The organism is Streptantibioticus cattleyicolor NRRL 8057 = DSM 46488, assembly GCF_000240165.1.
Taxonomy (GTDB): Bacteria; Actinomycetota; Actinomycetes; order Streptomycetales; family Streptomycetaceae; genus Streptantibioticus; species Streptantibioticus cattleyicolor.
Map to the genome: position 1 here is coordinate 1521993 of NC_017585.1, position 54027 is coordinate 1576019.

General features: G+C 73.3%; 56 protein-coding genes, 1 pseudogene and 1 riboswitch (1 of these 58 cut by a window edge). Of the genes and pseudogenes, 28 read left to right on the top strand and 29 right to left on the bottom strand.

Going from position 1 to position 54027, the window contains the following annotated elements; all coding sequences use genetic code 11:
* A protein-coding gene (locus SCATT_RS34285) for a TetR/AcrR family transcriptional regulator (protein ID WP_014150737.1) crosses the window boundary here: on the top strand, positions 1–179 show its 3' end. The gene continues 403 nt to the left of window position 1, outside the view; only the last 179 of its 582 coding nucleotides appear in the window; the start codon falls outside the window, past its left edge; its stop codon occupies positions 177–179.
* A 15-nt stretch (positions 180–194) separates the two neighbouring features.
* Here the strand turns inward: SCATT_RS34285 and SCATT_RS34290 are convergent, their stop codons facing one another.
* Positions 195–1868: an FAD-binding dehydrogenase gene (locus SCATT_RS34290; RefSeq protein ID WP_014150736.1), complete on the bottom strand. Its 1674-nt coding sequence runs from the start codon at positions 1866–1868 to the stop codon at positions 195–197.
* Positions 1869–2070: 202 nt separating this feature from the next.
* On the opposite strand from SCATT_RS34290, the gene SCATT_RS34295 reads away from it, so the two are divergent.
* Positions 2071–2865, top strand: coding sequence for a hypothetical protein (locus SCATT_RS34295; protein WP_157894776.1), 795 nt, complete (start codon positions 2071–2073; stop codon positions 2863–2865).
* A gap of 204 nt (positions 2866–3069) precedes the next feature.
* Positions 3070–4122, top strand: a complete 1053-nt coding sequence (locus tag SCATT_RS34300) for a chitinase (protein WP_014150734.1) — start codon at positions 3070–3072, stop codon at positions 4120–4122.
* On the opposite strand, the gene SCATT_RS34305 is transcribed toward SCATT_RS34300, so the two are convergent.
* From SCATT_RS34305 to SCATT_RS34315, 3 genes are all read right to left on the bottom strand, one after another.
* On the bottom strand, positions 4100–4711 hold the full coding sequence (locus SCATT_RS34305; RefSeq protein WP_014150733.1) for a TetR/AcrR family transcriptional regulator: 612 nt from the start codon (positions 4709–4711) through the stop codon (positions 4100–4102). The two genes, SCATT_RS34300 and SCATT_RS34305, sit on opposite strands and share 23 nt — an antisense overlap.
* Positions 4712–4819: 108 nt before the next feature.
* Entirely contained in the window at positions 4820–6199 is a 1380-nt protein-coding gene (locus SCATT_RS34310) for an amidase (protein WP_014150732.1), read from the bottom strand.
* Positions 6186–6395, bottom strand: coding sequence for a hypothetical protein (locus SCATT_RS34315; RefSeq protein WP_014150731.1), 210 nt, complete (start codon positions 6393–6395; stop codon positions 6186–6188). The genes SCATT_RS34310 and SCATT_RS34315 overlap by 14 nt, the downstream gene beginning before the upstream one ends.
* Before the next feature lie 490 nt (positions 6396–6885).
* On the opposite strand from SCATT_RS34315, the gene SCATT_RS34320 reads away from it, so the two are divergent.
* Entirely contained in the window at positions 6886–7791 is a 906-nt protein-coding gene (locus tag SCATT_RS34320) for an MBL fold metallo-hydrolase (protein WP_014150728.1), read from the top strand.
* 30 nt (positions 7792–7821) lie between these two features.
* Here the strand turns inward: SCATT_RS34320 and SCATT_RS34325 are convergent, their stop codons facing one another.
* Positions 7822–8367: a hypothetical protein gene (locus tag SCATT_RS34325; RefSeq protein WP_014150727.1), complete on the bottom strand. Its 546-nt coding sequence runs from the start codon at positions 8365–8367 to the stop codon at positions 7822–7824.
* Complete coding sequence (locus tag SCATT_RS34330) at positions 8364–9344, bottom strand: FAD-dependent oxidoreductase (RefSeq protein WP_014150726.1); 981 nt, start codon at positions 9342–9344, stop codon at positions 8364–8366. Before SCATT_RS34330 ends, SCATT_RS34325 begins: the two co-directional genes overlap by 4 nt.
* A gap of 139 nt (positions 9345–9483) precedes the next feature.
* Between SCATT_RS34330 and SCATT_RS34335 the strand changes: the two genes are divergently transcribed.
* Positions 9484–10356, top strand: coding sequence for a LysR family transcriptional regulator (locus SCATT_RS34335; RefSeq protein WP_014150725.1), 873 nt, complete (start codon positions 9484–9486; stop codon positions 10354–10356).
* A 13-nt stretch (positions 10357–10369) separates the two neighbouring features.
* On the opposite strand, the gene SCATT_RS34340 is transcribed toward SCATT_RS34335, so the two are convergent.
* Positions 10370–11332 carry a DMT family transporter gene (locus SCATT_RS34340; RefSeq protein WP_014150724.1) on the bottom strand — a complete coding sequence of 321 codons (963 nt, stop codon included), beginning with the start codon at positions 11330–11332 and terminating at the stop codon, positions 10370–10372.
* A 141-nt stretch (positions 11333–11473) separates the two neighbouring features.
* Here SCATT_RS34340 and SCATT_RS34345 point away from each other — a divergent pair, with 141 nt between their 5' ends.
* Positions 11474–11926 (top strand): Lrp/AsnC family transcriptional regulator, encoded by a 453-nt coding sequence (locus tag SCATT_RS34345; RefSeq protein WP_014150723.1) that lies wholly within the window; start codon positions 11474–11476, stop codon positions 11924–11926.
* A 74-nt stretch (positions 11927–12000) separates the two neighbouring features.
* Positions 12001–12783, top strand: a complete 783-nt coding sequence (locus SCATT_RS34350; RefSeq protein ID WP_014150722.1) for an alpha/beta fold hydrolase — start codon at positions 12001–12003, stop codon at positions 12781–12783.
* Positions 12784–12819: 36 nt separating this feature from the next.
* On the opposite strand, the gene SCATT_RS34355 is transcribed toward SCATT_RS34350, so the two are convergent.
* Positions 12820–13725, bottom strand: a complete 906-nt coding sequence (locus tag SCATT_RS34355) for a LysR family transcriptional regulator (protein ID WP_014150721.1) — start codon at positions 13723–13725, stop codon at positions 12820–12822.
* A 95-nt stretch (positions 13726–13820) separates the two neighbouring features.
* On the opposite strand from SCATT_RS34355, the gene SCATT_RS34360 reads away from it, so the two are divergent.
* On the top strand, positions 13821–14972 hold the full coding sequence (locus SCATT_RS34360) for a nuclear transport factor 2 family protein (RefSeq protein ID WP_014150720.1): 1152 nt from the start codon (positions 13821–13823) through the stop codon (positions 14970–14972).
* A gap of 45 nt (positions 14973–15017) precedes the next feature.
* Here the strand turns inward: SCATT_RS34360 and SCATT_RS34365 are convergent, their stop codons facing one another.
* The 4 genes from SCATT_RS34365 to SCATT_RS34380 form a co-directional block, all read right to left on the bottom strand.
* Entirely contained in the window at positions 15018–16226 is a 1209-nt protein-coding gene (locus tag SCATT_RS34365; RefSeq protein ID WP_014627086.1) for an MAB_1171c family putative transporter, read from the bottom strand.
* The gene (locus SCATT_RS34370) at positions 16219–16701 is read right to left on the bottom strand and encodes a hypothetical protein (RefSeq protein WP_014150718.1); all 483 of its coding nucleotides are present in this window, start codon (positions 16699–16701) and stop codon (positions 16219–16221) included. Before SCATT_RS34370 ends, SCATT_RS34365 begins: the two co-directional genes overlap by 8 nt.
* Before the next feature lie 81 nt (positions 16702–16782).
* Complete coding sequence (locus SCATT_RS34375; RefSeq protein ID WP_014150717.1) at positions 16783–17235, bottom strand: helix-turn-helix domain-containing protein; 453 nt, start codon at positions 17233–17235, stop codon at positions 16783–16785.
* 178 nt (positions 17236–17413) lie between these two features.
* Entirely contained in the window at positions 17414–17980 is a 567-nt protein-coding gene (locus tag SCATT_RS34380; protein ID WP_014150716.1) for an RICIN domain-containing protein, read from the bottom strand.
* 223 nt (positions 17981–18203) lie between these two features.
* On the opposite strand from SCATT_RS34380, the gene SCATT_RS34385 reads away from it, so the two are divergent.
* The 5 genes from SCATT_RS34385 to SCATT_RS34405 all read left to right on the top strand — a co-directional run bounded on the left by SCATT_RS34385 (position 18204) and on the right by SCATT_RS34405 (position 22596).
* Entirely contained in the window at positions 18204–18599 is a 396-nt protein-coding gene (locus SCATT_RS34385; RefSeq protein ID WP_157894775.1) for a hypothetical protein, read from the top strand.
* Between the two features lie 446 nt (positions 18600–19045).
* Positions 19046–20452 (top strand): StsB family radical SAM/SPASM domain sactipeptide maturase, encoded by a 1407-nt coding sequence (stsB, locus tag SCATT_RS34390; protein ID WP_014150713.1) that lies wholly within the window; start codon positions 19046–19048, stop codon positions 20450–20452.
* 47 nt (positions 20453–20499) lie between these two features.
* Positions 20500–20826, top strand: coding sequence for a PqqD family protein (locus SCATT_RS34395; protein WP_014150712.1), 327 nt, complete (start codon positions 20500–20502; stop codon positions 20824–20826).
* Between the two features lie 67 nt (positions 20827–20893).
* Positions 20894–21784: an ABC transporter ATP-binding protein gene (locus SCATT_RS34400; RefSeq protein WP_014150711.1), complete on the top strand. Its 891-nt coding sequence runs from the start codon at positions 20894–20896 to the stop codon at positions 21782–21784.
* Positions 21781–22596: an ABC transporter permease gene (locus SCATT_RS34405; RefSeq protein ID WP_014150710.1), complete on the top strand. Its 816-nt coding sequence runs from the start codon at positions 21781–21783 to the stop codon at positions 22594–22596. Before SCATT_RS34400 ends, SCATT_RS34405 begins: the two co-directional genes overlap by 4 nt.
* Positions 22597–22700: 104 nt before the next feature.
* Here the strand turns inward: SCATT_RS34405 and SCATT_RS34410 are convergent, their stop codons facing one another.
* The 4 genes from SCATT_RS34410 to SCATT_RS34425 form a co-directional block, all read right to left on the bottom strand.
* Positions 22701–23642 (bottom strand): DUF6924 domain-containing protein, encoded by a 942-nt coding sequence (locus tag SCATT_RS34410; RefSeq protein ID WP_014150709.1) that lies wholly within the window; start codon positions 23640–23642, stop codon positions 22701–22703.
* 144 nt (positions 23643–23786) lie between these two features.
* A complete protein-coding gene (locus tag SCATT_RS34415; protein ID WP_041823555.1) occupies positions 23787–24518 on the bottom strand; it encodes an MgtC/SapB family protein in 732 nt (243 codons plus the stop codon).
* A 52-nt stretch (positions 24519–24570) separates the two neighbouring features.
* Positions 24571–24939: a VOC family protein gene (locus tag SCATT_RS34420; RefSeq protein WP_014150707.1), complete on the bottom strand. Its 369-nt coding sequence runs from the start codon at positions 24937–24939 to the stop codon at positions 24571–24573.
* A gap of 325 nt (positions 24940–25264) precedes the next feature.
* A riboswitch (M-box (ykoK) riboswitch) is annotated at positions 25265–25438 on the bottom strand.
* Between the two features lie 82 nt (positions 25439–25520).
* Positions 25521–25721 (bottom strand): hypothetical protein, encoded by a 201-nt coding sequence (locus SCATT_RS34425; RefSeq protein ID WP_014150706.1) that lies wholly within the window; start codon positions 25719–25721, stop codon positions 25521–25523.
* A 495-nt stretch (positions 25722–26216) separates the two neighbouring features.
* Between SCATT_RS34425 and crtI the strand changes: the two genes are divergently transcribed.
* From crtI to SCATT_RS34440, 3 genes are read left to right on the top strand one after another with little or no spacing between them, the layout of a single operon-like run.
* A complete protein-coding gene (gene crtI / locus SCATT_RS34430) occupies positions 26217–27758 on the top strand; it encodes a phytoene desaturase family protein (RefSeq protein WP_041823839.1) in 1542 nt (513 codons plus the stop codon).
* Positions 27755–28705 carry a phytoene/squalene synthase family protein gene (locus SCATT_RS34435; RefSeq protein WP_014150704.1) on the top strand — a complete coding sequence of 317 codons (951 nt, stop codon included), beginning with the start codon at positions 27755–27757 and terminating at the stop codon, positions 28703–28705. The genes crtI and SCATT_RS34435 overlap by 4 nt, the downstream gene beginning before the upstream one ends.
* Positions 28702–29688, top strand: a complete 987-nt coding sequence (locus tag SCATT_RS34440; protein WP_014150703.1) for a DUF5914 domain-containing protein — start codon at positions 28702–28704, stop codon at positions 29686–29688. The genes SCATT_RS34435 and SCATT_RS34440 overlap by 4 nt, the downstream gene beginning before the upstream one ends.
* Before the next feature lie 12 nt (positions 29689–29700).
* On the opposite strand, the gene SCATT_RS34445 is transcribed toward SCATT_RS34440, so the two are convergent.
* From SCATT_RS34445 to SCATT_RS34455, 3 genes are all read right to left on the bottom strand, one after another.
* The gene (locus SCATT_RS34445; RefSeq protein WP_014150702.1) at positions 29701–31263 is read right to left on the bottom strand and encodes an FAD-dependent oxidoreductase; all 1563 of its coding nucleotides are present in this window, start codon (positions 31261–31263) and stop codon (positions 29701–29703) included.
* A complete protein-coding gene (locus SCATT_RS34450; protein WP_014150701.1) occupies positions 31260–32474 on the bottom strand; it encodes a lycopene cyclase family protein in 1215 nt (404 codons plus the stop codon). The genes SCATT_RS34445 and SCATT_RS34450 overlap by 4 nt, the downstream gene beginning before the upstream one ends.
* A 153-nt stretch (positions 32475–32627) precedes the next feature.
* Positions 32628–33509: an alpha/beta fold hydrolase gene (locus SCATT_RS34455; RefSeq protein ID WP_014150700.1), complete on the bottom strand. Its 882-nt coding sequence runs from the start codon at positions 33507–33509 to the stop codon at positions 32628–32630.
* Positions 33510–33675: 166 nt separating this feature from the next.
* Here SCATT_RS34455 and SCATT_RS34460 point away from each other — a divergent pair, with 166 nt between their 5' ends.
* From SCATT_RS34460 to SCATT_RS34470, 3 genes are read left to right on the top strand one after another with little or no spacing between them, the layout of a single operon-like run.
* On the top strand, positions 33676–34356 hold the full coding sequence (locus SCATT_RS34460; protein ID WP_014150699.1) for a DJ-1/PfpI family protein: 681 nt from the start codon (positions 33676–33678) through the stop codon (positions 34354–34356).
* A 47-nt stretch (positions 34357–34403) separates the two neighbouring features.
* Positions 34404–34730 (top strand): hypothetical protein, encoded by a 327-nt coding sequence (locus SCATT_RS34465; protein ID WP_014150698.1) that lies wholly within the window; start codon positions 34404–34406, stop codon positions 34728–34730.
* Complete coding sequence (locus SCATT_RS34470) at positions 34730–35377, top strand: DUF3159 domain-containing protein (RefSeq protein ID WP_106433054.1); 648 nt, start codon at positions 34730–34732, stop codon at positions 35375–35377. Before SCATT_RS34465 ends, SCATT_RS34470 begins: the two co-directional genes overlap by 1 nt.
* 44 nt (positions 35378–35421) lie before the next feature.
* On the opposite strand, the gene SCATT_RS34475 is transcribed toward SCATT_RS34470, so the two are convergent.
* Positions 35422–35952: an RICIN domain-containing protein gene (locus tag SCATT_RS34475; protein WP_014150696.1), complete on the bottom strand. Its 531-nt coding sequence runs from the start codon at positions 35950–35952 to the stop codon at positions 35422–35424.
* A gap of 350 nt (positions 35953–36302) precedes the next feature.
* On the opposite strand from SCATT_RS34475, the gene SCATT_RS34480 reads away from it, so the two are divergent.
* Entirely contained in the window at positions 36303–37385 is a 1083-nt protein-coding gene (locus tag SCATT_RS34480) for an alpha/beta hydrolase (RefSeq protein ID WP_014150695.1), read from the top strand.
* A 131-nt stretch (positions 37386–37516) separates the two neighbouring features.
* Positions 37517–39525: pseudogene (locus SCATT_RS34485) on the top strand (NACHT domain-containing protein).
* Between the two features lie 95 nt (positions 39526–39620).
* Here SCATT_RS34485 and SCATT_RS34495 read toward each other — a convergent pair.
* Both SCATT_RS34495 and SCATT_RS34500 read right to left on the bottom strand, forming a co-directional pair.
* Positions 39621–40493, bottom strand: coding sequence for a hypothetical protein (locus SCATT_RS34495; RefSeq protein WP_014150692.1), 873 nt, complete (start codon positions 40491–40493; stop codon positions 39621–39623).
* An 8-nt stretch (positions 40494–40501) separates the two neighbouring features.
* Positions 40502–41140: a papain-like cysteine protease family protein gene (locus SCATT_RS34500; protein WP_014150691.1), complete on the bottom strand. Its 639-nt coding sequence runs from the start codon at positions 41138–41140 to the stop codon at positions 40502–40504.
* 419 nt (positions 41141–41559) lie between these two features.
* Between SCATT_RS34500 and SCATT_RS34505 the strand changes: the two genes are divergently transcribed.
* Positions 41560–44553 (top strand): helix-turn-helix transcriptional regulator, encoded by a 2994-nt coding sequence (locus tag SCATT_RS34505; protein ID WP_014150690.1) that lies wholly within the window; start codon positions 41560–41562, stop codon positions 44551–44553.
* Between the two features lie 75 nt (positions 44554–44628).
* Here SCATT_RS34505 and SCATT_RS34510 read toward each other — a convergent pair whose 3' ends face one another.
* The gene (locus SCATT_RS34510) at positions 44629–45867 is read right to left on the bottom strand and encodes a S53 family peptidase (RefSeq protein ID WP_014150689.1); all 1239 of its coding nucleotides are present in this window, start codon (positions 45865–45867) and stop codon (positions 44629–44631) included.
* Between the two features lie 503 nt (positions 45868–46370).
* Here SCATT_RS34510 and SCATT_RS38770 point away from each other — a divergent pair.
* A complete protein-coding gene (locus SCATT_RS38770) occupies positions 46371–46826 on the top strand; it encodes a hypothetical protein (protein WP_157894774.1) in 456 nt (151 codons plus the stop codon).
* Between the two features lie 23 nt (positions 46827–46849).
* On the opposite strand, the gene SCATT_RS34520 is transcribed toward SCATT_RS38770, so the two are convergent.
* A complete protein-coding gene (locus SCATT_RS34520) occupies positions 46850–47299 on the bottom strand; it encodes an Lrp/AsnC family transcriptional regulator (RefSeq protein ID WP_014150686.1) in 450 nt (149 codons plus the stop codon).
* 122 nt (positions 47300–47421) lie between these two features.
* On the opposite strand from SCATT_RS34520, the gene SCATT_RS34525 reads away from it, so the two are divergent.
* Together SCATT_RS34525 and SCATT_RS34530 are read left to right on the top strand one after the other, a co-directional pair.
* Positions 47422–47970, top strand: a complete 549-nt coding sequence (locus SCATT_RS34525; protein WP_014150685.1) for an RBBP9/YdeN family alpha/beta hydrolase — start codon at positions 47422–47424, stop codon at positions 47968–47970.
* A gap of 81 nt (positions 47971–48051) precedes the next feature.
* Positions 48052–48300, top strand: a complete 249-nt coding sequence (locus SCATT_RS34530) for a hypothetical protein (RefSeq protein WP_014150684.1) — start codon at positions 48052–48054, stop codon at positions 48298–48300.
* A gap of 24 nt (positions 48301–48324) precedes the next feature.
* Here the strand turns inward: SCATT_RS34530 and SCATT_RS40130 are convergent, their stop codons facing one another.
* From SCATT_RS40130 to SCATT_RS39170, 3 genes are all read right to left on the bottom strand, one after another.
* On the bottom strand, positions 48325–48429 hold the full coding sequence (locus SCATT_RS40130; protein ID WP_322973108.1) for a hypothetical protein: 105 nt from the start codon (positions 48427–48429) through the stop codon (positions 48325–48327).
* 167 nt (positions 48430–48596) lie between these two features.
* Positions 48597–49091 carry an SDR family NAD(P)-dependent oxidoreductase gene (locus SCATT_RS37470; RefSeq protein ID WP_014150682.1) on the bottom strand — a complete coding sequence of 165 codons (495 nt, stop codon included), beginning with the start codon at positions 49089–49091 and terminating at the stop codon, positions 48597–48599.
* Positions 49075–49251 (bottom strand): hypothetical protein, encoded by a 177-nt coding sequence (locus SCATT_RS39170; RefSeq protein WP_014150681.1) that lies wholly within the window; start codon positions 49249–49251, stop codon positions 49075–49077. The genes SCATT_RS37470 and SCATT_RS39170 overlap by 17 nt, the downstream gene beginning before the upstream one ends.
* A 95-nt stretch (positions 49252–49346) precedes the next feature.
* Here SCATT_RS39170 and SCATT_RS34540 point away from each other — a divergent pair, with 95 nt between their 5' ends.
* Complete coding sequence (locus SCATT_RS34540) at positions 49347–49901, top strand: TetR/AcrR family transcriptional regulator (RefSeq protein WP_014150680.1); 555 nt, start codon at positions 49347–49349, stop codon at positions 49899–49901.
* 202 nt (positions 49902–50103) lie between these two features.
* On the opposite strand, the gene SCATT_RS34545 is transcribed toward SCATT_RS34540, so the two are convergent.
* Both SCATT_RS34545 and SCATT_RS34550 read right to left on the bottom strand, forming a co-directional pair.
* Entirely contained in the window at positions 50104–50838 is a 735-nt protein-coding gene (locus SCATT_RS34545) for an ABC transporter (RefSeq protein WP_014150679.1), read from the bottom strand.
* A gap of 2 nt (positions 50839–50840) precedes the next feature.
* Positions 50841–51782: an ABC transporter ATP-binding protein gene (locus SCATT_RS34550; RefSeq protein WP_014150678.1), complete on the bottom strand. Its 942-nt coding sequence runs from the start codon at positions 51780–51782 to the stop codon at positions 50841–50843.
* Between the two features lie 108 nt (positions 51783–51890).
* Here SCATT_RS34550 and SCATT_RS34555 point away from each other — a divergent pair, with 108 nt between their 5' ends.
* Complete coding sequence (locus SCATT_RS34555) at positions 51891–53105, top strand: sensor histidine kinase (protein ID WP_014150677.1); 1215 nt, start codon at positions 51891–51893, stop codon at positions 53103–53105.
* Positions 53106–53119: 14 nt separating this feature from the next.
* Positions 53120–53782 (top strand): response regulator, encoded by a 663-nt coding sequence (locus tag SCATT_RS34560; protein ID WP_041823829.1) that lies wholly within the window; start codon positions 53120–53122, stop codon positions 53780–53782.
* The last annotated feature ends 245 nt before the right edge of the window (positions 53783–54027 follow it).

The following is a 54027-nucleotide window of genomic DNA, read 5'->3' on the forward strand; positions in this document are numbered from 1 at the left end:
CGCTGCTGACCCGCGCCCAGCGCCACGGCACCGCACGCCCCGACCTCACCCCCGCCGACCTGCTCCAACTCGTCGTCGGCATCGCCTTGTCCACCGCCCGCGCCGAGGACGACCCCGCCCGCTCCGAACGGCTCCTCGCCATCACCCTCGACGCCGTGCACAGCCCCGCACGCCGCTAGGTTCGACCCGACGTCTCAGGCCACCGCCGCTGCCGCGGCGCGGCCGGCCGCACGGCCGGAGAACAGGCAGCCGCCCAGGAAGGTGCCTTCCAGCGCGTTGTAACCGTGGACACCGCCACCGCCGAACCCCGCGACCTCCCCGGCCGCGTACAGGCCGCCGACGGGCCGGCCGTCCAGGCCCAGGGCGCGCGAGTCGAGGTCGGTCTGGATGCCGCCGAGTGTCTTGCGGGTCAGGACGTGGAGCTTGACGCCGATCAGCGGCCCGGCCGCCGGGTCCAGGATGCGGTGCGGTGCCGCGGTGCGGCTGATCCGGTCGCCCAGGTACCGGCGGGCGTTGCAGACGCCCTGGATCTGCGAGTCCTTGCTGAACGGGTTGGCGATCTGCAGGTCGCGGGCCTCGATCTGGGCACGCAGCGCCGCCGCGTCCAGCAGCGGCTCCTCGGTGAGGCCGTTCATCCTCGCCACCAGTTCCTCCAGCGAGGCGGCGACCACGAAGTCCGCGCCGTGCCGTTTGAACGCCTCGACCGGCCCCGGCGCCCCGCGGCCGAGGACGCGTTCGCGCAGCACCGCCTTGCGGTCACCGCTGGTGATGTCGGGGTTCTGCTCGGAACCCGACAGCGCGAACTCCTTCTCGATGATCTTCTGGGTGAGGATGAACCACGAGTGGTCGTATCCGGCGATGTCCTCGGTGGTACGCAGGTACGCGAGCGTGCTCAAGGTGTCGTAGCCGGGCAGGCAGGGGTCGGGCAGGCGCCGGCCCAGCGCGTCGAACCACATCGAGGACGGACCCGGCAGGATGCGGATCCCGTGGCCGGGCCAGACCGGGTTCCAGTTCTGGATGCCTTCGGTGTAGTGCCACATCCGGTCGCGGTTGACCAGCCGCACCCCGGCCGCCGCGCTGATGTCCAGCATCCGCCCGTCCACGTACGCCGGCACGCCGGTGACCATGCTCCGGGGGGGCGTGCCAAGGCGCGGCGGCCAGTAGCGGCGCACGATGTCGTGGTTGCCGCCGATGCCGCCGGTGGTCACGATCACGGCCTGGGCGGTGAGCTCGAACTCCCCGACCGGCTCGCGGTTGGAGGCCACCCCGCGCGGCGCGGGGTCCTCCGCCAGCACGGTGCCGCGCACCCCGGTGACCGCTGCGTCCTGCACGGCGAGTTCGTCGACCCGGTGACGGTGGTGGAACGTGAGCAGTCCGGCGTCGGCCGCCTCGCGGGCGCTGCGCACGAACGGCGCCACCACCCCGGTGCCGGTGCCCCAGGCGACGTGGAAGCGTGGTACGGAGTTGCCGTGGCCGTTCGCGCGCAGGTCACCGCGTTCGGCCCAACCCACCATCGGCGTCAGCTTGATGCCGTGGGAATCGATCCAGGAACGCTTCTCGCCCGCGGCGAAGTCCACGTAGGCCCGTGCCCAGCGCACCGCCCAGGAGTCCTCGTCCTCCAGCCGGTCGAACCGGGCGCTGCCCTGCCAGTCGTTCCACGCCAGATCGAACGAGTCCCGCACCCCCAGCCGCCGCTGCTCCGGTGTGTTGACCAGGAACAACCCGCCGAACGACCAGTACGCCTGACCCCCCAGATTGGCGGCGTTCTCCTGGTCCACCACCGCGACCTTCCGTCCCCGGCTGGTCAGCTCGTGCGCCGCGACCAACCCGGCGAGCCCGGCCCCGACGACAATGACGTCCGCGTCCATGACAGCACTCCCTTCCCTCGGAGTCCCCCGGATACGCACCCGGACGCACCCGGCCTCCACTCCCCGATACGTCACCGTATCGAATGCATCCGCGTATCCCATACGTTCGCGTATCCATGTGAGGCCCGTCACGGTACCCCGGGCGGTACGCGGGTCCGGCGTCGCGTTGACGTGGCCTCAGGCCGCCATGACCATGGCCGTCATGCGTTTTCTTCGGCGGTTGCGTGCGGATCTCTCGGCGGGGGAGAACCTGGAGATCTATACGACGGGGGCGCTTTCCCTGGTGCTGGCGGTCCTGGGGGTCCTCGGCACGGTCGGTGGCGAGGTGCTGGCGGCCGCCACGCTGGCGACGCTGGCCGTGATGGCGGGCGGGATGCTGGGCAGCCGCCGGCAAGTGGCGGAGCTGGCCGCGGAGGTGCGCGCGCGGGGCGTCGGGGAGGCCTCCGTCCAGGACCTGTTGAGCAGGGACAAACCGGATGTCGTCGAGCATGTGCGAACGGCGCAGGACATCCGGATCGTCGGGGTGACGCTCTCGCGCACCCTGCGCAACCTGGTGGACGAACTCCAGCGCAGGGTCGCCGCCGGAGCCGTGGTCAAGGTGGCGTTGCTGGATCCGGCCGGCTCGGCCCCGGAGGAGGCGGCACGCCGCAGCACCATCCCGGACCGGGCCGAGATGTACCGCAACAGACTGCGTTCGTCGGTGGACCTGCTCCGGGAACTGGCGAGCACGCCCGGCGCGGAGGGCCGGGTGGAGGTGCGCTTCCTGAGCTTCGTCCCGGCCTTCGGGCTGCTCCTGCTCGATCCGCGGCGCCCCGGCGGCCGTACCTACGTCGACATCTACTCGCACAGCTCGGCCAGCGGCGACGCCGTCTTCACCGTGCTGCCGCACCGCGACGGCCACTGGTGCGACCATTTCCAAACCGAGTTCGACAGCGTCTGGCAGGACGGCCGGCCGGCCGACGCCTCGGACGGGTTCGCCACGGCCGCGGGGGTGTAGTCGAGGGGCGGGAGGGCCACGGCCACCGCGCGGCCGGAGCGGGTCGCGGGCATTGGTTCAGACCTATTGACGCCCTGTGGGGCCGCTCCTACGATCCGAGCAGCACGCACGGCACTTGCGCGACCACGCGAACCCCCCACAGCTGCTCGTCATGGCCACCCCCACCCGCTCCGGCGGCAGGCCATGGCGGAAGGGAACCCCACCATGGCCGTCCGTTTCGCACGCCTGCTCGCCCTCGCCGCCGCCCTCGCCGTCAGCTGGGCGTTACCCGCGCCAACTCCCGCCGCCGCAGCCCCGGCCGACACCTGCGCCCCGCAGCAGCGTCCGGCCGGCCCCGTCCTCCAGGGCTACTGGGAGAACTGGGACGGCGCCGCGGGCGGTGTCCACCCCGGACTCGGCTGGATCCCGGTCACCGACAGCCGGATCCAGGCCCACGGCTACAACGTGCTGAACGCCGCCTTCCCGGTGATCCTCTCCGACGGCACCGTGGAGTGGAACACCGGCATGGACACCGGCGTCCAGGTCCCCACCCCCGCCGAGATCTGCCAGGCCAAGGCGGCCGGCCAGACGGTGCTCCTCTCCATCGGCGGCGCCGCGGCCGGCATCGACCTCAGCTCCAGCGCGGTGGCCGACCGCTTCGTGCAGACCGTGGTGCCGATCCTGAAGGCCGACAACTTCGACGGCATCGACATCGACATCGAGACCGGCCTGGTCGGCAGCGGCGACATCAACCAGCTCTCCACCTCGCAGGCCAACCTGGAGCGCATCATCGACGGCGTACTGGCCCAGATGCCGCCCGGGTTCGGCCTGACCATGGCCCCCGAGACCGCCTACGTCACCGGCGGCAGCGTCACCTACGGTTCCATCTGGGGCGCCTACCTGCCGGTCATCAAGAAGTACATGGACAACGGCCGCCTGTGGTGGCTCAACATGCAGTACTACAACGGCAGCATGTACGGCTGCGCCGGCGACTCCTACGGGGCGGGAACGGTCCAGGGGTTCACCGCGCAGACCGACTGCCTCGACGCCGGCCTGGTGGTCCAGGGCACCACCATCCGCGTCCCCTACGACCACCAGGTCCCCGGACTGCCCGCCCAACCCGGCGCGGGCGGCGGGTATATGACGCCGGATCAGGTAAGTCAGGCGTACGGCGGCTACAACGGCCGGCTGAAGGGCCTGATGGACTGGTCCGTCAACTGGGACGGTTCGAAGGGGTGGACCTTCGGCGACAACGTCAAGGCGCTCCAGGGCCGCTGATCGCGGTGCCCGGTCGTTCGCCGGACTCCCCGCACGGGTCGAGGAGTTCGGCGACGAGCCGGTGCGCGTAGGCGGTGTCGAGCCCGGCGGGACGGAAGAGGATGCGGTACATCAGGGGGGCGACGACCCGGTCGACAACGGTCTCGGTGCGGGGGGTGTCCTCGTCGCGGCCGGCGGCGCGGGTGAGGATGGTGTCGATCTGCTCGGCGGCGTAGGCCGAGCACTGTCCGGCGTTGCCGCCGTCCGGATCGCCGAGGAGTGCGTCGCGGATGTAGGCACGGCCCGACGGCGAGGCCATCTCGTCGAGGAACTGCTCGGCCCAGGCCGTCAGATCGCGGAACAGGTCGCCGTGGTCGTCGGGTGCGGTGTCGGGGCGGAGGCGTTCCACGGCGACGTCCGAGAGCAGTTCTTGCAGGTCGCCCCAGCGCCGGTAGATCGTGGAGGGGGTGACCCCGGCACGCTGGGCGACGAGCGGCACGGTGAGCGCGTCGCGGCCCGCCTCGGAGAGCAGTTCGCGGACGGCGGTGTGCACCGACGCCTGGACCCGGGCGCTGCGCCCGCCGGGGCGGACCATCTGCTTGCGGCTCATGACACCACCTTAAAGCACAGTCCTTGCGTTTAAGGACCCTCGGGGCGGGCGTCGAACGGCGTGCGGGCCGGGCCGGCCGGAACGTCGGCCGGACCCGCATCCCGTCGTTCAGGCCACCGGCGCGAGCGCGCGGACGGGCTGCGTCCGCTCGTAGGCGTGGCCCACCCGCAGAAGCGCGCGTTCCCCGAGCGGCCGGCCGAGCAACTGCATGCCGATCGGCAGCCCTTGCGTGTCGTGGCCGACCGGAACCGACAGGGCGGGTATCCCGGTGATGTTGGCGGGGGCGGAAAGGCGCACGTAGGCGTCGGAGACCGCCTCGATCGTGCCGTCGGACCAGGTGATCGTCTCCTCGCCGGCCTTCACCGCGGTCGTCGGGACCGTCGGGGCGGCGATCACGTCGACCTCCCGCAGCAGGCGGGCCCACTCCTGCCGCATCAGCGTGCGGGAGCGCTGGGCACGCAGGTAGTCCCCGGCGGACATCAGCTCGCCGGCCTCCAGCAGGACGCGGACGTCGTCCTGGTACAGCTCGGGGACGGTGCGCACGGTGCCCTCGTGGTAGGCGGTGGCCTCCGCCACCATCAGCCCCCACTGGGTCGCCTGGATGTAGCGGGTCATCGGGACGTCGATCCCGACGAGCCGTGCGCCGAGGTCCTCCAGCCGCCCGATGGCGTGCCGGACGGCGGCCTCCACCTCGGCGTCGACATGGTCGAAGTAGTAGTTGCGCGGCACCCCGACGCGTACCCCGGTCAGGTCCGTGGCCGTCCCCGGACGGTGGTCGACGGCGGGGACGGCCAGTGAGGCGGGGTCGCGCGGGTCGTGTCCGGTCAGGGCGTCGAGGACCAGCGCGGCGTCCTCGACGGTGCGGGTGATCGGGCCGACGTGGTCCAGCGACCAGGACAGGGAGGTGACGCCGTGGCGGGGGACGAGGCCGTAGGTCGGCTTGAGGCCGACGACCCCGTTGAGCGCGGCGGGCACCCGGATCGAACCGCCGGTGTCGGTGCCCAGGGCGAAGGTCGCGGCGCCCGAGGCGACGGCGACGGCGGACCCGCCGCTGGAACCGCCGGCGACCCGGCCGTGGTCCCAGGCGTTGTTGGTCTGCGGGGTGGTCAGGCCGTAGGCGAACTCGTGGGTGTGCGCCTTGCCGACCAGGACGGCGCCGGCAGCCGTCAGGCGTGCGGCGACCGTGCTGTCGGCCTCCGCGCGGTGGCCGGCGCGGACCCGGGAGCTGGCCGTGGTGGCCGCTCCGGCCACGTCGATCAGGTCCTTCAGCGCCATGGGTATGCCGTGCAGCGGCCCGTGCGGACGGACCGCCCCGGCCTCCCGCGCCGCCTTCCGGGCGCGTTCCGCGGTGACGGTGACGTAGGCGTTGAGGTGCGGTTCCACCTGCTCGATGCGGTCCAGGACCGAGTCCACCAGCTCGACGGGGGAGAGCTTCCCCGCCCGGATCGCTTCGGCGGCTGCCGCCAGGGACAGTTCATACGGCCGCATCGTGCTTCTCCTCTCCGGCGCGGTAGGCGGGGGCCGGCGGGGTGTCCCCGAAGTCCAGTTCTCGCAGGACCGAGACGACGGAGTGGATGTGATCGGCGACGGCGGCGACCTGGGCCTGGCGGTCGGCCGGCAGCGGGAGCCCGGCACGGCCGGCCCAGCGGGCAGCCTCGGGCGGGGTGAGTTCAGCGGCGGACATGCGCGCTCTTTCCTGATCGGCGCGGGGCGGCGGAGCGGCTCCGCGCCCCAAAAGCTAACAGTTTGCTTTAGTCGACTGTAGGTCCTACGGTGCCTAAAGGCAAACCCGTTGCGTTTAGCGAAAGGGGTCTCATGCCCAGCGTCTTGTCCGACGCACCGTGGCGCGGCCCTGACCGGCGTCGCCTTCGGGGCCGTTTCCCAAGGGGCGCTGCGTATGGTCCTCGTCTCGCTCGACGAGCGGGACCGCGCCGCCACCCTGGCCGCTTACCACCTCCTCAGCTACCTGTCCATGAGCCCGCCCGCGATCGCCGCGGGCGCCGCCACCCAGCGCTACGGGCTCGGAACCGCCGCCCACGCCTACGCCGTCACTGCCGCCCTGCTCGCCGTGGCGGGCTGGCCGCGCTCACCGTCCCCCGCCGCAAGGCGGCCCGCCCCGCGGACCACCGCCCGCGCTGAAGAAGACCGAAGAAGACCGAAGGGAACGACGAACCATGCACAACAGCCCCCTCACCTCCTGGACCGTGGGCGACATCACCGTCCACCGCGTCGACGAGACCCCGCTGCCGCCCGCGACCGGACCCTGGCTGCTGCCCGACGCCACCCCCGAGGTGGTCACCGCACAGGACTGGCTCCACCCCCACTTCGCCGACCACGAAGGCGTCCTGCGGATCGACAGCCACAGCTTCGCCTTCGTCACCGGCGGGCGGCGCGTCCTCGTCGACACCGGCATCGGCAACGGCAAGGAACGGGCCAACCCCGCCTGGCACGACCTGCGCACCGACTTCCTGGAGCGCCTCACCGCCGCCGGATTCCCCCCGGACTCCGTCGATCTGGTGATCCTCACCCACCTGCACGCCGACCACGTCGGCTGGAACACCCGTGAGGCGAACGGCGATTGGGTCCCCACCTTCCCCAACTCCCGTTACCTCACCTCCCGTACCGAGCGGGAGTTCTGGGCCGGGTACGACATGGACGAGGCGCGCGCGCAGATGTTCCGCGACTCGGTGATTCCGGTCGAGCGGGCGGGTCTGCTGGACCTCGTCGACGTCCCGGCCGAGGGCGTGGAGGTGGCACCCGGCGTGCGTCTGCTGCCCACCCCCGGCCACACCCCCGGACACGTCGCCGTCGAACTGACCAGTCGGGGTGAGACGGCGCTGATCACCGGGGACTGCGTCCACCACCCGGTCCAGTTCGCCCACCCCGCCATCGGCGCCTGCGTCGACATCGACCCGCGGCGCTCCGAGGCCACCCGCCGTGAGCTGTTCGGGTCCCTTGCCGGTACCGGCACCCTCGTCCTCGGCACCCACTTCGCACCGCCCACCGCCGGCCACGTCGTCGCCGACCAGGACACCTACCGGCTGCTGCCCTCCAACTCGGCCGAGGGCCACGACGGGTAGGAGCCGCGGCGCACAGCGGGTCCCCCGCGGCTATCGCACCGAGGTCCCGGCGGCCGACCACACCGTGGCCTCGGTCACCATGCGCCACCCCTGGACGGCCGTGACGTGGAACGCGGCCAGCCCGCCGGCGCCGACGAGGGCGACACACACCACCGACCCGGCGTGCACGGTCAGTTGGCCGACCCCGTGCGCCGTGATCAGCTCGGCGCAGTCGCGGCGTGACGGCCCGGCCGACCCCGTCCACCGGCCCAGGTTCGCGTAACCGGGGCTCGCCGGACCACCACGGGCCCCTTGGAGCACCTGCGGCGCGAACCCGATCCGTACGTCGTCGAGCCCGGCGAATCCGGACTGCGTGACGAACAGCTGCCCGTGCTGCCAGATGATGTCCGGGCCGGTGGCATCGACGCGCAGGCGAGCGGGGGGCATCGGGGACGACTGGGCGGTCCACGTCCCGTCCCGGCTCACGGGGGTGTCGTCGCCGATCTCGCCCAGGACCCCGTTGACGAACGACAGCAGCGCGGCCACGGTCGTCAGGGTGACGCGCACCGTCGCGCGGACGCGGTAGGGGAGTCTCATGACACCGCCGTGCCGACCAGGGCGGCGGTGGTGTCGGCGCACCCCCAGCACAGGGTGACCCCGGCGCCGCCGTGGCCGTAGTTGTGGACGAGGCGGGTGCCGGGCAGGGAGCAGAGATCGGTTTCGAGGCGGATGCCACCACGGCGTGCGGGACGCAGGCCGCTGCGGTGGTCGATGACCTGGGCGTCGCGCAGTTCGGGGGCGAGCGCGGCGCAGCGGCGCAGGATGGCGCGGGAGACCTCCGGGTCGGCGGTGGCATCCCAGCGGTCGGCGTCGAACGTGCCGCCGAGGACGACATCGGTGCTGCGGGGGTGGACGTAGACGTAACCGGCGGGGTCGTCCTGGACCCGCAGCGAGCGGCGCAGACCGGGGTTGCGGACCAGGACGAGCTGGCCGCGTACCGGGTGCACCGCCGGGTCGCCGCACAGCTCCCGGGCGCCGAGCCCCGAGGCGTTGACCACGGCGGGTGCCCGACCGGAGGCCGCACCCAGCGAGCCGAGCCGCTGGAGGACGAGGACCCCACCGCCCTCGTGGAACCGGTCGAGCAGCCACGGCAGATACAACGGCATCTCCACGGCGGGGGCGGTGAACTCCCAGCCGTCCCGGTACGGCGGCGCCAACTCCGCGGAGCCGACCCGCCGCAGATCCGGTACGCCCGCCGCCCACCACGGCGCCTCCGCGCCCGCCCGGCGGTGCGCCAGCATACGCGTCGGACGCATCGACACCCCCGGCACGCCGTCGGCGGCCTGCCGCGTGAACTCGGCGAAGGTGGCCGCCGCCCACGCCGCCACCCGCGCGTCCTCGGCCATGCCGGACGGATACCACACGGCCGCCGCCACGGCCGATGTCGAGGCCAGCGGCGGATCGGCGGCCACCACCGCCACCCGCAACCCCCCGTGTTGCAGGCGCAGCGCCGAGGTCAGGCCGATCACCCCGGCGCCGATCACCACCACGTCAACGTCCATGTCGATGTCCATCGGAACCGCTCCTCCCGGCCGTCGCTCGGTCTCGTCGACGGCCCGACTCCAGGCAAGCCGCGGATCCCCGAGGTGTCCAAGACGAGTTCTGCCGCCGCCGATAAGCGGCGCTTATCATCTGCTGGTGGACCTGCGTCGGATGCGCTATTTCGCCGGTCTCGCCGAGGAGTTGAGCTTCACCCGCGCGGCTCGGCGGCTGCACATCGCGCAGCCCGCGCTGAGCCAGCAGATCAAGGCCCTGGAACGGCAGCTCGGCGTCCGGCTGGTGGAACGTGACAGCAAGGGGTGCGCGCTGACCGCGGTCGGCGCGGTGGTGGCCGCGGAGGCGCACCGGGTGCTGGAGCAGGTGGCCGCGGCCGACGCGCGGATCGCCGCCGCGGTCCAGGGGCGCCAGGGACGGCTGCGCATCGCGTACACCCGGTCCGCGCGCGGTGGTGTGGCCGACGCGCTGATCCTCGCGTTCCGCGACCGCCATCCCGAGGTGGAGGTGGGACTGCAGACCGGCTGGACCGCGCACAACGTCGCCGAACTCCTCGCCGGGCGGCTGGACGCCGCGTTCGTCCGGCCGCCGCTCGACGTCCCCGAACTCGCCTGCCACGTCCTGGCCGAGGAGGAGCTGCTGCTGGCCGTCCCCGCCGACCACCCGCTGGCCGCCACCCGTACCAGGGTCAGCCGGCGCCGCATCCGTGACGAACCGGTCGTCCTGTGGCCCCGGGAGAACGGCCCCGGCATGCACGACCGCATCACCGGACAGCTGTGGCCCGGCCATCGCCCCCGCATCGTCCGCGAAGAACCCGACGACGAACAGCTGTTGATGGCCGTGGCCGCCGGGTACGGCATAGCACCGATCCCGGAGGGCCGGGCCCGCACGTTCCGCATCCCCGGCGTCCGGCTGCGCCGGCTGACCGCGCCGACCCCCACCGTCGCCCTCGGCCTGGCCCACAACCCGGACACCGCCTCCCCGGCCGTACGGCTCCTGCTGGCCGTCGCCGGCCCGGACGGTGTGGGGTGAGGCGGCCTTTGGTTCAGGAGGTGCGGGCGGTCCGTGTGGTCGCCGTCCTCGGAGGTTCGCTGTCGCGTGCGTCCGGCGCCGTCGTGGTCTTCCGCCCGCGTTCGACCATGCCGAGGGCCACCCCGGCGATGATGACGGCACCGCCCGCCGCCTGGGCCGGCCGGATGGACTCACCGTTGATCGCCACGGCACCGATGACACCGAAGACCGGGACGAGGTTGAGGATGTTCACCGCGACGCTCGACGCCATCCTGCGCAGCCCGTAGTTGTAGAGCAGGAAGCCGCCGACCGAGCAGGCAACGGCCAGGTAGACCAGGAGCGCCGAGGCGGTCGCCCCCGGCACCCGCCAGTTACCGGCCTCCAGCGGCGACGCGAGCAGAAAGCCGGCCGCGCCCGCCAGCGTCTGGTAGTACGTGACCCCCACGGCGTCCTGCCCGGCGCCCGCCCGCTTGCCGAGCACGTTGTATCCGGCCCACGCCAACCCGCCGAGCAGCAGCAGGACATCCCCAAGCCAGCGCGAACCACCGCCCTCCTGCGCGCCGTTGCGTACCACGAGGAAGGCACCGACGGTCGCCATCAGCACGCCCGTCACCCGCGGCAAGGGCATCCGGACACGGAAGACGACAAGTTCGAGCACCATCGTCATCAGCGGGTACGTGGCCACGATCAACGACGCGTCGGACGCGGTGGACAGGTCGACGCCGATGTTCTCCAAGACGAAGTAGACGGTGATGCCGAGGAGCCCGCTCAGCAGCAACAGCCGCCGCTGACGGGCGTCCGGCCGGGCCGGGCGACGCCGCTTCAACCGCACGATCACACCCAGCAGCCCGGTGGCGAGGGTGAACCGGACGGCACCGATACCCAACGGCCCGACGTCGTCCAGCACCCTCTTGGTCACCGCGTACGAACTGCTCCAGAAAAGCGCGGCCGCCACCACAGCGCACACCGCCCACACCCCGGGCCACCGCTGCCGCATCCGAAATCCGCCCCTCTCCACGTCCGCCGAACCCCACCCGGCCGAACGAACGTCGGCCGAGCGCGGCAGACGCTAGCAGGGTCGTCGAAAGCCATGTGTACGATCCGAACTACCTTCGGAAACCACCGAGATGGAGCGACCATGGACGAACTAGATTCGGCGCTGCTGCGCATGCTCCAGGAAGACGGTCGGCGCACCAACCGCGAAATGGCCCAGGCCCTCGGCATCGCCCCGTCCACCTGCCTGGAACGCATCCGATCCCTGCGCCAACGCGGCATCCTCACCGGCTTCCACGCCGACGTCGACCTCGCCGCCATAGGCCGCGGCCTCCAGGCCGTCATCGCCGTCCGCGTCCGTCCCCCGACCCGCTCCGCGATCGAGGCCTTCCAAAGCTTCCTCGAACGCATGCCCGAGGTCATCTCCGTCTTCGTCCTCACCGGCAACGACGACTTCCTCATCCACGTTGCCGTCCGCGACACCGACCACCTGCACGCGGTCGTCCTCGACAAGCTGACGAAACGCCCGGAGCTGGCGGATGTGCGGACGTCGGTGGTGTACGGGCACATGCGGAGGAAAGTCGTCGGTCCGGCGTGAGGGGCACCGTGACAACCCCGCACCGACGGCCCGGCGCGCTGTACCCTCGCCGTGCGAGGACAACGGGGGGACCGATGGAGTACACCACGACGCACGACGGGGTGCGGATCGCGTACGACGTCCAGGGTGACGGGGCGTCGACGCTGGTGCTGCTGGCGGGGCAGGCGAACAGTCATCGCTGGTGGGACGGGGTACGTGACGACTTCCACGGTGTGCGCAGGACCGTCGCGCTGGACTACCGGGGTACGGGGGAGAGCGACAAGCCCGACACGCCTTACAGCACCGAGGTGTTCGCGCGGGATGTGATCGCCGTGCTGGACGCACTCGGTGTGGACCGGGCCGATGTGTACGGTACGTCCATGGGCGGACGGGTGGCCCAGCAGTTGGCGGCGCGCCATCCGGACCGGGTGGGCGCGCTGGTACTCGGCTGCACGTCGCCCGGCGGCCCGCACGGCGTCGAACGCGGCGACGACGTCCGCAAGTCGCTGGCGCGACCGCAACCGCAGGCGCGGCGGGCCCTGTTGGAGCTGATGTACACCCCCGACTGGCTGGCGACCCGTCCCGGCCCGTACCACACGCTCGGCGACCCGGGCATGCCCGCCCACGCGCGCCGCCGCCACCTCGCCGCCAGCGACCGGCACGACACGTGGGACCTCCTGCCCGGCATCACGGCACCCACTCTCGTCCTGCACGGAAGCGACGACCTGCTCAACCCCACCGCCAACGCGCTCCTGCTCGCGCACCGCATCCCCGGCGCCCGGCTGCACCTGATCCCCGGAGCACGCCACGCCTACTTCGAGGAGTTCCGGTCCGTCGCGAGCCCGCTCGTGCTGGACTTCCTCGCCACGGTGCCGTAGCGGACGGCTCTTCGCGGACGCGGCCGGGAGCCGGCCTCACCCGCCGCGTACGCGGCCTTCCGTACCGCAGGCCGCCGCCAACTGATCGAGCAGGACGCCCGCGGAGGGGTGCGGGTCGCGGTGTGGGGTGAGGACGTGGATGCCGCGGGTCGGGGCATCGACCAGGGACACCGTGGTCACATCGGCCCGCAGCGCGCACCGCAGCATCCCGGGCACCAGCGCGATGGCGTGGCCCGTCGCGACCAGGGCCAGCTTGCCGTGGAGGTCGGCCGCGGTCAGGTCGATGCGGACGTCGACCCCCGCGCGGGCGGCGTGCTGGCGCAGCAGCGCCGCCGAGCCGTCGTTGTCCTCGACCCAGACCTCGTCGGCCAGCGCCTCGATGCGTACCGGGTCCTCTCCCGCCCGGGGGTGGCCGATAGGCAGCACGACGACCATCTCGTCCAACGCCAGGAACCGTCGCTCGACCCGCTGGTCATGGGGTACCCCTGGTGGCGCGTCCGTGACGACGGCGACATCGAGGTTGCCGGCGATCACCTGGTCGTGCAGTCGGCCGCTGAGGCCGGGCAGCAGATTCCACCGGACGGGTCCCGCCTGCTCCAGCAGGCCGCGGATCGCCTGCGGGACGACCCCGGCGGCCAGGGACGGCGTCGCGCCGACGGCCAGCGGACGGACGAACGCACCGTCGCGCACGTCCCGTACGGCGCGCACCGCGCGGTCGGCCTCCCTGAGCGTGGCCAGGGCGTGGCGCTGGAACACCTCACCGGCCGGGGTCGGCCGTATGCCGCGCGCGTGGCGTCGCACCAGCGGCACGCCGAGCCGTCGCTCCAGCCCGGCGATCTGCCGGGAGACCGCCGACTGCGTGTGATGGAGTTCGGCGGCTGCCGCGGACAGCGATCCGAGGCGGCAGACGGTCACGAAGGTCCGCCAGACAGTCAGGTCCATGGCGGCAGTATGCCCGGCGGGTATGCGTGCTCCGCAGGGCACCCCTGCGACATCTGCGCTTGTCGCAACCGCCCGCCGTGCGCGACTGTGCGGGCATGACCACATCGCACACGATCGCCGTGCTCGGTCTGGGCCGCATGGGCGGCGCGATCGCGGCCCGGCTCGCCGCTCAGGACTGGGACGTCGTCGGCTGGACGCGTTCGGGACGACACACATCGGGTGCCGTCGGGACGGCCGGCGACCCCAACGACGCCGTGGCCAAGGCCGACGTCGTGATCCTGGCGCTGTTCGACGGGCCGGCTTGCCGGCAGGTCACCGACGCCGTCCGCGACTCGTTGCGGACCGACACGGTCGTGCTGAACACCAGCACCATCGCCCCGGCCGAGGCGGCGCGGCTGGCCCGGGAGCTGGGCCCGTGCTACGTCCACGCGCCCGTCCTCGGCTCCGTTCCCGCTGCCGCCGCCGGGGCCCTGCGGATCCTCGCCGCCGCCGACCACGACACGTTCGGCCGGGTCGAACCGGTCCTCGAAGCACTCGGTGCCGTGCGCCGCGTCGGCGACGCCGCCACCGCCGCCGCGCTCAAGCTGATCGCCAACAACTCGCTCACCGGCACCGTCCTCGCCCTGCGTGACGCGTTGCGTCAAGCCGACGCCCTGGGCCTGCCCCGCGCCGAGGTGCTCGACGTCCTCGAACTCGGCCCGCTCGGCGCGTTCGTCTCCCGCAAGCGGGCCTTCCTCGACGGTCAACACGCTTTGCCCCCAGCCGAGTTCACGATCGGCGCGCTCGCCAAGGACATGGAGCTGCTGGCCGGCGCGTCACACGTCCCGACGCGGAACGCCGCCGCCCCCGCCGACGATCCGGAAGCCGACATCGCCGTCGCCGCCACGGTCCCCGCCCCGCCGGACACCGTACTGGAACCCCTGCGCGCCTACATCCGAGGCCACGCCACGGGCGACCCCGGACACTTCCGCGACGCCTTCTGGCCCACCGCCCACATCGAGGGCGTCCGCGACGGTGCCTTCGTCTCCTGGCGCCTGGACGACTACTGCGCCCTCTTCTCCGGCCACCCCGCCCCCGACGAAGCGGCCCGCACCCGCCGCATCGACTCCCTCGACGTCCACGGCACCGTCGCCACCGCGACCATGACCCTCCACCACGGGCCGGACACCTTCACCGACGTCTTCCTGCTGGTGCGCGTCGACGACAAATGGCGCATCGCCAACAAGGCATACCACCGGCACGTCTGAGCCGGCGCCCCGCCTGACGCGGGCCCCTGGCCACCTCCCCCGCCGTCACCCGCTCACCGCCGACGCCCGCTGCGCGCGGGCCGTGGTTCGGACGTGGGCGACGGCGGGGGAGGTGGCGAAGGCGGCGCCGAGCCCGGCGAGCCAGTCGGCTTCGGCGTCGAGGGGGTGGTGCGGTTCGTGGGGGGCCGGGGTGTCGGTACCGCGGGCGGTGGGGAGGGCGCCGACGGCGGCGCGTTCGAGGGCGCCGACCAGGGAGGCGGCCTCGGCGACGACCGAGGCGTGCTCCTCGGGCGGGGGGAAGCGGCGGGTCGCTTCGGCGAGCCAGTCGGGGGTGCGCGGGTCCGCGTAGTGCCGGAGGATCATCCGGGCGTCCTGGATCTCGATGACCCGCCGGTAGAGCGCGAAGTGCACATGGGACGGCCAGAGGTGTCCGCCCGGCCGGACCAGCGTGATCTCCGGCAGCACGGCGTGCAGTTCGGCCCACAGCGGGGTGAGCGCCCGATAGCGGCGACGCGCCCGGAGCCAGCCGCGCACCGTGCTGGAGACCGGTGTCCACAGCGTCGTGCTCGCCCCGGCCGCGATCAGCCCGACGCACAACGCCCCGAGCACCGCCGACAACGTGTCGTCCCCGCCGTCCTGCGCGCTGGTCGTCGCCGCCCGGATCATGTCGTCGACCGTCCAGGCGTTCCACACCAGACCGGCCAGCGTCCCGAGGACGAACAACCGCAGCGCGGTACGCAGCAGCCCCGGCCCGGCCAGGCGGGCACGACGGGCCAGCGGGCGGACCAGCGCCGACAGGCAGTAACCGAGGTACAGCGTGATGGTCGCGTCGTAGGCGACGAGGTACCAGCGGTGCGACGGGCTGGAGACCAGATCGCTGCCGGCCAGGTGCGGCGCGGCGAGGAACTGGAACCCGAGCGAGGTCAGCAACGCCCCCGCCGCCAGGGCGAGTTCGCGGCGGACGGCACGTCGTGGCGGCTCGGCGGTGCGCAGCGCCAGGGCGAGCAGCCGGAACGCGCAGGCCGCGCTCACGTACAGTGCGGCGCCCATCAGCACCGGCAGCGGGACGAGCCCCGCGCGCGAGGCGGTGGCGACGGTCAGCGGATCGAGCACGATCAGTTTGGCGCCCAGCGCCGCCGCCGCGACGGAGCCGTACCGGGTGGCCGCCGACAGGCCCTCCCAGCGGGCCCGGAGCAGGTGGCAGGCGCTCAGCAGGAAGACCGCGGCGATGAGGTAGAGGACGGTGTCAGTCACGGTCGTCCTGGTCCGGCGGCGGAGCGAAGAAGACATCGATGCTCAACGGGCGCGCGGGGCGTGGTGACGTGGTGCCGGCTCGCGCCACCCGGCTCATGATCAGCGAGGCCAGCAGTTCGGCCTCCCGCTCCTGCGGCTCGTCGTAGCCGGTGCGGCCGAGTACCCGTCGTACCAGGTCGGTGGGCAGGTGCGGGAGGATGGCCTGGGAGGCGACCGGGGTCAGCGGCGCGGAGCCCGCGTGGTCGAAGAGCAGGTGGGCGGCCTCGTGGACGAGGATGTGTTCGCGGTGCAGCGGGGTGGTGTCGGCGGCGTAGAGGACGTAGTCGGCGCCGCCGGTGGACAGCAGCAGGCCGCAGGGGAGGTGGGGGCGGGAGGCCACCGGCACCAGCTCGATGTCCCGGCCGCGTTGGCGGCCGATGCGGGCCAGTAACTCCCCGGCGTCGAACGGCTCCGGCAGTTCGAGCCGTTCCGCCATCCGTCTACATCGCCGTACCGTGGCCTGGTAGCCGTCTCGACGCACCGCTGCCCCACCTCACTCAACGAACCCCGTACCCGGTCAGGACGACGCCGGCCTGGTGGCGCGGGCCGCGTCGCGGCGTGCGATCACGTCGATCAGCTCGCTCACCGTGTCCAGCCCCTCGGGCGAGAGGTTGACGGCTCGCAGGGCCAGGCTGCGTACCCCGGCGTCACGCAGCGCGCCGAGCAGCGCCAGCTCCCTGGCGATCTCCGCGCCCTCCTGCTCGTCGAAGAAGTACGCGGGCGGGACCTGGAAGAACTGCGCGAGCGCTTCCAGATGGCGCTTGGTGGGGTTGTCGCGGCGACCGGTGCGCAGCTGCCACAGGTACGTCGTGGAGAAGGACTCGCCCGTCGCCGCACGGCAGGCGGTGGCCACCTCCTCGTTGCTGTACTGCTCACGGTCGGGCCGGCGCACCGTCTGGAACAGCGCCTCGATCTTGGCGGCGAGCCCGGCCGGCTCGGCCGGCTCGCCCTTGCGGGCCGACTCCACCACGTCACACCTCCCTTGCGTTCACGCGGGGTCGAGCCTGGATGAACGACGGATCCCCCGGCGGGTAACGATAGCTGCTGACCGGGGTGGTCTCCAGATGCCGGATGTCCCCGGTCGGCGCCGGACGGCGAGCGCCCCCGTGGTGCGCTCGCCGCCGCCGGTGGTGGTCAGGCCCCAGCCGTCACAGGTTGGGGTTGATGGGGGTGCTGCTGTCGGAGTGGTGCCAGTCGAACTGCTCCAGGAGGCCGGCGGATCCGGTGTGGCTCACGGTCATGAGGTGGTACGAGCCCCGCGGGCCGTTCATGCCGGTGGAGTGGAGGCAGGCGCCGGCGGCGTTGCACACGCTGCGGTTGCTGTCGAACGTCCACCGCTGGTGCGCGTCGCCGGCGTTGCACGGCTCGGCGATGACGTCCGGGCCGTCGGACGGTCCGCTGGCGACGTGGCCCCACAGGCACTGGCCGTCGTTGGTGCTGTGGATCAGGCCGCTCTGGTCGACGAACCAGAACTGGTTCCAGGAGCCGTCGCACGGCTTGAGCACGACCGGTCGGCCGTGGCCGTTGATCTGCCGGTACTCGTCCATGCAGAAGTAGGTCCCGTTGTTGGACGGCGGCTTGTAGAGGGCGGCGAGGAAGCCGTAGGCGTAGGGCTGGGGGTTGATCGGGTCCGCCTGGGCGGGCGCGGAGCACAGGGGGAGCCCCAGGCCGACCGCGATCGCCAGGGCCGAGAGCGTCTTCCGTATGCGCCTCATGGTCATGTCCCTTCTGCCGGTGGTCAGTTGGCGAAGCGTGCGCGGTCATGCTGGCGAAGGCGGCGGTGGCGGCGGGAGGATTCCGAACGATCCCGAACGGCGGCGCGTGAGCTGGCGTGGACGAGGATGGTTGTTGCATTCATCTGGGTTGACGATCGTCGTCCGGGTCACGACACTACGAGCTGACACTGATGTTCCGGTCGCGGTGGCGAAGGGGTGGGGTGTGGTCACGTCACAGGTGACTGCGGTGGTGTCGTGCGCGTGCCGGGCGGACGAACCCCGTTCCGCCGCGGTGTCGCGACTCGACGGCGCCCGCACCCTCGACGTGGTGGCCGAGTGCCTGGCCCTGCTGAGGCAGGAGGCCGGCAACCCCTCGTACACCACGATCGCCCGACGCGTCAGCGCGGCCCGGGCCGCCCGGGGTGTGCCGGCGGAGGAGCGCACCCCGGGCCGGGTCACCGTCTACGACTGCTTCCGGGCGGGACGGCGCCGCATGGACGTCGAGCTGTTGTCGGACATCGTGCGGGCGTTGGGTGCGGACCCGACGCCGTGGCGCCGTGCCCACAGCGTGGCGTCCGGCTCCGCCCGGCCGCTGCCGGCGGTGGCGCGGCGCCGGTGAGGCGACACCCGTGTGACCTCTTCCGACGTCCCTGATCAAACGGGCTGCCGGTGCCCTGGAACAGCGCGTGGCACAACCGTTGACACCACGTCAGCCCTGCGACATGCTGACGCCCACGCCAGCTCAGATGAATCGCTCGAAGGATTCCATCCAACTGAGTTGTCCGTGAGATCGCGTGCTCGTCTTCTCCAGTCACCGAGAGGAGGGATCACCATGGTCAGTTCCTGGATCAAGCCGGACATCACCTCGGCCGAGCCCCAGATGCTTCCGCCCGCCTGCAGTTGTGGCTGCGGCAGCGGCGGGGGAGGGGGCGCCGGTAGCTGAACGCCGCCGCCCCGGCCACGGGTGCCCGCCCGGGGTCGTGGGCCGGGTTCCACGGTGCCGGGCGGGCGGGACCGTTCCCGTCCGCCCGGCACCGGCCTTCTCCCACTCACTGAAGGTGGTCCATGAAGCTGTTGGAGCAGTGGTCCGACCTGCTGGCCCCCGAGGACCTGGTCTACTTCACCTACGGCGAACGCCGGCTGGTCGCCAACCCCGAGGTGTCCTCCTGGTGCGAACTCACGGTCGCCGAGACCGCGGTGCTGCGCGACCTCGTACGGGGCACCGGCCCGGTGGGCGAAGACCTCGCGCTGGAACGCACCCTGGCGAAACTCGTCCTCAACTGGCTGGTCTACCTGCCCGGTCGGCGTCCCGTCATGCGTGAACCCGACCCGCCGCTCAAACTCGTCTACTACGCCATCACCGACGGCTGCAACCTGCGCTGCCCGTACTGCTACGCCTCCTCCGAGAAGGCACTGCCGGGCGAGCTGACGCACGAGGAATCGCTCGGCCTCGTCGACCAGGTGGCCGCGATGAAGGCGAAGACCATCATCTTCACCGGCGGCGAACCGATGATGCGACGCGACCTGCTGACGGTGGCCGCGCACGCCCGCGACCTCGGCCTCACCGTCAACATGATCACCAACGGGACACTCATCCGCACCCCCGAGACGGCCCGCCGCATCGCCGACATCTTCGACCTGGTCACCGTCAGCATCGACGGCGGCACCGCCGAACTCCACGAGAGGACCCGCGGCCGAGGCACCTTCGCCAAGACCGCCCGGGGGCTGCGCCTGCTCAACGAGGCCGGCGTCGTCCCCGTCATCAACCACGTGCTCACCCCGGACAGCGCCAACGCCCTCACCGAACTGTGCGAGTTCACCTCCGGCTACCGGATCCGCACGGTGCGGCTGATGTACCACTCCGAACTCGGCCGGGCGAAGACCGACGACTACGACTTCGGCTGGCGCGACTACCAGAAGGCCCAGCAGTTCTACTGGACCAACCCCGCGGCGGCCACACTGCTGCCGGACGGCCCACGGCCGGAGAAGCCCTGCGTCGTCAAAGGCAACTGCGGGATGGGCGGCAACGAGATCTACGTCAACTCCCTCGGCACCGTCTACCCGTGCAAACTCGTCACCGAACCCGCCCACCGCGCGGGCAACATCCGGCACAAACCCCTCACCGAGATCTTCGCCGACCCCGCGCTCGCCGACATGCGCGGCAACAACGTGTTCAGCGGCGACAACCTCCAGGACTGCCGCCGCTGCTACATCCGGGGCGGCTGCGGCGGCGGCTGCCGCGCCTACCACATGGCCGAAAGCGGCGACATCCACCGCAACGGACGCCACCTGTGCCGGATCCTGCGCCACCAGATGGTCTCCAACTACTGGCGGTCCCTCGGCGTCACCGGCCCCGAACTCAGCGCCCACCAGGACGAACTGTGCACTCCGCGCCTGGTCCGGGACGACAGCGTCCACCCCGTCCACGAAGACTGGCGCACCCAAGGACGCACCCTGCTGCCCCTCGTATGACCCACGCGCCGGCCGTTCCCGACGACCTCCGTGAAGAAAGAGGCACCATGCGGTACGGGATCAGCGACAACGTCATCTGGACCCCGGGCGTCGACGAGGTCCGCCTCTACGACTGCGACACCCAGGAATTCCAGACCATGAACAGCACGGCTGCCGAGATCTGGACCCTCGTCGCGGACGGCCGGGAAGTGGACGACGTGGTCGCCACCATGGTCGACCGCCACACCGACGGCAGCCCCGAACAGGCCCGCCTCGTCGGCTCGGACGTCCGTGACTTCGTGCTCGACCTCGCCCGACGCGGCCTGCTGACCGACCACACCCCGACCCCACCGGCCCGGCCCGCCGCGACACCGCCGGAGAAGACGCTGACCTGAAAGGGGAACCACCATCGACGGCACACCGGCGATCGAGGCGGCAGACCTCGTCAAACGCTACGCCGGCATGGACGCCAACGCGGTCGACCACCTCTCCTTCACCATCGCCACCGGCTCGGTGGTCGGCCTGCTCGGGCCCAACGGAGCGGGCAAGTCCACCCTGACCAAACTCGTCTGCGGCATCACCACCCCGGACGCCGGACACGTCAGGATCTTCGGCCGGGGGTTCCACGAGGCGGACGGCGCCGCCAAGGCCCAGATCGGCGTCGTCCACCAGTCCGCCACGTTCGACATGATGCTTCCGGTCCTGGACAACCTGCGGATCGCCGCCGCCTTCAAACGGCTGCGCTGGAAGGCGGTCGAACGCCACGTCCTCGCCATGCTGGAGGAGTTCGGCATCGAAAAACCCCTCACCCAGCTGGTCTTCACCCTCTCCGGCGGCGAGATGCGACGCCTGCAACTCGTCCGCGCCCTGATGGGCGGCCCGCGCCTGCTGCTCCTCGACGAACCGTCCGCCGGACTCGACGTCTCCGGCCGCCGCCGGCTGTGGCAGCACATCGAGCGGATGCGCCGCGACCACGCGGCCACCGTGTTGTGGACCAGCCACTACGTGGAGGAGCTGGAACGCAACTGCGGCCGGATCCTCATCCTCGACCACGGCCGCCTCGTCCGGTCCGGAACGCCCCGCCAGCTCGCCGACGACTTCGGCCGGCCCACCGCGCTCGTCCGCCCCGCCGCGGCGAGCGACCTCGGCGGCCTCGCGGCGGCGCTGGTCGAGCCCGGCCTGACCACCACCGTCGACGCGCGGAGCGTGCACGTCGCCGGCACCGGAGTCCGCGAACGCCTCCCCAAGCTGCTCGACCAGGCGCGACGGGCCGGCATCCAGGTGTCCTCAGTCGAATACCGGGCGGCCTCGCTGGAGGACGCCTTCATGGAACTGGTGGGAGACAGCGCATGAGCACCGGATTCTCCTGGACCGACGCCGCCCTCCCGGCCCGCCGCTTCCCGCCGCCGGACCTGGTCGCCACCCTGCACCGCGAATACCGCCTGCTCACCCGCAACCGCACCAACCTCCTGCTGGCCGTCATCCCCAGCGCCGTCTACCTGCTGCTCTTCGCCACCTCCCTCTCCCACCTGGTGGGTACGGTCTCCTACGCCCACCGCGCCGTCGGCTACCCGGAGTTCTCGGTGCCCGCCGTCCTGATCTCCTCGATGCTGGCCGCCGCCACCACCGCGGGCACCTCCCTGTTCCAGGAACGCATGGGACGCATGGACGTCGAGCTGTGGTCCTACCGCCTGCGCCGCGGCAGTTATGTCGCCGGCAAGCTGATCGCCGGCACCGCCCTGGTGCTCCTGCAGAGCCTCGCCGCGCTCGCGGTCGCCGAGGCCGTCTTCGGCCTGGGCTGGCCCGCGACGCACTGGCTGGCCCTGCTGTGCGCGATCGTCGTCACCTCGGTGGCGTTCAACGGCCTCTACCTGCTGCTGGCCAGCCGGTTCAGCGACTTCCAGCGGTTCACCGTCACCATCAACATCCTCGCCCCGGTGCTCCTCTTCGCCAGCCCGTCGTTCTACCCGGCCGCCCTGATGTCGCCGCCGCTGCGCTGGCTGTCGTGGGCCGACCCGGTCACCTACGGCATCCGCTGCCTGCGTGACGCGGCGCTGCTCGGCTTCGCCGGCGCCTGGCCCTGGCTGCTCGGGCTGACCGCCGTCTCGGTCGCCACCTGCCTCCTCATCGGCCGGTCCCTGCTCGCCCGGGCCGCCGAGGTGTGAAACGCCGTCGGCCCCGCCCGGGCCGGAGCCCCGCCACTGTTCCGCCCAGGTAGCGCCGGATCGGCGCAGGCGGGCGCGGCGCACCTGGGCTACCCCCCCGACAATCACCCCTCCCACCACGGCCGAACGCCCTCCTGGGCGACGAAGTCCTGGAAGTCCATGTTGGCGATCTCCAGGTTGCAGGCCATCGAGCCGATGTCGCGGCAGGGGAGGACGGCGCAGTGGCCCGGGGTGTCGTAGAGGTCCACGGCGGTCAGCGGGCGGCCGGGCTCGGTGAAGGTCCTGGCGTCGGCGAGCGCGACGAGCGTGGTGTGCTCGTCCGGCGGGACGAGCGCGGGGACCTGGGCCGGCAGCAGGCCCTCGAAGGCACGGTCGTCGACGACCAGCGCCGTCAACGGGTAGTGCTCCACGTCGATCTCGTCGAAGTCCAGGTCCGTGCCGACCCAGCCGTCCTCATCCGTCCCGCCGAGTTCGTCCAGCAGGGCGCGCCAGCCCTCCTCGTCGTCGAAGGAGGTCCGTACCAGGAGGGTCCCGTCGGTCGAGGGCAGGGACGGGAAGGACGGGCGCACGGGCGACGTCGGGGTGGGGAAGGCGGGCCGGCCGTAGTCACCCTGGTACATGCCGCGCGCGTCCATGCCGCGGACCAGGTCGTCGAAGGCCAACTCACCGCCCAGCACGGCGGAGAGGATCTCGCCGAGCCGCTCGGACGGGACCCGCGCGCCGCGCCCGGGTATCCCGGCCAGGTCCACGAGCAGCGGCCCGTCCCCGCCGTGCACCACCGGGATGTCCGCCAGGACGGCCACCGGCGGCACGTGGTCACCATCGGGGACGAGCGCGGGTATGTGGCCGCCGTGTATGAAGTCCCATGCGGGATCCTCGACCAGGCGGAGCCGTACCCCGCCGTCCCCGAGGGTGATCACGCCGCCTTCCCGGCGGCCCCCGATCTCGTTCGGCAACGCCCCCCACCGCGCTGTGCCGTTCTCGTAGGAGGTGCCGACCAGCAGTGCCTCGCCTGGCGCGGTCGGGGGCAGGAGCGGAAGGGACATGACTCTCCGTAAGGTGTCGGGCGGCCCCGCCGAGGGCCGGGTGTGGAGCACATTCTGCGGGGCCCCACTGACAATCGGCCGTCACTGACGATCGGCCCCTACGGAGGTTCGGCCGCCGCGGACAGCGGCCGGCGGGACGACGGGTCAGGCCAGCGCGGGCTCGGGGGCGTCGGCTTCCTCGGTGAGGTGCCAGTGCAGGTCCCGCACGCCCGGTTCGAGGGAGAGGCGGGCGATGACCGGCTCCAGCGCCTGGGCGAGATCGCCGTTGACCGCGACGGTGGCGAGCACAACGATGGCGTCACCCTCGTGGTCCCGGCGGGCCCGCAGGGCGGAGGGGGTCAGCCCGGAAGCCGCCAGCGCCTGGAGCAGCAGCGCGCGGATGTGGGTCTCCTCGCCGCGGTCGCACACCAGGTGGACGGTGGCGCGCGTGGTGGCGTCGGGGTCGGAGCCGGCCGCCGGAGCCCGGTCGAGCAGGCGCCCCGCCGGGCGGAGCAGCAGGTGGACGAGGAGGACCGCCAGCGTGCCGAGAGCCGCCAGCTCAAGCCTGCCGGAGGCGGCCAGTACGCCCACGGCGGCCGAACACCACAGCGTCGCGGCCGTGTTGAGCCCGCGTACCCCGGCTCCGTCCCGCAGGATCACCCCGCCACCGAGGAAGCCGATGCCGGAGACGACGTACGAGGCGACCCGCGTGGGACTGCCCGCGTCACCGGCCGCCACGCTGTACAGGACGAACAACGTGGCGCCCGTCGCCACCAGGGCGTTGGTGCGCAGGCCCGCCATCCGGGCCCGCCACTGTCGCTCGACGCCGATCAGCGCTCCGCACGCCACACCGGTGGCGAGCCGGACGAGGAAATCGGCAGTGCTCAGACCGTGCACAGCCTGCACAGGGCACCTCCTTCGACGGGACCGCTCGGGTCAACAGGGCTTGTCAGACGAGGGGTTCGAGGAACTCCAGCCGGTTGCCGACCGGGTCCGTGCTGTAGAAGCGGCGGTGACCGGGCAGGTTGTCGTCCCACACCACCGGGGCGCCGTGCGCCGCGAGCCGTTCGGCGAGGGCGTCGATGTCCCGCACCCGCAGCCCCGGATGGGCCTTCGCGGCGGGGCGGAACGGGTCCTCGATGCCCAGGTGGAGCTGGACGCCGCCGTCCGCGGTCCCGAACCAGCAGCCGCCCCGCGCCGCGAGGACCGGCGGCTTGGGGATCTCACGCAGCCCCAGCGCGCCGATGTAGAAGCTCCGCAGCAGATCCTCGCTCGCGGGCGGCGCGGCGAGCTGGACGTGGTCGAGTGCGGCGATCATGGGGTTACGGCCTCCAGGAGACGTGTTTCGGCGCAGTCCGTCCCGGGACGCCGGGAGGGCTCGCTCGGCAGGGGCGGCCGTCACGCAGGACGGCGGCCCGCGACGGCGTGGGAGCCGTGCGGGTTCACAACAGCGCGGCGGGAAGGCCGCGCGGGAAAGGGTGGTTATCGCGTGCCGGAAGAACGCGAGGACACGCGGGGAAGGGGCCGATGATGGCTCGGACTACTACCGTAATCCATCTCTTCCGCCTCCTTCCGGCCGGGACGCGACCACGCGCGTCGTCATCGACTCGGCAAGGAGCGGCCGGTTCCGCGCCGACGCGACCGGCTCACCCCAACTCGTCAGAGCTTTGGCACTCCACGGCGTGATCCCCGTACCGGGGAAGCCACTTGGGGTCACCCCTTGGGCCGGGGAGACCTATCCTGACCCTGGGCGTCTCTCGACGTCGTGGGGTCAGTGGCCGGTGTCCGTGCAGACGCCTCACCGAACGAGGTGCCTCTTCAAACCCCCACGAGTGTAGACCCCCACGCGGGCGGCGAGGTGACTTCCTGGCGAACTCTTGACGCGCCCGGTGAGCCGGATCACGTTCCGCCCCCGCGCCCGGGCGGATCCGCCGTCGGCCCGGCACCGGCCGCCACGCGGGCGATCGTCAACCCCAGACCCACGGCGCGCACCGGCAGCCCCACCCCGTAGGCGTCCGCCACGGCGAGGAGCACCGGCCGGGCCAGCGGCAGCAGGCGACGCGCCACCGGGGGGACGGGCAGTGCGGTGATGAACGTCATGACACACCTCCACCGGATCGGCACCCGAGGCCATACCGGCGAGGCGGTCCGTCAGACGACGCGATGCGTGCCGGGTGCCCCAGGTGCGACGGAATGGGAGCCGGGACTGGTGCAGGGACTCATCCCGTTCACCTCCTCGCACGCTCGGCGAACACATCCGGACGGGGGCGTGACGTGCCCCTCGGTCCAGGTTACGACTGCCGGCGACGGGACGGTACGCCGGAGCCACCCCGCCGTGCCGTGCGGGCACTCGTCACCCTCCGTGACCGGCGTTCGGCGCCGGTGACGACCGGCCGGGGGAACCCCGTGAACGGCGTCGTCCGCACGTCACCCGTTCGCCCGCCCCACCGGTACCGGCCGGGCCCGGCGGGGCACAAGGGAAGGCATGACTCGGTACGGGCCCCGCACGGGACGGTGGCGTCCGGTGCGCCGGACGCCCCGGCGCCGCGCGCCGCGCCGTTCCGCGCCGGGGGAGCGGTGACCGGGCCGCGCACGGTGGCGGGGCCCACCGGGGACGTGGTGGTGGTCGGCGCCGGTCTCGCCGGGCTGGCGGCGGCGCTCCACCTGCTGGGCGCCGGGCGCCGGGTGACCGTGGTGGAACGGGCCGCCGGACCGGGCGGCTGCGCCGGACGGGTGGAACGCGGCGGATACCACATCGACACCGGCCCGACCGTTCTGACCATGCCGCACCTGCTGGACGAGGCGTTCGCCGCGGTCGGCGACGCGTTGTCCGCCCGGCTGGAACTGACCGAACTCCACCCCGCCTACCGCGCGCGCTTCGCCGACGGCGGCGTCCTCGACGTGCACACCCGCGCCGACGCGATGGAGGACGCGGTCCGTGACTTCGCCGGGCCGCGCGACGCCGCCGGGTACCGGGAGCTGCGGCGCTGGCTCGAACGCCTCCACCGGGTGCAGATGGGCCGCTTCATCGACCGCAACTTCGACTCCCCGGCGCAGTTGCTCCACCCCGATCTGGCGCGGCTGGCGGCGCTGGGCGGGTTCGGCCGGCTGGAGGCCCGGATCGCGCGGTTCGTCGGCGACGAGCGGCTGCGCCGGGTCTTCTCCTTCCAGGCGCTCTACGCCGGGGTGCCGCCGGCCCGGGCGCTGGCCGCGTACGCCGTGATCGCCTACATGGACACCGTGGCCGGGGTGTACTTCCCGCGTGGCGGCATGCACGCGGTGCCCCGCGCGCTGGCCGACGCCGCCCGCGACCACGGCGCCGAACTGCGCTACCGCGAGCGGGTGACACGCCTGGAGTGGCGGGCCGGCCGGGTGACCGCCGTCGTCACCGACCACGACCGCGTTCCGTGCGACGCGGTGGTGCTCGCCTGCGAACCGGCCGCCGCCTACGCGTTGCTGGGACGCGCCCCACGGCGTCCGCTGCCGCTGCGCCACTCACCGTCCGCCGTCGTGCTGCACGCCGGCACCGACCGGACGTGGCCCGAACTGGCCCACCACACCCTCTCCTTCGGCGCCGCCTGGCACCGCACCTTCGAGGAACTGACCCGCACTGGCACCGTGATGAGCGACCCGTCGCTGCTGGTGACCCGGCCCACCACGCACGACCCCGCTCTCGCACCATCCGGCCGCCATCTGCACTACATCCTGGCGCCCTGTCCCAACACCGCCGTCGGCCCGGGACCGGCCGCGTGGCACACGCTGGCGCCGCGCTACCGCGACGGTCTGATCCGCGAACTGGAACGCCGGGGGCTGTCCGGACTCGGCGCCGCGATCGAGGAGGAGGTCATGGTCACCCCGGCCGACTGGACGGCGCTCGGACACCGCGCCGGAACGCCGTTCTCACTCGCCCACACCTTCCCCCAGACCGGTCCGTTCCGCCCCGCCAACCTCGTCCGCGGCGCCGACAACGTCGTGCTGGCCGGCAGCGGCACCACACCCGGGGTCGGCGTGCCCATGGTGCTGATCTCCGGCAAGCTCGCCGCCGAACGCATCACGGGACGACGCGTCACCACGGCACGCCGCCGGGCCGTGACCACCACGCCACCGGCACCGTCCCCCCAGGACGCGGTGCGATGAGCGACCGGGAACTCGACGCGGCGGGCATCCACGACCCCCGACTGCGCGCGGCCTACCGACGGTGCCGTGCCCTCAACGCGGCGCACGGCAGGACCTACTTCCTCGCCACCCGGCTGCTGCCACCCGCCCGCCGCCCCGCGGTCCACGCGCTGTACGGCTTCGCCCGCTGGGCCGACGACATCGTGGACGGCCCCTCCCCGGCGGCCGGCCACCCACACCGGGCCACCCGGCTGACCGCACTCGCCGCCCACCTCGCCGACGGCCTGCGCACCGGCCACAGCGACCAGCCGGTGGTCCGCGCCCTGGCCCACACCGCGGCCAACTACCGCATCGACCACCGCCACTTCCTGGACTTCATGGCCGCCATGCGGGCCGACCTGCGCGTCACCGGCTACGCCACCTTCCGGGAACTGCGCGGCTACATGCACGGTTCGGCCGCCGTCATCGGCCTCCAGATGCTGCCGGTGCTCGGCCACGTGGTCCCCCGCGACCAGGCCGAGCCGCACGCCGCCGCGCTGGGCGTCGCCTTCCAACTCACCAACTTCCTGCGGGACGTCGGCGAAGACCTCGACCGCGGCCGGGTGTACCTCCCCGCCGACCTGCTCGCCGCGCACGGCGTGGACCGCGAACGGCTGGCGTGGAGCCGGACCACCGGACGCGCCGACCACCGGATCACCGCCGCGCTGGCCGACTTCGCCGCCCTCACCCGCGCCCACTACCGGCTCGCCCTCCCCGGCATCGCCATGCTCGACCCCGTCGCCCGGCCCTGCATCCGCGCCGCCTGCGTGCTCTACGGTGGCATCGTCACCGCCGTCGAACGGGAGGGCTACCCGGTGCTCCAACGCCGTTGCGCCGTACCGCGCCGGGTCCGCGCCGCCGTCGCGGTGGACGGGCTCGGCCGGGTCGCCGCCGCCCGGGCCGCCTGCCGGAAACGGGGCCCGCGGTGACCGGACGCCGCCCGTCCCGCCCCCGCGTGCCGCTGACCGTACGGCGGCGTGCCGTGCCGTGGGAGCGCACGCGGCCCACCTGGCGGGAGGCCGACCCCGCGCTGATCGCCGAGGCGCTCGCCCGCGCCGAGGCACGCCCCACGGGCAACTGGTTCGTGCTCGCCGCCTCCCAACGCGTCACCGCCCGGCGCCCGTTGGGCCGTACGGTGGCGGGCGTCGAGGTGGTGGCGTGGCGGGACGGCGACGGCCGGATCGCCGCCGGACCAGGTGCCTGCCCGCATCTGGGGGCGCCGCTGAAGGACGCGCGGATCTGCCACGGCACCCTGGTCTGCCACTGGCACGGGCTGGCGCTGGACGGCACCGCCCGCCCGGGATGGTCGCCGTACCCCGCCCACGACGACGGCGTGCTGGTGTGGGTACGGCTGGACCGGGCCGGCGGCGAGCCCCCGCTGGACCGCCCCGTGCTCCCGCCCCGTCCGGCCGCCGGCACCGCGCTGACCGCCGTGTACGACACCACCGGCACCTGCGAACCCCGGGACGTCGTCGCCAACCGCCTCGATCCGTGGCACGGCGCGTGGTTCCACCCGCACACCTTCGTCGATCTCACGGTCACCGAGGCGGGGCCGGAACGCGTCGTGGCCCAGGTGTCGTTCAAGGTGGCGGGACGCCTGGTGGTGCCGGTGCGGGCGGAGTTCACGGCGCCCGGGCCGCGTACCGTCGTGATGCGCGTCGCCGACGGGGAGGGGCGCGGCTCCGTGGTGGAGACGCATGCCACGCCGCTGGGCCGGGACGCGTCCGGGCGGCCCCGCACGGCGGTCGTGGAGGCGGTGGTCGCGGTCTCCGAGCGGCCCGGGTTCGCCGCGGTGCGCTCCGTGGCGCCGCTGGTGCGCCCGCTGGTACGGGCGGCGGCGGGCCGGTTGTGGCGGGACGACCTGGCGTACGCGGAACGCCGTTGGGCGCTGCGTGGTGGGGGGCGCGGCTGAGCCGCCGTGCCGTCAGCCGCGAAGTCCGCGCCGGTGGTCCGCGAGCCGGTGCAGGGCACGCAGCGCGGCCGTGCGGCCCCGGCGCGGCACCGTCCACAGGGTGTGTCCGCGCACCCCCCAGCGTTCCAGCAGCGTGTTGGCGGCGAGGAAACCGGTGGTGGCGGCGCGTTCCATCAGGGCGACGGGCAGATCGGCGCGGACCAGGTCGCCGGCGAGGACGACGGCCGGGTGCGGGGTGCGGACGGTGGGCCGCGCCTCGTACCCGCCGACCGGGAAGAGCGGGCAGTCGTCGTGCCACTCGTGCCGGGCGTCGACGATCCGGGCCCGCCGGGTGTGGGGGTGGACGCGGTGCAACTCGGCGACGAGACGCCGCTGTTCGAGGTCGCGGTCGGCGTCCGGCGGCACCGCGTAGGCGTGCAGTTCGACCACCGAGCCGCCGTGGGCCGCCGCCCAGCGCGCCGCTTCGCCCTCCCAGCGGTCGAGCACGCTGACGTTGTCCAGCCGGCCGAATCCGCTGGTGCCGAGGAAACCGGGCGCGTCCGGCCCCGGCGGGCGGTCCAGCCACAACCGGCTGACCAGGAACGGCGGCGCGGTACGCAGCGCGGCGATCCGCGCCCGCCACTCCGCCGTACCGAGCCCGGGCGACCCGCCGGCCAACCGCCGCAACCCCGCCGTGTCGAGCGCCAGCACGACCCCGTCGTACCGCCGCCGCTCACCACGGCACCGCACCTCCACCGCGCCCCGCCCGCACGGCACCACCTCGTCCACCGGCGACGAGACGCGCAACTCGGCGCCCATCCCGGCCAGTCGGGCCGCCAACGGCTCCCACAACGCGACGGGGAACGGTTCGCGGACCACGTCGAACAGCAGCCCCTCGGCCGACCCGAGGAAGTAGATGTGGAACATCAACGCCATCTCGGCGGCGGAGAGTTCACCCGGATCGCAGAAGAAACTGCGCGAGAACACCTCGAACGCGAGATGCCTCGCCGCGGCGGGGAAGCCGATCGCGTCCAGGAACGCGGTGGCGCTGACCGCGTCCAGCCGCCGGTAGATCCGCGGCACGCGCACGTCCACCAGGTCCAGCGCCGCCACCGGGTTCATCCGCAGCAGATCACCCCGGCGGAACGCGGGGCTGCGGGCCACGAAACCCAGCGCGCTCCACGGCGGGGTGCGCGGAACGCGGGCGAAGCCGTCCCGGATGCCGTCGGCGTGGCGCAGCGGGTAGTCGGGCAGCGGGGTGAGGCATCGCAGCTCCGGATCGACCCGGCGCAGCAGTCCCCGCAGGTTGTAGTACTGCCGGAAGAAGGCATGGAAGCCGCGGCTCATCGTCACCGTGGTGCCGTCCGCGAGCGTGGTCGGCCAGCCGGCCAGCCGCCCGCCCAGCACCGGCCGCGCCTCGTGGAGGATGACCCGTACGCCGCGTTCGGCCAGCGCGGTGGCCGCCGCGAGCCCGGCGATGCCGCCACCGACCACGGCCACGGTGCGGACCTCGGCCGGCCGCGGGCGTCCGGCCGCGGGGAGGACGGTCTCGATCCGCCGGTCCCGGCCGGGGCGGTGGTGCGCCGGCCCGGTCACGTCCGGCCCCGGCACGGACCGTACGGCGCGGGCGGCCGGCGACGCAGCAACGGGAGTTCCACCGCGGTACGCAGCATCGGCGGTACGGGGGTGCGCAGCCCGACCGCGATGTCCTCGGCGAGCCGGGTACGCCCGTCCAGGAAACGCAGCAGACGCGGCGCGGGTACCCGCCGGAACAACCCGGTCAGCAACGCCGGCCCGTCCACGCGGCCGGTGTCCAGGGCACGCAGCAGCACCGCGTCCATGGCCAGCGCCCGGCGCGGATACGGCGGCGGCGGCACCGGAACGCGCCCGGCGGCCAACGCGGCGGCCACCGCCCGGCTCTGCCGCTGCACGGCCGCGAAGGTGTACCCGGTCGCGGGCCGGGTGGCGCCGCCCGCGGTGCCGATACGGAAGACCGACGCCCCGGCCCGGCGCGGGAAACGCCCGTCCGTCATGGGGATGGCACCCCGCTCCGTCGCCGTCACCTCCACCGGCCCCGTGCCGAGCACCCGGTGCAGATAGTGGTCGAGGGCGTCGTGGTACCCCTCCGCGTCGAGCGGCGCCGCCGAGAACTCGGTGTACTCCACCAACGCCTCGCACGGCCCGAGCGGCAGGACGTACCCGAAGGAGAGCCCGTGCCGCGGCTGGCGGGTACGGAAGTCCATCAACTCTGCCGTGTCCGGGTCGAAGACAGCACGGGACGAGCGCACGAACCACCCCTGGAAATGCTGCACCAGCGTGGTGCGCGCGGGCGGCAACGTCTTCGGCGGCCGGGAGTCGAACGCCCACCGGGCCCGCCATACCACCGCCTCCCCGTCGCCCGTCCGGCCACGCACCAGCACGCCGCCCCCGTCGTCCCGGACCTCCTCCACCACCGCCGTCACCCGCCGCGCGCCCGGCGCGGCGGCCAGCCGGCCCGCCACCAGCCGCTCCAGGTCCGGCGACCGCAACATCTTGTACCGCAACGGACCAGGCCGTACGGTCACCGGCGCCCCGCCGTCCGCCCCCCGCACCCGCAACCGGTCCCACACCGCGGTCAGCGCCCCGTCGAAGTCACCCCCGCCCTCCTCCCAGTAACACCACGTCCGGTCGGCCGGCCTCAGCTCCCCCGGCGGCGCACCGACCAGCAACACCCCGACCCGACGGGCGAGCGCCGGATCCGTGAGCCGGTACGCCAGACACAGCCCCGCCGCCCCGGTCCCCACCACGACGACCTCGGCATCCCGCATCCGGCGTCCTCCCGTCCCACCCCCCGCCCCACCCTCGCACCCCGCCCCGGCCCCGGGCCCGCCGACCGCCCGGCGGGCGACGACGACCACCTGGACGGCCGACCGAGGGGTTGGCCCGGACGTGCGGACGCCCGGCGCCGTGGCGTGCCCCGTTCAGCCGGTGTGGGCCACCACGGCGTCGATGAGGACGGGCCAGGGTTCGCGCGGGCGGTCGTGGCCCATGTCGGGGACGAGCAGCAGTTCGGCACCGGGTACCAGACCGGCGGTGCGCTTGCCGCCGCTGGGGTCGATCAGGGTGTCGTCCAGCCCGTGGATCACCAGCGTCGGCACCCGAAGCTCACGCAGCGCGTCCGCGCGTGAACCGCTGAGGATCATCGCGCCGAGCCGTCGTCCGGCCCCTGCGGGGTAGTAGGCGCGGTCGTAGGCGGCGGCGGCCGACTCGCGCAACACCGCGGCGTCACCGTATCGCCTGGAGGCCCACACCAGCTCCCGCTCCGCCGCCATGACGTACCCCTCGCGGTCCGCGGGCTTCGGGGCGAACAGCACCGATCGGGCCTCCGGGGTGGGCCGGCCGTACTCGCTCTCGCCGGTCGAGGACATCATCGACGTCAGGGTCAGCACCCGCTCGGGGGAGGAGATGGCCATCGTCTGAGCGATCATCGCGCCCATCGAGGCACCGACCACGAGGGCCCGTGCCACACCCAGCGCGGTGAGCAGGCCCGATCCGTCGACGACCATGTCGAGCAGCCGGTAGGGGACTAGCGCGGCGGCGGTAGTGATGTCTGCCGAACTCACGGCGGCGATGAACTCACCCATGTCCACGGGGTGGTCGTCGAACCTGGTGGACAGCCCGCAGTCGCGGTTGTCGTACCGGACCACGTACCGGCCGCGATCCGCCGGCGCCCGGCGGAAGTCCTCGTGCCAGGCGGTCATCTGCGTCCCGAAACCCGTCACGAGCAGGACGGCGGGGTCCCCGGGGTCGCCGAAGGTCTCGTAGGCGATGGACACTTCGGGGGAGACGGCGACGATCGGCATGCGCGGAGCCTGCCACGGCGAACCACGAAGCGCACTTGGATCACCGGCGCGTGGCGGGATCCCGTCGGGATGTGTCGTTCGAGCCCATCCGCGCCGCGCGCAGCGGCTCCTAGCATCGAGGAGAAGCCGGTGACCGCCGGCTCGGGGTCCAACGAAAGACACTCACATGCACGTCCAGATCGTGTTGTTCGACGGGTTCGACCCACTCGACTCCATCGCGCCGTTCGAGGTCTTCCACGCCGGGGGTACCGCATCCGGGGGTGCGGTCGGTGTGGAGCTGGTCAGCGCGGAGGGGCCGCGGGAGGTGGTCAGCGGCACCGGCGGGCTGGCGTTGCGCGCCACCGGTGCTCTCGACCCCGGTCGTCCCGGTGTCGTCCTCATCCCCGGAGCCTCCGGTCGCGTCGGCGACCCCGAGGGCGCCGTGGACGGAGAGGACGACGGGACGGGGGACGACACGATCCCGGTCCGGATGGCCCGCACCCTGGACACCGAGTTGCCGGTGCTGCTCAAGGCCGCCATGGACAACGAGCGGATCACCATGGCGACGGTCTGCGGCGGTTCGCTCGTCCTGGCCATGGCCGGCCTCATCGAAGGCCGCCACGCCACCACCCACCACCTGGGCCTGGACCTGCTCGACGCGACCGGCGTCCACGTGGTCCGCGCGCGCGTCGTCGACGACGGCGACCTGGTCACCGCCGCCGGGGTCACCTCCGGCCTCGACCTCGGCCTGTACCTGCTGGAGCGCGAGGTGGGGCCGCGGATCGCCCACGCCGTGGAGGTGATGTTCGCCCACGAGCGCCGCGGCGTCACCTGGCGCCCCGACGGGCCCGAGCCCACCGGCTTCTGAGCGTCCCGCACCGCCCCCAAACGTCACGAGCGAGAAAGCGCCACTTCATGACCACCGACATCGAAGGCACCTGGGACCTCACCATCGCCACACCCGTCGGACGGATGCGGCCCGTCGTCGAACTGCGCAGACAGGACGGGCGGTTGGTCGGCACCGCCCGCGGCGTGGGCGAGGAACTGCCGCTGAAGGACATCGCCCTCGACGGCGACCAGCTGACGTGGAAGCAGTCCGTCACCCGCCCGATGCGCCTCAACCTGACCTTCGCCGTCACCATCGACGGCGACACGCTCACCGGCACCTCCAAGGCCGGCCGCCTGCCGTCCTCGAAGGTCACCGGTCGACGCCGCAGCGACGCCGCCGCCGAGCCCGCGTGATGGCGGCATCACGCGCCACGTCCCGGGTCGTCGCCGCGGCTGCGACGGGGGCGCCCACGTTGGTGTTCCTGGCGGCGAACGCGGTCGGCGGCCTGCTGTCCGCGTCCGTCGCCGCGGCGGTGACCGCCGTGGTCGTCCTCGCCTGGCGGCTGCGCGCCCGGCAGCAGGTCCGGTACGCGGTCGTCGGAGCCCTGCTGGCGACGGCGTGCGCCGCGGTGGCCGCCTGGACCGGGCAGGCCCGGGGGTTCTTCCTGCTCCCGATGGTGATCCCGGCCGCCGCGACGGCGGCTTGCCTGCTGTCCGTGGCGGCCGGCCGCCCGCTGGCCGGGCTGATCGCCAACAGGATCGTGGGCGGCCCGCCCGAGTGGCGCTCGCACCGGGCGCTGCACCGCTTCTACGCGGTGACGACGGTGGTGATCGGGCTCGTCAGCCTGGTGAGCCTGGCCGCTCAGGTGGCGCTCTACCGCTGGGGCGAAGTCGCCTGGCTGGGGGTGCTCCACCTGCTCATGGGACCGTTGTGGGCCGCCATCACGGCACTGTCCGTGCTGTTGTCCCGCATCACGGTCACCCGCGCGCGGAACGCCGCACGGGAAACCGCCCGTCACCCGGTCCTGGCGGCGGCGAAGCCGGACCATGGCACCCCTTGACCCGACCGCAGGCGGGACCGGCCGTGGCAGCGCCCGGCCGCGTCCTACTGGCCCACGAACTGCTGGTAGTTGAGGCCGTTGCAGCCGAACGAGCGCAGTCCGTAGGCGAGACTGTCGTCGATGCACCGCCCGGTGTTCTCGTTCTGGAACGTGAGGGTGCCGTTGTTGTTGTAGAACACCCGCCACCTCTGGTAGTTGAGGCCGTTGCACCCGAACGAACGCAGCCCGTAGGCCGAGCTGTCGTCGATGCAGCGTCCGGTGTTGCCGTTCTGCATCACCCAGTTGCCGTCGGACTGGCCGATCATGGCCCAGTACTGGTAGTTGAGGCCGTTGCAGCCGAAGGCACGCAGCCCGTAGGCGGAGCTGTCGTCGATACAGCGTCCGGTGTTGACGTTCTTGATGGCACCGTTGTCGAGGGGGCTCATGGTGCCCGGGTGGACGGCGGTGCCGAGCGGGGCCGGGGTTACGGGCGCGGCCGAGGCGGTGCCCATGCCGGTCGCGGCGAGGGCGGCGGCAGCGGCCGACGCGACCGTGAAGCGGATGAGAGCGGTGACCGAGCGCTTGCGGACGTTCACGACGGGCCTCCAGATCCAGAGGGCTTGCTTGCACACACCCGCGCGGCGAGCAGCCGGCGGCTGGCTCACGCCGAACCAGCGCCGCAGAGTATGGGCCGGCGAGCACGGCCCGCCAGAGGAAGCGGGGCTTCCGACCGCCGCCGTCCGGGAATGGCCGGTTCCCCTACCACGTGGCACCTTCACGAAATGGCGACCCCGTCTCCACGTACCGTGTGTTGACAGGGCGTCAGCCACCGTCCCACCATCGGAACCTGGTCCGGCTGGACGTTCCATCGTCGGCCGCGCATGATGCGGCGGAGCCACGGGTGCTACTGCGGTGCGTCGGCGGCGGCATACCGGGGGAGCCACATATGAGAAGCCGGCGCACGCCGGTGTCAGGCCGCCTGGTCGCGGTGTTGGCGGGGTTCGTCCTGCTGTGCGCGGGCGTGTTCGCGCCGGCCGGGTGGGCGGCGACCGCGCCACCGCGCTTCGTGAACGGGTCCGGGCTGACCGTGGTGCGTCAGCCGACGTGGGTGGGCAGGAGGACGTTCGTCCTCACGGTCACCTCCACCCAGGTGCCGGTCCACGACGCGTTGCCGGGACAGGTCCCGGGCGACCACGTCATCACGGTCACCCTGCCGGACGGGTACGGCGCCCATCCGTCCGCCCGTTACCCGGTGCTGTACCTGCTGCACGGTTCCCCGGAACGCCCGGACAGCCCCCGCTACGAGGGCATGCCCGAGCGGGCGACCGAAGGCGTCCCGCTGATCACCGTCACGCCGAACGGCGGCGGCCACGGCTGGTACACCAACTGGGTCCACCCCGGATCGCGGGGCCGCCAGAACTGGGAGACGTTCCACCTCGACCAGGTGATCCCCTTCGTCGACGCCAACTTGAGGACCGTCCCCACCCGGGCCGGCCGGGCGATCGCCGGACACTCGATGGGCGGCTTCGGCGCCTTCCACTACGCCGAGACCCGGCCGGACCTGTTCAGCTACGTGGGGAGCTTCTCCGGCGATCTCGACCTGCGGGATCCGCTGATCCGCGCCGCTGTCGTCGGCAGCGGACTGCTCCCGTCGTTCGGAACCCCCCTCGCCGCGCCCGACGCCGTCTTCGGGCCGCCGGTGTGGCCGCTGGACGGCGCTTGGAACGCGGCGAGCCCCGCGCAGCACGTCGGAACGCTGCGCGGCAGGGGCGTCGCGATGTACACCGGCGACGGCGGTGACCTGACGGTCGACCCGGTGCTCGCCCTGGCCGAGAAGGAGGTCGAGCAGACGGCCCTCAGGACCGCCGCCGGCCTGCGAGCGGCTGACATCCCGTACCGTCTCGTCGACTACGAGGACGGCAGCGGGTGGGCCGAGGGCTGCACCGGCAAACACGGCCAGGATCCGTGCCTCCAGGCGGACCTCGACGACTACGTGTCGTTGATCGCGCCACATCTGCGGCACTCATGACCCTCAGGCGCGGCGGCCCGCACCGGATCCGCCCGCTGCCCGACGGCACGGTGAACGCGGTGAAGGCGGTGAACGACACCACGGTCCACGGCCCGGTGATCCAGGCCCGGGCGATCGGCAACGTGAGCCTGGTGCCGTCGCCCCCGACCGCGCGGGACGGGCTCGGCGATGCCGCGGACCGGCTTGCCAGGGCGACCCGTGACCAGTGGCGGCGCGAGGAGGAACGGCGGAAGCTCCGCGATCCGGTCCCGTTGCTGGTGCGCTGGCGGCCGGCGGCCGAGGACCTGACGGATCACTGGGCCAACATCCACGGCTCCGCGGACGGCAGTGTCCGCCATCCCCTGCCGCTGGCCGGCCGGCTGGACGGGATCACCGACCTCCACCGCCGGGTACCCTCCCGGCGGCTGGTCGTGCTGGGCCGGCCGGGGTCGGGCAAGACCGTCCTGACCATACGGTTCGTCCTGGAACTGCTCCGAGCCCGCACCGACTCGGCGGACCCGGTGCCGGTGCTCTTCAACCTCGGGACCTGGGGCCCCGACACCCCGCTGCGTGACTGGCTGGTCGGCCAGCTGGAACGCGACCACCCCGCACTCGCCGAACCCCGCCCCGGCGGCCCGGCGACCACCTGGGCCGCCGCCCTGGTCGGGGCCGACCGCATTCTGCCCGTCCTCGACGGGTTCGACGAGATCGCGGGCGGCCTGCGCCGCCGCGCGCTGGAAGCGCTGAACGACACCAACCCGCTGCCGCTGCTGCTCACCAGCCGCCACGACGCCTACGCCGCCGCCGTCGCGGGCAGCCGGGCGCTCACCGCCGCCGCGGCCGTCGAGCTGACCGACCTCTCCCTGGCCGAGGTCGCGCAGTATCTGCCGCGCACCGCCCGCCGGATGGCAGCCGGCGCGACCCGTTGGGACGACGTCCTGGCCGACCTGCGCGACCACCCCGAACGTCCGGCGCGGGCCCGCCTCGTCACCGCGCTGACCACCCCGCTGATGGTCGCGCTCGCCCGCGCCGTCTACAGCGACCTCCCCGACCGCGACCCGGGCGAACTGCTGGACGGTGACCGCTTCCGTACCGTCGAGGCGATCGAGGACCACCTGCTCGACAGCTTCCTCCCCGCCGTCTACCGGGACGAGCGCCCCGCTCGCCGCGACCGGCACGTGCGAGGGCTGACCTTCCTGGCCCGGCACCTGACGCGGCTGGGCACCCACGACCTGGAGTGGTGGAACCTGGGCGGCACCCTCGGCCGGCCGACGCGGACGGCCGTGGTCGGGACCGTGGCGGGAGCGGCCTTCGGGCTGGTCGACGTGGTGACCGTGTTGTGGTGCGTCCTGCCCGGGCAGGGCCTCGGCTTCGCGCGATCACTGGGGCTCGCGGCGTTGAACGGCGTCCCGTTCGCGGTGACGGCAGCGTTGCTCTTCGGCCTGGTGTACGGCCTCGCTCACGGCAAGGTGACGGGTCGGCCGTCCCGGGTGAGGGTGCGGCTGCTCGGTGGCACGTGCCGGACCCGCGAACTGTTCACGCGCCGGCTGGCGTACGGGTTCCTGGGCGGATTCGGGCTGTCGGTGGTGGGCTGGCTGCTGGACAGCTGGTGATCGGGTACGCGGTCACACCGTCCCAGGGGTTCGCCGCCCTCCTGAGGTACTGGCTGGCGCTGGGGCCGGTGACGGGACTCCTCTACGGTCCGATGGCCGGACTCGCGTTCGCGCTCACGGCGCTGCTCGAAGCCCCCGCCGACACGGAATCCGCCGTCAGCCCCGCCGAACTGCTGGCCGCCAACGGTAGGACCGCGCTCTTCGAAGTGGTGGTGTTCAGCCTCGTCATCGGTGGCGTCAGCGGCATCCCGTACGCGGCCGGGTGGATCCGGGGCGTCGACTGGCTCCTGATCGGTGCCGTGGGCGGCCTGGGAGGCGGGTTGTCGTACGGGCTCGGTCTGACCGCCTGGGGCCAGTGGGTGGCGTTGTGCCGCGTCTGGCTGCCGCTGACGGGACGGCTGCCCTGGACGGTCGGTGCCTTCTTGAGGGACGCGCATCAGCGAGGTGTGCTGCGTCAGGCCGGTGCCGTCCACCAGTTCCGGCACGCCAGGCTCCAACACCGGCTGGCGGGAGGGGACTTGGGGCGTGGCACAGAGGTAGGCCGTTGAGCAGGCAGCGGTGCCGGTGCCCGGACGGTGAGCCGGGCGCCGGCACCGCGTGGGTCCGTCCCCGGGCAGGGCGACGGAGGACGGGGCGGCGGGCGTCAGGCGGCCGTGGTCCGGCGCCTGCGGCGGCGTACCAGCCAGGCGGCGCCCAGGGCCGCGGTCAGGCCGCCGCCGACGGCTGTCGCGCCGGCGGTCGTCCGGTCCTGTGGTGCGGGGGCCGCGGAGGGGTGGTGGCCGGTGGGGAACCCGCCGAGTTCACCGGCGCGTTGGTAGGCCGTGCCGGGCAGCTTGTCGGCGTAGTGGGCGTGCACGAGGTGCTGGTAGCCGGCGAGTGTGACGCCGTGTGCGCCCACGGTGTCACGGGCTGGTGCGTTGAGCGGCAGCACGGTGCCGTCGTGGACCTTGTACCAGGCGTCGATCTGCGGTTCGGTGAAGACCAGGTCGCCGTGGGCCTGCCCGGGGTAGGTGGTCTCGTCCGCCCCGGAAATCATGTTCATGACATGCCAGGAGCCGGAGCGGGCGTCCCGGTCCAGCCACACACTGGCCGTCTTCCCGTGCGCCGAGGTGGCACGCAGCGCCCAGAACGCGAACCTCGCCACCGGCGCCGAACCCCGCCCGGCCACGAAGCCGGGGTCGAGGACGTAGACGGCCCGCGCGGGTCCGGTCACCCGGGGCGCCTCCGAAGCGGCGCCCGGTGCCTTCTCGGCGTGCGCGACGAGTCCGGTGCGGCCGGCGTCCCGCGCGTCGAGGTGGGCGAAGAAGGCAGCCAGCCGCGCGGTGGTGGCCGGGCCGGTGGCGACCGCGGTGGCCCCGGCGGCGTCCGCTGCCGACGGGCGGGCCGGCGGCGCGGACGGTGCCGCCGCGGCGAGTGCGCTGCCCGCGGCCGGCAGGACGACGGCGAGCGCGACGGCGGCCGGTATGCCCAGCCGCCGGACGGCACGCCCGCGGTTGGTCGGATCGTTGGCGGTCATCGCTTCCCTCAGCTCTCCCCGTACAGGGACTGGTCCCAGGTGAACTCGCCGTTGCTGACGTAGCTGTTGTAGTCCATCTCCCCGTAGCGGGGGTTGGACGGCCACGGGTCGGCGTAGAGCAGTTGCCCGCTGCTCGCGTCGTACCCGTAGAGCACGTTGGCGTGGCCGCCGCCGGAGGTCCAGGAGATGCCCACCTCGACCGGGGAGCCGGCGTCGATGGACCGGGCGACGGTCTGGAAGTCCAGCGCGCCGTCGGCGACCGAGCCCACGTTGCTCATGCCGGTGCCGGACCACCCGGCCTGCACGTCCGTGAGTTCACCCGGTTGGTTCGGGCAGGGGTCGCCCGGACTCAGGCCGCGCGCGTAGTCGCAGAAGGTGTTCTGGTCCACGTCGGCACCGTGTCCGAGGAACTGGGCCACCGACAGCCCTGTGGCGTCCCAGCACCACTCGTCCTGCTCCTGGGCCAGCTCGTTGAAGTTCAGCTGCCCGGCGGGGTGCACGGTGGCCGCCGCCGCGGGGCCGGCCAGGGGGGTGAGCAGAGACATCGCGGCCACTCCGGTGACGACCAGCGCGCACCAGGTGCGCCGCCGGCGCGGGGCGGGCGTCGCCGGCGCGTCCGGCGGGGTTCCGCGTTCGCAGGGGTTCATCGTCGCTCCTTGCTCGCCGCCCCCTGCTGGCGGGGGCGGCGGTGGGGGGTGTGAAGGCGTCACGGACACCGGCCGCCGGGGCACGGGCGGCGACCGGTGCCGGAAACGAGTGGAGGCTAGGTTCGCCGCCGTGTCCGCCGGAACCCCCTCGGACGAAGACAGGGGGTTTCCCGGTAGACGCCGTTCCCCCGAAGACCCGCGGTCGTCCCGGTCGCGCACCGATGCCTTGACGACCGGTAACCCCGGGTCCACCATGCTGTTCACCGCCCGCGCGGTCCCACACCCCGTCCGGACCGGCGACCACACCTCACTGTTCGCCGCGCGAGGACCGGTACGACGGCACACCGCGACCCGGATACCCGACGCGCCCGGGCGCGACCGTCGGCGCACGGAGCCGGATGCGGAGAGGCGGGACAGGCATGGGTACCGAACTGCCGGGCGAGGAACGGGAATCGCTGCGCCAGGCGGACGCCGCACTGCTCCGGCACGGCGGCGTACTCCTGCACGGCCCCCGGGGCTGCGGCAAGTCCTTCGCCGCGCACGCCCTCGCCGCACTCGCCCGGGACCGCGGCGACCTGGTGCTGGCCGCCGGCCCCGGACCCGGCGAGCGCCAACTGCCGTACTCCGCGCTGGCCGACCTGTTGGAGCCGCTGGGCCCCGACCGGTTCGCCGCCCTGCCCGGACCGCGACGCACCGCGCTGCTCGCCGCCTCGCGCAGGCAACCGTCGCCGCCGGACGGGGTGGACGCCCTCGCGTTACGGCTCGGGACGCTCACGCTGCTGCGGTCGCTGAGCCGGGACCGCCCGGTGCTCCTGGTGATCGACCCCGCCGACCTGGTCGACGAAGACAGCGGACCCGTCCTGGCGTACGCCGCCCGACGGCTGGACCCGGCACGGGTACGCACCCTCGTCACCGAGACCACCACACCCGGATCGTCCCCCGTGACCGGGGCGGCGCTGTGCACCGGCCAGGTACGGGAGATCGCCGTCGAGCCGCTCTCCCTGCCCGAGGTGTCGGCGCTGCTGGCACCCCGGGCGCTGCCGCACCGGCTGATCCGCGCGGTGCACCGCACCAGCGGCGGCAACCCCTGGTACGCCCTGGAACTGGCGCGGGCCATCGGCAACGCGGCCCAACTCCCCGACCGGGACGGGCCGTTGCCGCTGACCGCGGCGCTGCGCGCGCTGTCGGTGGGACGCCTCGGCGAGCGGGACACGGCGGTGCGACGGGTGCTGCGGCTCGCCGCCTACGCCGAGCGGCCCACCGTCGAGCTGCTGTGCCGTGCGGTCGCGGCAGCGGACCGCGGCCCCGTACCCGTCGGAGCCGGCGACGCGCGAAGACCCGTCGGCGCCGCCTGCCCGGACGCCGGATCCGCCGGGCTGCCCGCCATGGCCGGGACCGCGCCGGTGGTCGTCTCCGGGTGGCCGGGCCCGCGGCTTCCGGTCCGTTCCGGCGCGGTACGGGACGACGGAAGTCCGGCCCGGCTGGTGGCGCGGGCGCTGGAGGTCGCGGGCCGGGCCGGACTGCTGTGCGTGGAGGGGGAGTTGGTGCGGTTCGGCCATCCGCTGACCATCGCCGCGTTCCGCGAGGGCGACGACGCCGAACGCCGGGCCGCGCACACCGCGCTCGCCCGGGCGACGGCCGACCCCGTGGTCCGGGCACGGCACCTCGCGCTGGCCGCCACCCGCCCCGACGAGGCGCTCGCCCGCTGCCTGTCCGCCGCCGCACACGGCGCCCGGGCGCACGGCACACTGGAGACGGCCGCGGAACTGGGCAGGCTGGCCCACACCCTGACCCCCGAGGGCCGGACCGAGGACCGTGTCGAACGGGCCCTGGCGGCGGCCCGGTTGGCCTACGACGCGGCCGACTACGAACTCACCCGGGACCTCGCGGGCCGGGTGCTCGCCCACGCCGCCTCACCCGCCCAGCGGGTCGCCGCCTGCGTTCTCGTGGTGCACGCGGCCAACCAGGCGCTCCACGAAGCCGGGGACGCGTTCGAGCAGGCACGGGCCCACGCCGGCGACGACCCGCGACTGCACGCGCAGTCACATCTGCTGCTCGCCCTGCGGGCCCACATCACCGACGGCGACACCGCGGCGGCACGGGTCCGCGCGGCCCGCGCCGCCGAACTGGCGCGACAGGCCCGGGACCGCCCGACCGAGCTGATGGCCCTGTCGCTCCAGGCGTTCACCGCCACCCTGCTCGGCCGCCCGGACGCCGACGAACTGCTGCTGCGGGCGCTGTCCGCCCCGCACGACCCCGGGCGCACCGGTGGCCACAGCGGACCACGCGCGGTCAAGGCCCGGCTCGACCTGTTCGCCGACCGCACCCGGCAGGCCGCCGGCGAGCTGGAACGGCTGTTGTGCCGGGCCCGGCGCGGTGGCACCGCCGAAGACCTGATCTTCCTGCTCTGCTCGTCCATCGAGGTGGAGGTACGCGCCGGGCGCTGCGCGGCGGCGATGTCCGCGGCCCGCGAAGTGGCGCACCGGTCCCGGGAGATCGGGGTGCGGCTGGGGCCGGTGCCGCACAGCCTGGCGCTCGCCGAGGCCGCCGGCGGCGACCTGACGCGCTCCGCCGCGCTGGCCGCCGAAGGGGTGCGGACGGCGGAGGACAACCACGACCAGGTCTTCCTCCCGCTGGCGTTGTGCGTGCTGGGCCAGGTACGGCTGCGCCGCGGCGAGTTCGCGGCGGCGGTGGCGGACCTCGGCCGGGCGCGGGCGGTGGCCCGGTGGCGCGGCATCGTCGATCCGGCACCGGTCCCGTGGGCCGCCGACCTCGTCGAGGCGCTGGTCGCGGCGGGCGAGGCGGAGCAGGCCGACGCGTTGGCCGCCGAAACCCTGCACACCGCGGAACGGCTCGGGCGCCGGGGTGTGTACGCCTCCGTGCTGCGCGCCCGGGCGCTGGGCAAGGCGGCCGGGGGCGGCCCCGCCGAAGCGGTGGCCGATCTGCGCCAGGCGGTGGCCCGCCACCGCGACCTGGAACTGCCGCTGGAGACCGGCCGCGATCTGCTGGCGCTCGGCAGCGTCCAGTGGCGGCTACGCCATCCGAGCGCCGCGGCAGCCGCCTGGCGGCAGGCGGCCGACGTCTTCCAGCGGTGCGGAGCGCTCCCCTGGCTGCGGCGGGCCACCGCGGAACTCACCCGGTTCGGCACCCCGGACACACCCGCGCACGGCGTCGCCGCGACCGCGGTCCTCACCGTCGCCGAACACCGGGTGGCCGCACTGGTCACCGACGGCGCGACCAACCGGGAGGCCGCCGCCCGGCTCTTCCTCACCGTCAAGACCGTCGAGTCCACCTTGACCCGGGTGTACCGCAAACTCGGGGTGCGCTCGCGTACCGAACTGGCACGGCTGATGCGTTCCTCGGGCGACCCCCGCCCGGCGGCCCCCGGCGACGAGGCCCACCCGCTGCCGTGAGAGAACGACGGCAACCGCAAGGGCCCCGGACGCGGGTCTCCCGCGCGTCCGGGGCGCACACCGTGCCGTGGTGGATCAGCCGGTGAAGGCCGCCGTGCCGTTGGGGGTGCCCAGACCGGTCGGACCGTCGTACCCGTCACCCGCGGTGCACAGGTACGTGCCGCAGCTGCCGTTGGAACCCGAGGTGACGTCGTTGAGCGCCGAGGTGTGGGCGTACGGGAACGAAGCCGGGTTGCTGCCCTGCGACGGCGTACCCGCGTCCGCGTAGACCGCGGCGATGATGGGCGACGACGCGCTGGTGCCGCCGTAGACGTTCCAGCCCTGCGACTGGTAGCTGTCGTACACCGCGACGCCGGTCGCCGGGTCGGCCACGGCCGCCACGTCGGCGACGGTGCGCTGCGAGCAGCCGGTGTCGGTCTGCCAGGAGGGCTTGGACTCCACCGTGGAGCAGCCGGAACCGGTGCCCGAACCGCCCGACTGGCTGCCCCAGACGCTTTCGCTCCAGCCGCGCGCGCTGGAGTCCTGGGTGAGGCTGGTGCCGCCGACCGCGGTGACGTACGGGGAGGCGGCGGGGTACTCCACGCCGTATCCGGAGTCACCGGCGGACGCGGTGATGACCACGCCCGGGTGGTTGAAGTACTGGCTGTCCGCCTGGGTGTCCGAGGGGTCCTCGGGGCCGCCGTAGCTGTTGGAGACGAAGCCCGCGCCGAGGCTGACCGCCTCGTTCACCGAGGTGCCCAGGTCGGACATGCTGGCGGAGTTGGCCTCCACCAGGATGATGTGGGCCTCCGGCGCGATGGCCGAGACCATGTCGAGGTCGAGCGAGATCTCCCCGGCCCAACCGGAGTCGGCGCTGGGGTAGTTGGTCCCGCCGTTCTGGTCGACCTTCGTGAAGCAGCCGTTGTCCGAGGTGCACGCCGGAAGACCGTACTGCGAGCGGTAGGTGGCCAGGTCGGACTCCGCGTTGGGGTCGTCCTGGGCGTCCACGATGGCGATGGTCTGCCCCGCGCCGCCGTCCGCGGGCAGGTTGTAGGCGCTCAGCAGGTCGGAAGGCCCGTAGCCGGACGGCGCGGCGTCGGGGCCGATCGCCGCGTTGCGGACGATGTCGGTGCGCACCAGCGCGTTGCAGGCCATCAGGCCCGGGTGCGGCTGCGCACACAGGTGCTTGACGTGCGCGTGCTGCCGTGCGGCGACGGGCGCGGCGTCGGCCGGACCCGCGGTGGCGAGCCCGGCGGTGGCCAGAGCGGCGGCGGATATGGCCGCGCCCGCGGCACGGTGAAGTCTGCGCCGGCCGGCAGAGGTCGAGTTGGACAACGTACAGCCCTCCCTGTGGGGTTGGGCGCCACACGCGGGCCTGGTAAGGCACCGGTACGTGTGGTCCCGGGAGCGATGGATGTGGTGCTGCGCGTGGCGGGACAGCAGACCGACGGCAGGGTCATGGCGCGATCATGTCAATCCGCCCGCTGGGTGATGCCGCTGAGGAACGTATCGGAGCGGCGCACTCCCCACAAGCCTTGCGTCGACACGCAAGTGTAGGGAACACTCGCCTTGCCGAAACATCCGGCCAATGCCGGGACATGGCCGTCAGGTCCGACGTTGCCTTCGTCGTTTCACGACGTCACGCACGTACCGCGGCGCGGTGCACGCGTCCTCGCGAGGGCGCGCCCCCGGTGCCCGCGCTCCGCGGCGAAGACACCCCGCGCACCGCTCACGTCCGGTACGGGACCGCGCCGGGAGGGCGTGCCGGGCGGAAGCGGAACATCACGACCCAGCCACTTCGGCCGGGTGCGGGCATCTCGAAGACTACGGTGCGGATCATGAACTCCATGCGCTCCCTGCTGGCCGCCGTCGCCTGCGCCGCCGCCTTGTGCCTCGCCGCCTGCGACCCCACCACCACGACCCCGGCCCCGTCCGCCTCCGCCGGCTCCATATCCCCGAACCCCAGCGCCACCGCGACCGTCACACCGAGCAACTCGCCGTCCCCGTCGGCCCCGTCGAGCCCCGCCCCGGCCGCGACCCGCCCCGCCGCACCCGCGACGCACGCGGCGGCACCGCCGGCTCGCACCGCCACCACCGAGGCCACCGACAACTCGGCGGACGACACCGGCTCGGCGACCGGTACCGAGGTGTGCGGCATCCGGTCGAACGCGGGCAACTGCTACCGGGCGGGCCAGTTCTGCCGCAAAGCGGACCTGGGCCGTACCACCACGGACGCCGAAGGCCGCGCCATCACCTGCGGCATGGAATCCGGCCGCCCCCACTGGCACTACTGAACCCACCGGCGGATGCGTCGAGATCACGGCGTCGTGGCGTCGGCCAGCGGTTTCGGCGGGTAGGCGCGGAGCACGAGGGACGTGGTGACGGGGCCGTAACGGGCGAGCGCGTCGACGACTTCCTCCAACCGCTCCGCCCGCGGGCAGTGGACGTCGAGGACGAGGCAGTCCTCCCCGGTGACCCTGAGGACGGAGGTGATCTCCGGGGTCCGGGAGGCGAAGTCCAGGGCGCGCGAGAGCCGGGCGTGCGTGGTGCGCAGCCGGATCACGGCGTGGATGTTCAGCCCCAGGGCCGCCGGGTCGACCACGGCCCGGTAGCCGGTGATGACGCCGTTCCTCTCCAACCGCTGGATGCGCGCACTGGCCGCCGGCTGCGAGAGCCCGACCCGGCGCCCCACCTCCGCGCCGGTCAGCCGGCCGTCGGCCTGGAGCAGGGCGAGGATGTCCCGGTCTATCCGGTCGAGTGATTCCACCGTTATCCCCGTCACTTTCCTTGAGATCACTTGTCCCCCTGCCGCCGCCCCGCCCCGTTCCGCAGAATCTGCCCCAGGCGCCCCAGGACCGCCGGGGCGACTAGGTGAAACGGTGGTGGGCCATGGTCGCGTACGTCATCATCCCGGGCATCGACGGCTCGGACGACCGGCACTGGCAGACGGTGTGGGAACGGCGGTGGGGCACCTCGGCGGTACGCATCTCCCCGGCCTCATGGTCCGCCCCCGACCTGGACGACTGGACCGACGCCGTCCAGACCGCGTACGACCACGCCGCCCGGCGGGACAGCCGCGTCGTGCTGGTCGCCCACAGCCTGGGCTGCTGGGCCGCGGCCACCTGGCTCGGCAAGAACCCCGCAAGCCCGACGGCCGGCGCGTTCCTCGTCGCACCACCCGACCCGCACGGCCCCGCCTTCCCCCGCCGGTCGGCCGCCACCTTCACCACCGTCCGCGCACACCCGCTGCCCGGCCCCGCCCTCGTCGTGGCGACCACCGACGACCCCTACTGCACCCCCGACTCCGCCGCCGACCTCGCGGCACGTTGGAACGCCCGCTACCACCTCACGGGCCCGCACGGACACCTCAACTCCGCCAGCGGGCTGGGCTCATGGCAGGACGGCCGTGAGCTGCTGGAGTCCTTGACCGGACGATGACCGGGCGGACACCACCACACAGTCGGGGCTGTGAACTCCATTACGCTGCGTCGTCCATCGGTCACCTGCCAGGATGGCGCCATGAACGATCCGTCACTTCTCCGGGCCGACTCCGCGATGACCTGCGCGTTCGAGGGGGACGCCCGGGGCATCAGGGCTCTCCTCATCGACCTGGACCTGGAGGAGGCCCGGAAGGTCTCCATCCGCCTCGCCGCCCGCGCCGCCGAGGCGATGCATGTCACCGGCGCCTGCGCCGGCCTGACGCAGGATCAGATCACCGCCGTGTGGGACATGATCCGGACCAACGGCTTCGGCCCGGACCAGGGGTAGCGCCGCCCCGCGCGACGTTTCCGCTCACCGGACGGTGAGGCCACCGTCGACGGCGAGGACGGTGCCGGTGGTCCACCGGGCCGAGGGGAGGTAGACGGCCGCGGCGGCGATGTCAGCGGCGGTGCCCAGGGCGTCCCAGGGGGTAGGAGCGCTCGATGTGCTCGTCGTGTGCGGCGCGCTCCTGCGGGGTCATGGGGGTGAGGTAGGAGCGTTCGTACGCGGGGGTGCGGACCGCGCCAGGAGCGATGGCGTTGACACGGACCCCTTGGGGGCGAGTTCGTTGGCCAGCGCCCGGGTCAGGGAATCGATCGCCCCGCGGGTGGCGGAGTGGGCGGCCGGGGACCGTTTTGCGGGCCCAGTAGCTGCTGATGTTGATGATGCTTCCGCGGGCGTTGAGGAGGGCGGGCAGCAGTTCCCGGCTCAGCAGCAGCGGTACCTGGACGTTGAGGTGCCACATGGTGTGCATCGCGTCGACCGTGGTGTCGGCGAGGGGGGGCGAAGTGCGCGGTGCCGACGTTGTTGACGAGGGTGTCGACCTGGGCGGTGAGGTTTCCGACCTGTGTGGCGATCCGGGCGGAGGCGTCGGGCGCGGAGAGGTCCGCGGACACGGTGTGCACGGTGGTGCCGTGCCGGCCGAGTTCCTCGGCCGCGGTCTTGAGTTTGTCGTGGTCGCGGGCGACGAGGATCAGGTCGGCTCCGTCATGGGCGAGGGCGTCGGCGATGGCCAGGCCGAGGCCCTCGCTACCGCCGGTGACGACGGCGAAGCGGCTGGTCTCACGGTGCTCGGACATGCCAGGTTGCCTCCGTGCGGTCGGTGGAAACGCTCAGGGCCGCGCATTGGCGCAGCTCTTCGAGCTGGTCGCCGAGGGCGTCCTCGATGCCGGCGAGGGCGACGAGGGCCCGGCCCGGTCCGCCGAACGCCCCGGTGACCTGCCGAACGCGTGGTCCCATGCGCCGCACCTCTCGTACGAGCCAAATAAACGGACAAAGGCTGTCCGTTTCCTGGCGCGGAGCGGCCTGGAGGGACCCGAGGGCGGGTGTTGCCGGTGCGCGCCGACGCCCAGCGCAATGCCGCGCGTGTCCTGGCGGCGGCACGCCGGGCCGTGGCGTCCGCCGGGCTGGACGTCAGCTATCACGAGATCGCGCGGGAGGCCGGCGTCGGTGTGGGCACCGTCTACCGGCGTTACCCCGAACGCGGCCAGCTCATGGCGGCCGTGCTGGGCGACATCCTCGCCGAACTGATCGACACGGCACACCGGGCGCTCGACTGCGACGACGCCTGGGAGGGCTTCTCGTCGCTGTTCACCGGCCTCGCGCTGCGCACCGCGCAGAACGCGGGACTGTCCGGCTCCCTGGACCAGCACGGCGGACCCGCTGTCGCCGAGCAGCGCGACCAACTCCTCGACCTCACCCGGAGGGTCGTCGAGCGTGCCCAGCGCGAGGGCCGCCTTCGCCGGGATCTGTCCTGGCAGGTCGTGCTGCAACTGACCGGCGCCGCGGCGGCACAGGGGTGTGTGCTCGGTCTCGAACCTGATCCCGCACACCGTCACCACCGCGCGGTGACCGTTCTTCTCGACGGTCTGCGGGCAGGCGGGCGGTGAGGCGGAGGCTCGTGCCGTCCTCCACGGACCGGGTGACAACGGTGGCGTACGACAGCCTCCCGGTGTGACGCGGACGAGCCACCACCGCACGTAGGACATCACGGTACGGCGGCGGTCAAACCCTCGTCGGCGCCCTGGACGACGCGTCACGGATCGACTCGGCCAGGGCGCGACATGCTCCCGCGCGGCGGCCGACGAACCGTCAGATGTCGCGTCGGCGCGTCGCCCACCAACCGGCCAGCAGCGCCGCCGCCGCCCACGCCGCCGTCACGGCGAGACCCGTCCACGGGGCGAGGCCGCCCGACGGCTGCTGGTGGAGGACCTGTTGTCCGGCGCGGTCGGGAAGGTAGGCGGCGGCGCCGTGGGCGATGCCGCCGACCACGAAGGAAACGATCAGGATGAAGGGGATGAGCAGGCTGAGCACCGCGATGGCGCTGCGCAGCAGGAAGGTGAGCCCCGCGGCGAGGAGGGCCATCAGCGCGAGGTAGATCCCGCCGCCGACGCAGGCGCGCAGGGCCCCCGGTTCGCCGATGCCGATGGCGTACCGTCCCAGGAACGCCTGGCCCGCGAAGAAGGCGGCGAACGCGGCGGCGAGCCCCACGACGAGGGCGGAGGCGGCCACGACCGCCGTCTTGGCCGCGTAGAGGAGACCCCGGCGCGGTACGGCGGACAGGGAGATCCGCAGGGCACCGCCCGCGAACTCGCAGGAGACGGCGGTGGTGCCGAAGGCGATCGCGGCGATCTGCGCGAAGTTGAGCGCGTAGAAGGCACCGAAGACGGGATCCCCGCCGTCGACGACCTCCGACCGGCCGACGGTGGCGAAGACGACCAGGGTGATGACGAGCGTGGCGGCGAAGACGGCGAGGAGCGAGCCGGAACTCGCCCGGACCGACCGGATCTTGATCCACTCGGAACGCAGTACCGCGGTGACGGACATGGTCAGGTCTCCTGTGACGTGGCCGGGGACGTGGGAGCCGCGGCGGTGAATTCCGCCTCGGTCGCCGTCAGGGCGAGGTATGCCTGCTCCAACGAGGCGCGCTCGTCGGTGAGTTCGAGAAGGGGGATGCCCTCACGGGCGGCGACGGACCCGATCTGCTCGGCCGTGGCGCCGTCGACCACCCAGCGACCGTCGTCGTCCTCCGCGAGCGTGTGTCCCCGGGCCAGCAGTACGGCCCGCAGCCGGACGGGATCACTGGTGCGTACGCGCACCCGCGGTGGACTGTGGTGGTCGATGAAGTCCGCCACCGGGACGTCGGCGAGGAGCCGGCCCCGGCCGAGGACGACGAGGTGGTCGGCGAAGGTCACGACCTCGTTCATCAGATGGCTGGAGACCAGCACGGTGCGGCCTTCGCGGGCGAGCCGGCGCAGCAAGTGGCGGATCCAGACGATCCCTTCCGGGTCGAGTCCGTTGGTGGGCTCGTCCAGCATGAGGACGGGCGGGTCCCCGAGGAGCGCGGTGGCGATGCCGAGCCGTTGGCGCATGCCGAGCGAGAAGGTTCTGATGCGACGGCGTGCCACCGCGGTCAGACCGGTCTCCGCGAGGACCTCGTCCACGCGGCGGGCCGGCAGGCGGTTGCTGACGGCGAGGTGGAGCAGGTGGTCACGGGCGGTACGGGAGCCGTGCGCCGCCTGCGCGTCGAGCAGGGCGCCGACCGTGCGCAGCGGCTCGCGCAGCGTCGCGTAGGGCCGGCCGCCGACCGTGGCGGTGCCGGAGGTGGGGCGGCCGAGGCCGAGCATGAGGCGCATGGTGGTGGACTTTCCGGCGCCGTTGGGGCCGAGGAACCCGGTGATGCGGCCCGGTCCGATACGGCACGTCAGATGGTCGACGGCCCGGGTGCCGCCGTATTCCTTGGTGAGTTCTTCGACGTCGATGCTGGTCATGGCATCAGCGTGGCCGGGCGGACGCGGGGTGGGCATCCCTCGCCCGAGGAGACCGCCTCCCCCGTGCGGGGGAGACGCCGGCCCGCGCCGCTCTGCCACCATGTCGGTATGCCTGGCCTCCTGCTGCCGCTGACCCGTGCGGTGACGTACACCCGTTGGTTGCACATGCTGATGGGCGCGATCGTGCCGTTCGTCTGCGCCATGGTCTATCCGGGGCTGTACAAGCCGTCACCGGGCGACTGGCTGCTGACCGCGGTCCTTCCGGTGCCCCTGGTCCTGGCCGCCGCCATGGTGCCCGTGGTCCGCCGCGCGGAGGGCCTTCAGGCGCGGCTGATGTTGTTTCCCGGGCCGCACGCACGGGTGCGCGACGACGAGGACCCCGGGGTCTCCACCGTCGCCTCCGCCTCGTGGAGCGACCGGGTCAGAACCGGTGCGTGGCTGCTCCTGCGGATGGAGACAGGGCTCGTCCTCACGCTGGTGACCAACGAGTTGCTGACGCTCGCGCTGTCGCTCGCCGGGGCCGCCGCCGGGGAGCCGGGTGTCGCAGACCCGCTCCTGCGTGTCCCCGGTACCGGCTGGGCGTACCTCCTGCTGGTGCCGATGCCCGTGCTGGTGCTGCTGCTGGTGGTCACGGGGGCGGGCGCGCTGATGGCGAAGGCGGCTCGCGCACTGCTCGGGCCGTCGGTGAAGGAGCGCCTGTCCGAACTGGAGAAACGCACCGAGCGACTGCTGGAACGCAACCACATCGCACGGGAGTTGCACGACACCCTCGGCCACGCGCTGACCACGGCCGTGGTGCAGGCGGGCGCCGCCCGCGCGGCGGGCGACCCGGACTTCACCGACCGGGCGCTGGAGACCATCGAGGAGACGGGACGGGCCGCGCTGGAAGACCTGGACCGGGTGCTGCTCGTCCTGCGCGAGACCGGGCGGCCGGCCGGCGCCCGCCCGGCCCTCGACGAGGCGAGCCGCCTGCTGGATTCCGCCCGGTCCTCCGGGGCACGGGTCGACGCCGAGGTGACCGGGGCGCTGGAACACCTCCCGGGACCGGTCTCCCGCGAGGCGTACCGGATGCTCCAGGAGGCCCTGACCAACGTCCTGCGGCACGCGGGCCCCGTCCCCATCGGCGTACGCATCGCCGTCGAGGCGGCACGGCTGCGACTCGAGGTGCGCAATCCGCTCCCCGCCCAGCCACCGGCGACCGGCCCGGGCGGCGGCCGGGGGCTGCGCGGCATCCGCGAACGCGCCGCACTCCTCGGCGGCGAGGCCCGCGCGGGACAGGACGACGGCCAGTGGCTCCTGCGCGTCGACCTGCCGCTGCGGTGACCTAAACTGCCATGATGCCGCTCACCGTTCTCCTCGTCGACGACGAGCCGCTGGTACGGGTCGGCCTGCGCGCCGTGCTGGAGGCGCAGCCGGACATCGCCGTCGTCGGCGAGGCCGCCGACGGCGCCGCTGTGATCCCCCTGGTACGGCAACTGCGCCCCGATGTCGTCGTCATGGACGTCCGCATGCCCCTGATGGACGGCATCGAGGCGACCCGCACGGTGCTGCGCACGATCGCCGCCCCGCCGAAGATCGTGGTGGTGACGACCTTCGAGAACGACGAGTACGTGTACGGGGCGCTGCGCGCGGGCGCCGACGGCTTCCTGCTCAAGCGGTCACGCCCGGCGGAGATCGTGCACGGGGTGCGGCTGGTGGCCGAGGGCGACTCGCTGCTGTTCCCGGCGGCCGTACGGGAGTTGGCCGCCTCCTACGGCCGGCAGCACGGCAACACCGCGGCCAGGACGGTCATGGAGCGCGCCGCGCTGACCGACCGGGAGGGGGAGGTGCTGCGCCTGATGGCACGCGGCCTGTCCAACGCCGAGATCGCCGCCCACCTCGTGGTGGGGACCGAGACCGTCAAGTCACACGTCAGCTCGGTGCTGGCGAAACTCGGCGCACGGGACCGTACCCAGGCGGTCATCGCGGCCTACGAGTCCGGCTTCGTCTCCCCGGGCTGACCCCGCGCACCACCAGAGGTACGCGGCGGCGGCTGACACCGTGGAGAGCGTTCCGTCGGCCGGCCGCGACCGGCGGTTCACCGCGACCTCGGCTCCGGCTGAGCCACACGGATCGCCCGAGGGCGACGACGCGCGGAATACCAGGCAATCGCCCGGAGTTGAGGCGTTGCGGCCAACCAACGAAGGGACGGTACATGAGGATCGGGGACATCGACGTGCTCGCCATCGCGGACGGGACCGGGGTG

Excerpts from the sequence above, each read along its gene's own strand:
- SCATT_RS34290 (WP_014150736.1), bottom strand. The coding sequence starts at position 1,868 with ATGGACGCGGACGTCATTGTCGTCGGGGCCGGGCTCGCCGGGTTGGTC.
- SCATT_RS34295 (WP_157894776.1), top strand. The coding sequence starts at position 2,071 with ATGCGTTTTCTTCGGCGGTTGCGTGCGGATCTCTCGGCGGGGGAGAAC.
- SCATT_RS34300 (WP_014150734.1), top strand. The coding sequence starts at position 3,070 with ATGGCCGTCCGTTTCGCACGCCTGCTCGCCCTCGCCGCCGCCCTCGCC.
- SCATT_RS34305 (WP_014150733.1), bottom strand. The coding sequence starts at position 4,711 with ATGAGCCGCAAGCAGATGGTCCGCCCCGGCGGGCGCAGCGCCCGGGTC.
- SCATT_RS34310 (WP_014150732.1), bottom strand. The coding sequence starts at position 6,199 with ATGCGGCCGTATGAACTGTCCCTGGCGGCAGCCGCCGAAGCGATCCGG.
- SCATT_RS34315 (WP_014150731.1), bottom strand. The coding sequence starts at position 6,395 with ATGTCCGCCGCTGAACTCACCCCGCCCGAGGCTGCCCGCTGGGCCGGC.
- SCATT_RS34320 (WP_014150728.1), top strand. The coding sequence starts at position 6,886 with ATGCACAACAGCCCCCTCACCTCCTGGACCGTGGGCGACATCACCGTC.
- SCATT_RS34325 (WP_014150727.1), bottom strand. The coding sequence starts at position 8,367 with ATGAGACTCCCCTACCGCGTCCGCGCGACGGTGCGCGTCACCCTGACG.
- SCATT_RS34330 (WP_014150726.1), bottom strand. The coding sequence starts at position 9,344 with ATGGACATCGACATGGACGTTGACGTGGTGGTGATCGGCGCCGGGGTG.
- SCATT_RS34335 (WP_014150725.1), top strand. The coding sequence starts at position 9,484 with ATGCGCTATTTCGCCGGTCTCGCCGAGGAGTTGAGCTTCACCCGCGCG.
- SCATT_RS34340 (WP_014150724.1), bottom strand. The coding sequence starts at position 11,332 with ATGCGGCAGCGGTGGCCCGGGGTGTGGGCGGTGTGCGCTGTGGTGGCG.
- SCATT_RS34345 (WP_014150723.1), top strand. The coding sequence starts at position 11,474 with ATGGACGAACTAGATTCGGCGCTGCTGCGCATGCTCCAGGAAGACGGT.
- SCATT_RS34350 (WP_014150722.1), top strand. The coding sequence starts at position 12,001 with ATGGAGTACACCACGACGCACGACGGGGTGCGGATCGCGTACGACGTC.
- SCATT_RS34355 (WP_014150721.1), bottom strand. The coding sequence starts at position 13,725 with ATGGACCTGACTGTCTGGCGGACCTTCGTGACCGTCTGCCGCCTCGGA.
- SCATT_RS34360 (WP_014150720.1), top strand. The coding sequence starts at position 13,821 with ATGACCACATCGCACACGATCGCCGTGCTCGGTCTGGGCCGCATGGGC.
- SCATT_RS34370 (WP_014150718.1), bottom strand. The coding sequence starts at position 16,701 with ATGGCGGAACGGCTCGAACTGCCGGAGCCGTTCGACGCCGGGGAGTTA.
- SCATT_RS34380 (WP_014150716.1), bottom strand. The coding sequence starts at position 17,980 with ATGAGGCGCATACGGAAGACGCTCTCGGCCCTGGCGATCGCGGTCGGC.
- stsB (WP_014150713.1), top strand. The coding sequence starts at position 19,046 with ATGAAGCTGTTGGAGCAGTGGTCCGACCTGCTGGCCCCCGAGGACCTG.
- SCATT_RS34395 (WP_014150712.1), top strand. The coding sequence starts at position 20,500 with ATGCGGTACGGGATCAGCGACAACGTCATCTGGACCCCGGGCGTCGAC.
- SCATT_RS34400 (WP_014150711.1), top strand. The coding sequence starts at position 20,894 with ATGGACGCCAACGCGGTCGACCACCTCTCCTTCACCATCGCCACCGGC.
- SCATT_RS34405 (WP_014150710.1), top strand. The coding sequence starts at position 21,781 with ATGAGCACCGGATTCTCCTGGACCGACGCCGCCCTCCCGGCCCGCCGC.
- SCATT_RS34410 (WP_014150709.1), bottom strand. The coding sequence starts at position 23,642 with ATGTCCCTTCCGCTCCTGCCCCCGACCGCGCCAGGCGAGGCACTGCTG.
- SCATT_RS34420 (WP_014150707.1), bottom strand. The coding sequence starts at position 24,939 with ATGATCGCCGCACTCGACCACGTCCAGCTCGCCGCGCCGCCCGCGAGC.
- SCATT_RS34425 (WP_014150706.1), bottom strand. The coding sequence starts at position 25,721 with ATGACGTTCATCACCGCACTGCCCGTCCCCCCGGTGGCGCGTCGCCTG.
- SCATT_RS34435 (WP_014150704.1), top strand. The coding sequence starts at position 27,755 with ATGAGCGACCGGGAACTCGACGCGGCGGGCATCCACGACCCCCGACTG.
- SCATT_RS34450 (WP_014150701.1), bottom strand. The coding sequence starts at position 32,474 with ATGCGGGATGCCGAGGTCGTCGTGGTGGGGACCGGGGCGGCGGGGCTG.
- SCATT_RS34455 (WP_014150700.1), bottom strand. The coding sequence starts at position 33,509 with ATGCCGATCGTCGCCGTCTCCCCCGAAGTGTCCATCGCCTACGAGACC.
- SCATT_RS34460 (WP_014150699.1), top strand. The coding sequence starts at position 33,676 with ATGCACGTCCAGATCGTGTTGTTCGACGGGTTCGACCCACTCGACTCC.
- SCATT_RS34465 (WP_014150698.1), top strand. The coding sequence starts at position 34,404 with ATGACCACCGACATCGAAGGCACCTGGGACCTCACCATCGCCACACCC.
- SCATT_RS34470 (WP_106433054.1), top strand. The coding sequence starts at position 34,730 with ATGGCGGCATCACGCGCCACGTCCCGGGTCGTCGCCGCGGCTGCGACG.
- SCATT_RS34480 (WP_014150695.1), top strand. The coding sequence starts at position 36,303 with ATGAGAAGCCGGCGCACGCCGGTGTCAGGCCGCCTGGTCGCGGTGTTG.
- SCATT_RS34495 (WP_014150692.1), bottom strand. The coding sequence starts at position 40,493 with ATGACCGCCAACGATCCGACCAACCGCGGGCGTGCCGTCCGGCGGCTG.
- SCATT_RS34500 (WP_014150691.1), bottom strand. The coding sequence starts at position 41,140 with ATGAACCCCTGCGAACGCGGAACCCCGCCGGACGCGCCGGCGACGCCC.
- SCATT_RS34505 (WP_014150690.1), top strand. The coding sequence starts at position 41,560 with ATGGGTACCGAACTGCCGGGCGAGGAACGGGAATCGCTGCGCCAGGCG.
- SCATT_RS38770 (WP_157894774.1), top strand. The coding sequence starts at position 46,371 with ATGAACTCCATGCGCTCCCTGCTGGCCGCCGTCGCCTGCGCCGCCGCC.
- SCATT_RS34525 (WP_014150685.1), top strand. The coding sequence starts at position 47,422 with ATGGTCGCGTACGTCATCATCCCGGGCATCGACGGCTCGGACGACCGG.
- SCATT_RS34530 (WP_014150684.1), top strand. The coding sequence starts at position 48,052 with ATGAACGATCCGTCACTTCTCCGGGCCGACTCCGCGATGACCTGCGCG.
- SCATT_RS37470 (WP_014150682.1), bottom strand. The coding sequence starts at position 49,091 with ATGTCCGAGCACCGTGAGACCAGCCGCTTCGCCGTCGTCACCGGCGGT.
- SCATT_RS39170 (WP_014150681.1), bottom strand. The coding sequence starts at position 49,251 with ATGGGACCACGCGTTCGGCAGGTCACCGGGGCGTTCGGCGGACCGGGC.
- SCATT_RS34545 (WP_014150679.1), bottom strand. The coding sequence starts at position 50,838 with ATGTCCGTCACCGCGGTACTGCGTTCCGAGTGGATCAAGATCCGGTCG.
- SCATT_RS34550 (WP_014150678.1), bottom strand. The coding sequence starts at position 51,782 with ATGACCAGCATCGACGTCGAAGAACTCACCAAGGAATACGGCGGCACC.
- SCATT_RS34555 (WP_014150677.1), top strand. The coding sequence starts at position 51,891 with ATGCCTGGCCTCCTGCTGCCGCTGACCCGTGCGGTGACGTACACCCGT.
- SCATT_RS34560 (WP_041823829.1), top strand. The coding sequence starts at position 53,120 with ATGCCGCTCACCGTTCTCCTCGTCGACGACGAGCCGCTGGTACGGGTC.